At 61.8% G+C, this 42304-nt stretch carries 42 protein-coding genes and 1 pseudogene; 22 read left to right on the forward strand and 21 right to left on the reverse strand.

What is annotated here, in order from left to right; genetic code table 11:
* On the reverse strand, window positions 1-661 hold a 661-nt coding region (locus VIG32_04825), incomplete at its 3' end, for an LON peptidase substrate-binding domain-containing protein (GenBank protein HEY8297329.1).
* A 203-nt stretch (window positions 662-864) separates the two neighbouring features.
* Here VIG32_04825 and VIG32_04830 point away from each other — a divergent pair.
* From VIG32_04830 to VIG32_04845, 4 genes are read left to right on the forward strand one after another with little or no spacing between them, the layout of a single operon-like run.
* Window positions 865-1326 carry a hypothetical protein gene (locus tag VIG32_04830; GenBank protein ID HEY8297330.1) on the forward strand — a complete coding sequence of 154 codons (462 nt, stop codon included), beginning with the start codon at window positions 865-867 and terminating at the stop codon, window positions 1324-1326.
* Between the two features lie 17 nt (window positions 1327-1343).
* Window positions 1344-1976 (forward strand): O-methyltransferase, encoded by a 633-nt coding sequence (locus tag VIG32_04835; protein HEY8297331.1) that lies wholly within the window; start codon window positions 1344-1346, stop codon window positions 1974-1976.
* Window positions 1973-2470, forward strand: coding sequence for a flavin reductase family protein (locus VIG32_04840; protein ID HEY8297332.1), 498 nt, complete (start codon window positions 1973-1975; stop codon window positions 2468-2470). The genes VIG32_04835 and VIG32_04840 overlap by 4 nt, the downstream gene beginning before the upstream one ends.
* Window positions 2467-3105: an MBL fold metallo-hydrolase gene (locus VIG32_04845; GenBank protein HEY8297333.1), complete on the forward strand. Its 639-nt coding sequence runs from the start codon at window positions 2467-2469 to the stop codon at window positions 3103-3105. The genes VIG32_04840 and VIG32_04845 overlap by 4 nt, the downstream gene beginning before the upstream one ends.
* Before the next feature lie 319 nt (window positions 3106-3424).
* Here VIG32_04845 and VIG32_04850 read toward each other — a convergent pair whose 3' ends face one another.
* Window positions 3425-3922, reverse strand: a complete 498-nt coding sequence (locus tag VIG32_04850) for an iron-sulfur cluster assembly scaffold protein (GenBank protein HEY8297334.1) — start codon at window positions 3920-3922, stop codon at window positions 3425-3427.
* Window positions 3923-3951: 29 nt separating this feature from the next.
* Complete coding sequence (locus VIG32_04855; GenBank protein HEY8297335.1) at window positions 3952-4587, reverse strand: hypothetical protein; 636 nt, start codon at window positions 4585-4587, stop codon at window positions 3952-3954.
* Between the two features lie 124 nt (window positions 4588-4711).
* On the opposite strand from VIG32_04855, the gene sufC reads away from it, so the two are divergent.
* The 7 genes from sufC (at window position 4712) to VIG32_04890 (ending at window position 10734) form a co-directional block, all read left to right on the forward strand.
* The gene (gene sufC / locus VIG32_04860; GenBank protein HEY8297336.1) at window positions 4712-5482 is read left to right on the forward strand and encodes a Fe-S cluster assembly ATPase SufC; all 771 of its coding nucleotides are present in this window, start codon (window positions 4712-4714) and stop codon (window positions 5480-5482) included.
* The gene (gene sufD / locus VIG32_04865; protein HEY8297337.1) at window positions 5475-6644 is read left to right on the forward strand and encodes a Fe-S cluster assembly protein SufD; all 1170 of its coding nucleotides are present in this window, start codon (window positions 5475-5477) and stop codon (window positions 6642-6644) included. Before sufC ends, sufD begins: the two co-directional genes overlap by 8 nt.
* Before the next feature lie 103 nt (window positions 6645-6747).
* Window positions 6748-7962: a cysteine desulfurase gene (locus VIG32_04870; protein ID HEY8297338.1), complete on the forward strand. Its 1215-nt coding sequence runs from the start codon at window positions 6748-6750 to the stop codon at window positions 7960-7962.
* A 32-nt stretch (window positions 7963-7994) separates the two neighbouring features.
* Window positions 7995-8387: an iron-sulfur cluster assembly scaffold protein gene (locus VIG32_04875; protein ID HEY8297339.1), complete on the forward strand. Its 393-nt coding sequence runs from the start codon at window positions 7995-7997 to the stop codon at window positions 8385-8387.
* 10 nt (window positions 8388-8397) lie between these two features.
* Window positions 8398-8739 (forward strand): hypothetical protein, encoded by a 342-nt coding sequence (locus tag VIG32_04880; protein ID HEY8297340.1) that lies wholly within the window; start codon window positions 8398-8400, stop codon window positions 8737-8739.
* 1 nt (window position 8740) lies between these two features.
* Window positions 8741-9067 carry a DUF485 domain-containing protein gene (locus VIG32_04885; GenBank protein ID HEY8297341.1) on the forward strand — a complete coding sequence of 109 codons (327 nt, stop codon included), beginning with the start codon at window positions 8741-8743 and terminating at the stop codon, window positions 9065-9067.
* Complete coding sequence (locus VIG32_04890; GenBank protein HEY8297342.1) at window positions 9064-10734, forward strand: cation acetate symporter; 1671 nt, start codon at window positions 9064-9066, stop codon at window positions 10732-10734. Before VIG32_04885 ends, VIG32_04890 begins: the two co-directional genes overlap by 4 nt.
* Here VIG32_04890 and VIG32_04895 read toward each other — a convergent pair.
* Both VIG32_04895 and VIG32_04900 read right to left on the reverse strand, forming a co-directional pair.
* Complete coding sequence (locus VIG32_04895) at window positions 10731-11492, reverse strand: hypothetical protein (GenBank protein ID HEY8297343.1); 762 nt, start codon at window positions 11490-11492, stop codon at window positions 10731-10733. The two genes, VIG32_04890 and VIG32_04895, sit on opposite strands and share 4 nt — an antisense overlap.
* Window positions 11489-11884, reverse strand: coding sequence for a hypothetical protein (locus VIG32_04900; GenBank protein ID HEY8297344.1), 396 nt, complete (start codon window positions 11882-11884; stop codon window positions 11489-11491). The genes VIG32_04895 and VIG32_04900 overlap by 4 nt, the downstream gene beginning before the upstream one ends.
* A 62-nt stretch (window positions 11885-11946) precedes the next feature.
* Here VIG32_04900 and VIG32_04905 point away from each other — a divergent pair, with 62 nt between their 5' ends.
* Window positions 11947-12285, forward strand: a complete 339-nt coding sequence (locus VIG32_04905; protein HEY8297345.1) for a hypothetical protein — start codon at window positions 11947-11949, stop codon at window positions 12283-12285.
* A complete protein-coding gene (locus VIG32_04910) occupies window positions 12176-13018 on the forward strand; it encodes a hypothetical protein (GenBank protein ID HEY8297346.1) in 843 nt (280 codons plus the stop codon). Before VIG32_04905 ends, VIG32_04910 begins: the two co-directional genes overlap by 110 nt.
* Here the strand turns inward: VIG32_04910 and VIG32_04915 are convergent.
* On the reverse strand, window positions 12975-14261 hold the full coding sequence (locus VIG32_04915) for a glycoside hydrolase family 125 protein (protein HEY8297347.1): 1287 nt from the start codon (window positions 14259-14261) through the stop codon (window positions 12975-12977). The two genes, VIG32_04910 and VIG32_04915, sit on opposite strands and share 44 nt — an antisense overlap.
* A gap of 263 nt (window positions 14262-14524) precedes the next feature.
* Here VIG32_04915 and VIG32_04920 point away from each other — a divergent pair, with 263 nt between their 5' ends.
* Window positions 14525-15169 carry a hypothetical protein gene (locus tag VIG32_04920; protein HEY8297348.1) on the forward strand — a complete coding sequence of 215 codons (645 nt, stop codon included), beginning with the start codon at window positions 14525-14527 and terminating at the stop codon, window positions 15167-15169.
* Between the two features lie 35 nt (window positions 15170-15204).
* Here VIG32_04920 and VIG32_04925 read toward each other — a convergent pair whose 3' ends face one another.
* Window positions 15205-15600 carry a hypothetical protein gene (locus VIG32_04925; protein HEY8297349.1) on the reverse strand — a complete coding sequence of 132 codons (396 nt, stop codon included), beginning with the start codon at window positions 15598-15600 and terminating at the stop codon, window positions 15205-15207.
* Between the two features lie 217 nt (window positions 15601-15817).
* Between VIG32_04925 and VIG32_04930 the strand changes: the two genes are divergently transcribed.
* Both VIG32_04930 and VIG32_04935 read left to right on the forward strand, forming a co-directional pair.
* The gene (locus VIG32_04930; GenBank protein ID HEY8297350.1) at window positions 15818-16483 is read left to right on the forward strand and encodes a sigma-70 family RNA polymerase sigma factor; all 666 of its coding nucleotides are present in this window, start codon (window positions 15818-15820) and stop codon (window positions 16481-16483) included.
* Window positions 16470-17204, forward strand: a complete 735-nt coding sequence (locus tag VIG32_04935) for an MGMT family protein (GenBank protein ID HEY8297351.1) — start codon at window positions 16470-16472, stop codon at window positions 17202-17204. The genes VIG32_04930 and VIG32_04935 overlap by 14 nt, the downstream gene beginning before the upstream one ends.
* Before the next feature lie 14 nt (window positions 17205-17218).
* Here the strand turns inward: VIG32_04935 and VIG32_04940 are convergent, their stop codons facing one another.
* Window positions 17219-18478, reverse strand: coding sequence for a S8 family serine peptidase (locus VIG32_04940; protein ID HEY8297352.1), 1260 nt, complete (start codon window positions 18476-18478; stop codon window positions 17219-17221).
* A gap of 49 nt (window positions 18479-18527) precedes the next feature.
* Window positions 18528-21107 carry a LuxR C-terminal-related transcriptional regulator gene (locus tag VIG32_04945; protein ID HEY8297353.1) on the reverse strand — a complete coding sequence of 860 codons (2580 nt, stop codon included), beginning with the start codon at window positions 21105-21107 and terminating at the stop codon, window positions 18528-18530.
* A gap of 302 nt (window positions 21108-21409) precedes the next feature.
* On the opposite strand from VIG32_04945, the gene pcp reads away from it, so the two are divergent.
* From pcp to VIG32_04970, 5 genes are all read left to right on the forward strand, one after another.
* Window positions 21410-22120, forward strand: coding sequence for a pyroglutamyl-peptidase I (gene pcp / locus VIG32_04950; protein ID HEY8297354.1), 711 nt, complete (start codon window positions 21410-21412; stop codon window positions 22118-22120).
* Window positions 22084-23838: a hypothetical protein gene (locus VIG32_04955; protein ID HEY8297355.1), complete on the forward strand. Its 1755-nt coding sequence runs from the start codon at window positions 22084-22086 to the stop codon at window positions 23836-23838. The genes pcp and VIG32_04955 overlap by 37 nt, the downstream gene beginning before the upstream one ends.
* A gap of 26 nt (window positions 23839-23864) precedes the next feature.
* Complete coding sequence (locus tag VIG32_04960) at window positions 23865-25907, forward strand: elongation factor G (protein ID HEY8297356.1); 2043 nt, start codon at window positions 23865-23867, stop codon at window positions 25905-25907.
* A gap of 67 nt (window positions 25908-25974) precedes the next feature.
* A complete protein-coding gene (locus VIG32_04965; protein ID HEY8297357.1) occupies window positions 25975-27606 on the forward strand; it encodes a peptide ABC transporter substrate-binding protein in 1632 nt (543 codons plus the stop codon).
* Window positions 27594-28145: a hypothetical protein gene (locus VIG32_04970; GenBank protein HEY8297358.1), complete on the forward strand. Its 552-nt coding sequence runs from the start codon at window positions 27594-27596 to the stop codon at window positions 28143-28145. The genes VIG32_04965 and VIG32_04970 overlap by 13 nt, the downstream gene beginning before the upstream one ends.
* Here VIG32_04970 and VIG32_04975 read toward each other — a convergent pair.
* The 4 genes and pseudogenes from VIG32_04975 to VIG32_04990 form a co-directional block, all read right to left on the reverse strand.
* Window positions 28142-28546, reverse strand: coding sequence for a hypothetical protein (locus tag VIG32_04975; protein HEY8297359.1), 405 nt, complete (start codon window positions 28544-28546; stop codon window positions 28142-28144). The two genes, VIG32_04970 and VIG32_04975, sit on opposite strands and share 4 nt — an antisense overlap.
* Window positions 28546-29379 carry an MBL fold metallo-hydrolase gene (locus VIG32_04980; GenBank protein ID HEY8297360.1) on the reverse strand — a complete coding sequence of 278 codons (834 nt, stop codon included), beginning with the start codon at window positions 29377-29379 and terminating at the stop codon, window positions 28546-28548. Before VIG32_04980 ends, VIG32_04975 begins: the two co-directional genes overlap by 1 nt.
* Window positions 29322-29597: pseudogene (locus VIG32_04985) on the reverse strand (peroxiredoxin). The gene VIG32_04980 and the pseudogene VIG32_04985 overlap by 58 nt, the downstream one beginning before the upstream one ends.
* Before the next feature lie 12 nt (window positions 29598-29609).
* The gene (locus tag VIG32_04990; protein ID HEY8297361.1) at window positions 29610-29741 is read right to left on the reverse strand and encodes a redoxin domain-containing protein; all 132 of its coding nucleotides are present in this window, start codon (window positions 29739-29741) and stop codon (window positions 29610-29612) included.
* Between the two features lie 56 nt (window positions 29742-29797).
* Here VIG32_04990 and VIG32_04995 point away from each other — a divergent pair, with 56 nt between their 5' ends.
* A complete protein-coding gene (locus VIG32_04995) occupies window positions 29798-30364 on the forward strand; it encodes a hypothetical protein (protein ID HEY8297362.1) in 567 nt (188 codons plus the stop codon).
* 13 nt (window positions 30365-30377) lie between these two features.
* Here the strand turns inward: VIG32_04995 and VIG32_05000 are convergent, their stop codons facing one another.
* The 8 genes from VIG32_05000 to VIG32_05035 form a co-directional block, all read right to left on the reverse strand.
* Window positions 30378-30698, reverse strand: a complete 321-nt coding sequence (locus VIG32_05000) for a rhodanese-like domain-containing protein (GenBank protein ID HEY8297363.1) — start codon at window positions 30696-30698, stop codon at window positions 30378-30380.
* Window positions 30698-31483 carry a thiazole synthase gene (locus tag VIG32_05005; GenBank protein HEY8297364.1) on the reverse strand — a complete coding sequence of 262 codons (786 nt, stop codon included), beginning with the start codon at window positions 31481-31483 and terminating at the stop codon, window positions 30698-30700. The genes VIG32_05000 and VIG32_05005 overlap by 1 nt, the downstream gene beginning before the upstream one ends.
* A 15-nt stretch (window positions 31484-31498) precedes the next feature.
* Window positions 31499-31714, reverse strand: a complete 216-nt coding sequence (thiS, locus tag VIG32_05010; protein HEY8297365.1) for a sulfur carrier protein ThiS — start codon at window positions 31712-31714, stop codon at window positions 31499-31501.
* Complete coding sequence (gene thiO / locus VIG32_05015; GenBank protein HEY8297366.1) at window positions 31711-32868, reverse strand: glycine oxidase ThiO; 1158 nt, start codon at window positions 32866-32868, stop codon at window positions 31711-31713. Before thiO ends, thiS begins: the two co-directional genes overlap by 4 nt.
* Window position 32869: 1 nt before the next feature.
* On the reverse strand, window positions 32870-34525 hold the full coding sequence (locus tag VIG32_05020) for an electron transfer flavoprotein-ubiquinone oxidoreductase (GenBank protein HEY8297367.1): 1656 nt from the start codon (window positions 34523-34525) through the stop codon (window positions 32870-32872).
* 113 nt (window positions 34526-34638) lie between these two features.
* Entirely contained in the window at window positions 34639-35100 is a 462-nt protein-coding gene (locus VIG32_05025) for a hypothetical protein (protein HEY8297368.1), read from the reverse strand.
* A 596-nt stretch (window positions 35101-35696) separates the two neighbouring features.
* Window positions 35697-36080: a hypothetical protein gene (locus tag VIG32_05030; GenBank protein HEY8297369.1), complete on the reverse strand. Its 384-nt coding sequence runs from the start codon at window positions 36078-36080 to the stop codon at window positions 35697-35699.
* A gap of 717 nt (window positions 36081-36797) precedes the next feature.
* The gene (locus VIG32_05035) at window positions 36798-41879 is read right to left on the reverse strand and encodes a DUF6531 domain-containing protein (GenBank protein HEY8297370.1); all 5082 of its coding nucleotides are present in this window, start codon (window positions 41877-41879) and stop codon (window positions 36798-36800) included.
* Window positions 41880-42304: the final 425 nt, after the last annotated feature.

Genomic DNA, 42304 nt, shown 5'->3' on the forward strand with positions numbered 1-42304 from the left:
CGCCCTCGTCGCCGCGTTCGCGACGGGCTTCGAGTTCGATGTCGCGGCGTTCTAAAAGTTTGCGCAGTTGCGGCAAAAGGCGGCGCAGGAACGCCAATTCGACCGTGAGACGCTGTTTTGTATCGTCGAGTTCGAGCAAGCGCTGCTTCATCGTATCGGCCACCTGGAGTGCGTCGCCGACGATGAACGACGTGCTTTGCGGGTCGTCGGGAAGATCGACGTTGGCTTCTTGACCGCTGAACTCGATGATCAGTTCGATGTATTCTAAGAACGCGGCGCGCACTTGCGTGGTGAGCGGTTCCAAGCCTTCGGCGCCGGCGGCCTCCTCGACGATCGCCTCGACTTCGACGGTGAGATACGGCTCGCGGCTCACGATCTCGGTAATGCGAAAGCGTTCGCGGCCAATCGTGGAGATGTAGAAACGATCGAACGGCAATTGCGTGATTTCGAGAATCTCCGCAACCGAGCCGACCTGATGCGGCTCGACGCTCGGATCGCCCGCCTCGCGGCCCTCGCGAATCAGCACCACGCCGAAACCGACGCCTTCACCCATGCACTCGTGAATCATCTGTTTGTAACGCGGCTCGAAGACGTGTAAATTGAGCACCGCGCCCGGAAAGAGGACGGCGTTGAGCGGGAACAACCGCAGGCGCATCGGCATAGTCGAGGTCGAGGGTTCGCCCCACGTGGGAAGCGGCGCCTGCCGGGTTTAAGTCTAGAGGCGAGCCTTTACCAAGGAGGGACGCCGGTTGCGTAATCCACTCGACTCGCCCTGGGGAACGTTTGTCTGCGGAGTGCTTTTGACCGTCGCACTTTACGCCCTCGCCTGGCGCCTGGTTCCGTATTCCGTCGTGAGCGGGTAGCGTGGACTGGGTAGCGGCGCTTCTGCGCTGGTTCCACGACCTCGCCGGAATCGTATGGATCGGCTTGCACTACTACCTGGATTTCGTGCATCCGCGCGCGCGGGCGGCCGCCATGGGGATCGGCCGATCGGCGCTGATCGACGAGTTGGTTTTGCCTCGCGTCGGTTTTTATCTACGCTGCAGCGCGATTATCGCGTGGCTGCTGGGATGCGCGATGCTCGTAACCCTCACGGTGCCCGGGCGTAACGGCTTTACCGACGCGTTCTTGCTGCGCGGTCTCTACGCGCCGATCGGCATCGGTGCGTGGCTCGGCACGATCATGCTGCTGGTCGCGCTCGTGCCGATGCGTTCGCAGGACGAACGTACGGCGTTCCTGTGGACGCGGGTCAATACGATGCTCTCGATTCCGATGATCTTCTTCATGGCGTTCGGATTCTCGCATCAAGGAATCGTCGGTTTGTAGCCCCAAGAGGCACGAGCATGTACGCCGACGTTTACACCTATCTCGAGGCGACGCACGCCGAGCCGGATCCGCTGCTGCTCGAACTCGAACAGTATGGCCGCAAGGAAGAGATACCCGCCGTCTCGCGATCCCTCGGGCGGCTGCTCTCGGTCCTCGTTCACAGCATGCAGGCCAACCGCATACTCGAGATCGGCACCGCGTACGGATATGCGACGCTGTGGATGGCGTTCGCGCTCCCGCCGGCCGGAAAGATCTGGACCTTCGATCCCAACATCGAGCGTACCGACGTGGCGCGTTCGTATTTCGAGCGAGCCGGCGTTACCGAGCAAGTCGAACTGATCAACCAGCCTGCCCAAGAAATTCTGCCGACCTTTCCGCAACGCAACCTCGACATCGTCTTCATCAACGCGCAGAAGACCGAGTACGAAGAATATCTCGAGCACGTGGTGCCGATGCTCAAACTCTCGGGACTGGTCGTGGTGCACAACCTGATGCTCGGCGGGCGCGTTCTCGAAAAACCGGCTCGGGAGGATGACGACGATCTCGCGGCGATCCGGCGATTCAATAAGACCTTTCTCAATCACCCCGAGCTCGACGCCACGATCATTCCGCTCGCCGACGGCACCGGTATCGGCGCGCGCACGCGGTGAATCAGCGATCCGGCGCCGATGCCGACGCATTCAAATCCGTCATGCGCCGCTATCCGACGGGCGTCTGCGTGGTGACGAGTCTACGCGACGGCGAGCCGCGCGGACTCACCGTAAACTCCTTCGCGAGCGTCTCGACTCAGCCGCCTCTCGTGCTCATCTGCATCAATCGGGAAGCACGCAGCTACCTCTACATCTCGACCTCGAAGATTTTCTGCGTCAACATCCTGGACGGCGCGCAGCGAGAGCTCGCGGAGCGATTCTCCGGCAAGCTGCGCGAGCGGCAATTCGAGGACGTGCCGTACGACGTCGACGCGACGGGCGCCGCCGTGCTTAGCGGCACGATCGCGCATCTGGATTGCGCCGTCGAAGAGGAGCATCACGCCGGCTCCCACAGCATTTTTATCGGACGCGTGCTCTCGAGCGCGTCGCGACCCGGTACGCCGCTGGGGTACTTCAACGGCACCTTCCACGACTTCGGCATGCGCGTCGAATGACGCACGTAGAGACCTTTGCCGCCGGTATGCTCGGCTGCAACTGCACGATCGTCGCCGACGACGTAACGAAAGAAGCGATCGTCGTCGACGGCGGCGACGGAGTCGACGAAGTGGTGCGTCGGCTAGCGGCGGGCGGATTCCGAGCGCGCTATCTCGCGCACACCCACGCGCACTTCGACCACATCGGCGACCTCGGCCGGCTGCGCGAACTCACGCACGGCTTGGGATTGCTGCATCCGGCGGATCTAGCGCTCTATCGCTCACCGGCGATGCAGGCGCGCTGGGCGGGGCTGCGCGAGATGCCGCGCGTGGTCGCGCTCGACGCCGACCTGCGCGACGGCGACGTTCTGAGCGTAGGCGAGGTTCGAATGAGCGTCCTGCACACCCCGGGACACACGCCGGGAAGCGTTTGCTTCGCCTTCGAGGGAAGCGCCGAAACAACGATCCTTTCCGGCGACACGCTCTTCGCCGGTTCGATTGGGCGCTGGGATTTGGGCGGCACGTCGATGGAAGATATCGTCGCATCGATTCATCGCAAGCTGCTGGATTTTCCCGACGCAACCTCCGTCATCCCCGGACACGGCCCCTTCACCACAATCGGCACCGAGCGCAATTCCAACCCATACCTGCAATAAATCATCCACCCTTCGATAAGCGTCGTCCTTCGAAGCATGAGCTTGTTCGAAGCAGCATGATTCGGTGCGGCGCGGTCGTCCTTCGACAGGGTCAGGATGACAAGGGGGTGACTTTTTTTGTCATGCTGAGCTTGTCGAAGCATGAGCCCGTCGAAGCATGAGCTTGTTCGAAGCAGCATGAGTCGGCGCGGCGCGTCGTCCTTCGACAGGCTCCGTCCTTCGACAGGCTCAGGATGACATGGCTTGTTGTCATGCTGAGTTTGTCGAAGCATGTGCTTGTTCGATGCGGGGTTCGGCGGAGGGTGACGCGTGTTGCGGGCTAGTGGAGTTTGATGAGGACTTTGCCGTCGTCGGTCTGGGCGGCCGGCTGTTCGGCGGGGGCGGGAATGGGGGTTTCCGGTGCGCGCGCGGGCGCGGGCATCGCGCCGAAATCGGGTACGGCGCCCGATGCGACTTTGCTCTTGTAGTCGTCGATCGCGATTTTTAGCGCTTCGAGCGCGCGCTGCGGATAGTCTTTCTTCTTTTCCGGATAGCCATCGAGCTGCGTATCGATATCCGCCTCGGTGATCGCGAGCGCTTGATCGATCGTCTTACCTTTGGCGAGATCGACGACCAGGCTGCACGTTGCCGTACCGAAGCCGCATCCCGTCGTAAAATACGAGATGTCCTCGATCACCGCTCCCGGGCCGACCTTCAGAAAGAAATTGTAGAGGTCGCCGCACGAATCGCTGAAGTATTCGCCGCTCGCGGTCGCGTTCTCCATCGTCCGGAAACCGGCACGCTCTTCGACGAGTCGCTGAAATTTTGGAAAATTCATTCTACAAGGCGCTCCGCTTCAAGCAGTCGTTACGGTGTGGGGACCTTCAACTCAAACCGGCATTCGCTGCCGCCGGTTGCGAGTGATTCTTTTTGAACGTGCTCGCCGCCGATCGTCGCGTCTAGGACGTGGTGAATGACGGAGCAGACCTCCGGATGATCTTTGACGACCTCGGAGTACGGGCAGTTGTGTTCGTGCAGTTCGAAGCCGCCGTCGATCAAACTGTACTCGGCGACGACGCCGGCGTCGCGAAGCATCCCGGTGAGCTGGGCGACTTTGCCCTCGGCGTCGACGGCGGTAACCCGCTCCTTCGCACGATCGACCGTTCGCTTGGCGATGCCGTCGAAAACCGCGGCAACCGCCGATGCGCCGAATTGCTCTTTGACCTGATGCAAGACCGCGCCGAGCATCTTGTCGTACTGCTGCGGAAAAAGTTTGCCGGCCTCGGATGTGAGCGAGAACTCGTAGGTCGGCTTGGTCGGCCCCCGACGCACCGACCGCTCGAGAACCAGCCCGTCGCGCTCGAGCACGATGAGCTGTTGGCGGATCGCGTTGGGCGAGAGCCCGAACACGTGCGCCAAATCGACCGCCGATGCGGAGCGGCGCTGACGCAGCTCGGCGACGATCTTGCCTCGCGTAGTTTGGAAGAAGCGATCGGGTTGCATATTCTAGGGGGATCCTAACACGAAATCCTTAGATAGTCCAGGTTTTCCTTGACTTTCTCTGCTGCCTTCCGCTACCATAACGGGTGCACCCCCGGAGCAATCTTCTCGAAGGAGAGTCATCAGCGTGTCGGAGTCCGGCCTCGTCATCCACGATCTGCGCGCCAGCGTGGCAGATAACAGCATTCTTAAGGGCATCGACCTGACGGTCGAGCCGGGTAAAGTGCACGCGCTGATGGGGCCCAACGGGTCTGGAAAATCGACGCTCGCCTTCTCGCTGACCGGCCACCCAAACTATCGGGTCACCTCGGGCAGCGTGACGCTCGACGGCCAGAACGTGCTCGAGATGGCTTCGGACAAGCGAGCCAAGGCCGGACTCTTCCTCTCGTTTCAATATCCGGCCGCGATTCCGGGCGTGAAGGTCGCGAACTTTCTTTACGCGGCGCGCCAAGCCGTGAAACCGGGCGACCTTACGCCGGCAAAATTCCGCGCGATGCTCATGGAGAAGCTCGATATCCTCGATATGGATCCCGGTTTTTTGGGCCGCTATCTCAACGACGGCTTCTCGGGCGGCGAAAAGAAGCGTCTCGAAATGCTCCAGATGGCCGTGCTCGGGCCAAAATACGCCGTGCTGGATGAGACCGATTCGGGTCTGGACGTCGACGCACTGCGCGCGGTCGGCAAATCGGTCAACGCGATGCGCGAGAGCGCCGAGGGCAAGGATACCGGCTTCCTGATCATCACCCACTATCCGCGCATTCTGCAATACATCGTCGCCGACGTCGTGCACGTGATGATGGACGGCCGCATCGTCAAGACCGGCGGCGCGGATTTAGCCAATCGCATCGAGCGCGAAGGGTACGATAAGATCCGCGAGGAGATCGAGACACTTGCCTAGCACGCTCGTCGCTCCCGCCGGCGACGCGGTGCTCTCGCAAGAGCTCCGCACCGAGGCGCTCGAGCGCTTCTCGCACCTTCCCGCCGGTCGCGAAAAGCCCGGACGGTATTGGAAGATCGATCTGGAGACGATCGATCTCGACGCGCTTGCGTTGGGCAGCGCGCCCGCAGCCGATCCCGCAATCGACGCGTTGCCGGGGCGCGGCGTGATCGTCTGCAGTCTGCGCGAAGCCGCGCAGCGCCACCGCGAGCTCTTCGATCGCGCCTTCGGTCAAACGGCCGACGCCCGCAATCGTAAGTTTGCAGCGCTCGCAACGGCGCTCACCAACACCGGTGCGTTCGTCTACGTTCCCGCCGACGTCGCGGTCGACGAGCCGATCGTGATTCGCTACACGGCCGCCCAAAGTGCGCTTTTCCCTTACACCCTCGTGCTGGCCGACCGCGGCGCCCGCGTAACGATCGTCGAGCGCGTCGAGGCGACGATTGCCGGTGCGTTCGTCTGCGGCATCGCCGAAGTGGTCACGGCGGAGAGCGCGCAGGTCGTCTATGCCTCGGCTCAAACGCTCCCCGAAGACGCTCGCGTCTATTTCACGCGGGCGGCGCGTCCGGGCAAGGACGCGCAAGTACAGTGGGCCGCGGCCGAACTCGGCGCGGCGCTTTCGGTCAGTTCCATCGACGTCGCGATCGATTCACCGGGCGTCGACGCGCAGATCACCGGTCTGTTTTTTCCGCGCGGAAATCAACACGTCGATATGATCTCAACCGTCGAGCACAACGTCGGTAACGCCCGCTCGGAGACGCTCGTGAAATCGGCCGCGATCGGTCAGGGGCAGGCGCGCTACCTCGGAAACATTCGAATTCTCGCGCACGCTCAAGGCAGCGCGGCGTTCCTGCGCGACGATGCGCTGCTGCTCTCAAAGTCGTCGCATATCGACTCGATTCCGGCGCTCGAAATCGCCGCCAACGATGTCAAGGCGTACCACGGAGCGACCGTCGGCGCGCTCGACGAGGAGCAGTTGTTTTACATGACCAGCCGCGGCATCGAACGTCAGGCCGCGGAGAAAATGATCGCGCTTGGATTCTTCCAACCCGCGATCGATCGTTTTCCAACCGAAGCGCTGCGCGAGGAATTGCGCGGCTTGCTCGAGGCGAAGATCGGATAAGGCTGGTTCGATGAGTAGCGTCCTTCGACAAGCTCAGGATGACAAGGGTCAAGCTGGCGGTGACAAAGGTCAAACTCGCGGTGACGCGGCGAAGCTTGCGCGGATCGTGGAAGATTTTCCAATTTTGCGCGAGCGGACTTCGCGCGGGAAGCGGCTGGTTTTTCTCGACTCGGCGGCTACCTCACAGAAACCGCAGAGCGTGATCGACTCGCTCGTTGAGTACTACTCGAAATATAACGCCAACATCCATCGCGGCGTCTACGAAATTGCGGCGCGGGCGACCGATGCGTTCGAGGGCGCGCGCGCCAAAGTCGCCGCGTTCGTGAACGCGCAGAGCGAAGAGCTGATCTGGACGCGCAATACGACCGAGGCCATCAACCTCGTGGCGTACGCGTGGGGATTGACGAATCTCAAGGCCGGCGATGCGATCGTGACGACGCAGCTCGAGCATCACTCGAACCTCGTGCCGTGGCAACTGCTCGCCGAGAAGACGGGCGCCCAGCTGCGTTTCATCCCGGTCGACGATCGCGGACTGCACGTTCTGGACGATCTCGACGACCTGCTCGCGGGCGCGAAGCTCGTCGCGCTCTCGCACGTGAGCAATACCCTGGGCACCATCGCGCCGCTCGATAGCATCGTTCCCCGCGCCCACGCCGCGGGTGCGGTGGTTTTGGTCGACGGAGCGCAAGCCGCGCCGAATATGCCCGTGGACGTTAAAGCGCTCGATGTGGACTTCTACGCGTTTAGCGCGCACAAGATGTGCGGGCCGACCGGCATCGGCGCCCTCTACGGCAAGCGCGCGCTACTCGAGTCGATGCCGCCGTTTTTGACCGGCGGCGACATGATTCGCAAAGTCGGCTACGAGCATTCGACCTTCAACGACTTGCCATGGAAATTCGAAGCCGGAACGAGCAACATCGCCGACGCGATCGCGTTCGGCGTCGCCGTCGATTATCTGGCGTCGATCGGTATGGAGTGGGTGCGCGAACACGAGCGCTCGTTGATGCACTATGCGTTCGAACGCCTGCGCGAACTCGAACCTCGCGGCCTGGTCATCTACGGACCGCAGGATCCCGAGCTCGTCGCCGACGTGATCTCGTTCAACTTCGCCGATATTCACCCGCACGATCTCGCATCGATCCTGGATATCGAGGGCGTCTGCATTCGCGCCGGCCACCATTGCACGATGCCGCTAATGGAAAAGATGGGCTGGCCCGCCACCGCCCGCGCGTCGTTCTACATCTACAACACCAAAGCCGACGTAGACGCCCTCATCGAAGCCCTACAAAAAGCCGCCCAAGTCTTCAAACTCGCATGAACGCCCTACGCCCGGGACGGAGCGCCTTCTAATTGGACGACTTTTACCGCGACTATATTTTGGATCACTATCGGGCGCCGCATAATTTTGGACATCTTGAAAAACCCGATGCGGTTGCGGAGGATACCAATCCGCTCTGCGGCGATCAGATCCGCATGGAGCTTCTGGTCGGGACCGACGGAACGGTAGCCGACGTTCGTTTCTCGGGCAAAGGCTGCGCGATCAGTCAGGCGTCGGCGTCGATGCTGACCGATTCGGTGAAGGGGATGAAACTCGAAGCCGTCGCGACGCTCTCCAAAGAAACCGTGCTCGAAAACGTCGGCATCGGCATCAGTCCGACGCGCATGAAATGCGCGATGCTCGGGCTAAAAGTGCTCAAGAGCGCCGCAGTCGGCGAACTCGCAACCTGGCCGGACGAAGACTAGTCCTCCAACGATGAGCGAAGCGCTCCTCGAGCTCTTCGTGCGGCTGATCGCCGTCATGCTGTGCTGGGTCGCGGCCCTCGCGGTCTGGGATATCGGGCGCAATTCGCCGTTGCGTTTCGCGCGCGAACTGGCTCGTTCGCAGCAAGCGGCCGCGCATCTGCGTACCGGCATCCTTCGCTTCGCGGTGGGACTCATCGCGGCGTTCGTCGCATTGGTCGTTTTGGTCGAAACGCTGCCCTTCGGCACGAGCGACCTCTTCTCGGTCTACGCAATCGGCACGTTCTGCGCGGGGTTTGCAGTCGACTTGCTGGTCGGCGACGCCCTACGCGCGATCGTGCGCGGCAAGAGGTAAGATGGAGCACCACCACCTGACACCCGAAGACTGGCAGAGCATCGAGGCCGATGCCGATTTTCGCACTCTCGTGGCGATGAAACGCCGCTTCGTCGTTCCCGCAACGCTGTTTTTCCTGCTCTATTATCTCGCGCTGCCCGTCCTCGTCGGCCTCGCGCCGGCCCTGATGTCGCGCCCGGTCTTCTGGCACCTCAACGTCGCGTATCTTTTCGCGCTCTCGCAGTTCGCGATGGCGTGGATTCTGCTCGCGATCTATTTGCAGCGCGCCCGGCGTTTCGATTTTCTCGAAGCGCAAATCGTTCGCCGCGTGCGTAGCGAGTTTCGATGACGCCCACCGTCGTAATGTTCGTCGTCTTCGTGGCGATCACGCTCGTGATCACCTACGTTGCATCGGGGCGCAGTAAGACCAGCCGGGGCTTTTACAGCGCTCACCGTCGCGTGAGCGGCCTGCAGAATGGTTTTGCGATCGCCGGCGACTACATGTCGGCGGCCTCGTTTCTGGGCATCACCGGTCTGATCGCATTCTTCGGCTTCGACGGATTCATGTATTCGGTCGGCTGGCTCGTCGCTTATCTGACCGTGCTGCTGCTGGTTGCCGAGCCGCTGCGCAATACCGGGAAATACACGATCGCCGACGTCATCTCGTTTCGCAATCGCGGCCGCGGCGTGCGCGCGTTGGCGGCGATTTCGACGCTGATCATCACGCTTTTCTACATGATCGCACAGATGGTCGGCGCCGGGTCGCTCGTCAACGTTTTGATTCCGGATTTCAGCTTCAACACGGCGATCGTGGTGGTCGGCGCGCTGATGCTGCTGTATGTTACGGTCGGCGGGATGCTCGCCACGACGTGGGTACAAGTGATCAAGGCAAGTTTGTTGTTGGGTGCGAGCGCGCTGCTCTCGTGTCTCGTGCTCGCGCGCTACCATTTTTCGCTGGCCGCATTTTTCGCCGCGGCCGCGAACGCGCACGGCGCGGTCGGCGTCGGCCTGCACGCGAGCCTCCTGCAACCCGGCCTCTTCTTCTCGGGGCGCTGGGGATCGCTCGATCTGATCTCGCTCGGGATCGCGCTCGTCCTAGGAACCGCCGGGCTTCCGCACATTCTGATGCGCTTTTACACCGTGCCATCGGCAAAGGCCGCACGAACGTCGGTCGCCTGGGCGATGGTGCTGATCGGCGTCTTTTATTTGCTGACCACGTTTATGGGCTTTGGCGCGGCAACGTTGATCGGTCAATCCCGGATCGGTCCGCACGTCACGAGCGGGGAGGCGATACGCTATATCGCGCATCACCCCGCGCAGGCGCCGGCGCTCAACGCCGCCTTCGCACGCGACGGATACATCGTGCCGGTCAAGAACGACAATCTGGCGGCGATCCTGCTCGCACAGGGTCTGGGCGGCGATCTCTTTCTGGCCTTCATCGCCGCGGTCGCATTCGCGACGATTCTCGCGGTAGTCGCCGGCTTGACTATCGCGGCCTCCTCTGCGTTCGCGCACGATATTTGGTGGAATCTCGTGCGAAACGGAGAAGGCAACGAGAGCGAACAGCTCCGCGTCGCGCGCATCACCGCGGCTGTCGTTGCGATTCTTTCGATCGTCTTTGCGATCTGGCTGAAAAACTTGAACGTTGCGTTTCTGGTTGGGCTCGCGTTTGCGGTCGCCGCGAGTGCGAACGTTCCGGCGATCATTCTAACGCTTGCATGGAAGCGATTCAACCGGACGGGCACTATTTGCGGCATGGTCGCCGGTTTGGTTTCCTCGCTCGTTCTCATCGCGATCGGCCCCGCCGTGATGGGCGTCGATCCCGCCGGCGCGACGGTCCGGCATTTGATCGCCGGCACTCCGATCTTTCCGCTCTCCAATCCGGGGCTCGTCTCGGTGCCGCTCGGGTTCGCCGCCGCCATTCTCGGCACGCTCTGCTCGCGCGATCCCGAAGCCGAAGCGCTCTACGCGCAACTCGAAGTTCGAGCCAACACGGGTCTCGGCGCCGAACTCTAGGGTTTGATCGCCGTGTGATCGGTGATGCGGTTGTCGCTTAACGTAAACGAGATGAAATATTTGCCGCTGGCGGTCGCGAGATCGACGTCGACCTTGGCGGTGCCGTCGGCGTTGGACGAACTGCGCAGACCCGTTATCTGCGCGCTCGCATCGATAAACGAATCCTGATCGACCGTCCCGTTCGCAAGATATTGCTGCGCGCCGACGCGGTTGCCGTTCGCGAGCGCGTTGATGTACGCGCGCACGACGCCGGCCGGCGAGTCGGCGGGAACGGGCGGCGGCGGCTCGCTCACCGGTTTGCGCGCCACGGGCTGCGTGTGACGTTTGGGCGCCGTCGTAGCGGCCGGAGCGGGTGTTCGCAGCGGTTTGGGAACTGGCGTCGCCGTGGGTGCGGCGGTCGGCGCAGCGGTCGCAACGGGCGTACGTGATGCAACGGGCCGCGGCGTTGGAGACCCGGTCGGGACCGCCGTCGGCAGCGGCGTAGGCACCCGTATTGCCGGATGGCCCGCGATGGTGGTGCGTTCGGGGTGCGGTATCGGCGCGGGCGGCGTCGCAACGGCGACGGGCACGGGAGTCGGGCGCACGGTCTTTTGCGGCGCCGCGAGATCGCCGCGACGCAGGAAGTGCGCCAAGACGCCGCCGATGAACACGCCTAAAACAACGATCACGATAAAGAGCGGCCATACCGGAAAGCTGCCGCCGCTGCGGCCGTCGGGCGTGTATCCGGAGGATCGCCGGCGGCGCGGCGGCTCGTTCACCGGGCGTGCAGTTTCATGGAGATCCCGTCGACGATCGCCGGCGCGAGTTGCCCCACGTAATCGGCGTGATGCTCCACAAATCGAGCGGTGGCTTCTTTGAGTAACCCCGGACTCGCTTGCGCGTAGCGCAGCAGCGCAGCGATCGACTCGCTCTCGCCGGCTTCGATACTCGAAAGCGGCACGCCGGCACCTTCGGCGGCGTCTTCCGACGATTCGCCTCGCTCGCGAAACGCATCGAAGATCGACTCGACGAGCGCCGTGCGGCCGGCGGGGGTCATCGCGCGCTCGCTGCGCACGACGGCATCGGTTAGTTCGCGATCGTCCATTTTAGCGATGAATCTCTCCGCCGCATCAACGACCTCGCCCGCGGGGAAGTTCCCGAAAACGCTCATTGCAGAAATCGTTACTCCCCGACGGCAGGCGGCTCCTCGAAGTTCGCCAAAAACTTCCGGCAGTGATCCGCATCAGAGTGCCGCTCGATCTCCATTCCGTCGCGTGCAGCGGCTCCGCCGCCTTCGCACTCGCTACACCTTTGCGAATCCGCGAGCTGGTCGCGCTCGCCGTTCGTGAGGCGATCGGCGCCCGCGCGCCCTACGATAAGTTCCAACGCAACGTTCGGGCCACGCTCGCCGGTTTGGCCGACGGGCGTTTTACCGTCGACGTCGACGGCCGCACCTTTGCCGATGCAGACGAGGTCGTACTTTGCGGCGGCATCGCCAGCGTACGCTTTTACTTGCCGGCACGCGCCGCCGCCTCGGGACGCCGCTCTGAGCTGGCCACCCCCGAACGCTAAGAATCCGCCGCCCGCCACACTTCCAACGCTTGCACGACTCGCGCTGCATGCGTGCGCCCGACGGTGGTGGCAATTTCTGCTCGCAGCACTGGCCGTCGCGGGGCTGGAACTCGGGATCTCGGCGGCGGCCCATTTCGCCGCTCCCGTCGTTCTAGCGGCAAATCTCCTGGTCTCACCGGTACTGGCGACGATCGTAACGATCGCCGTTTTTGCCGATCGCACCGGCGATCTGCCGACGGCACGCGAACGAGCGGGCCGCATCGTCGAGCGGCTCTGGGCGGTGATCGTCATCGAATTCGTGCAATGGTATCTCTACGCGTTCGCGATGAGCGCGATCGCGACGTCGAGCGGGTCCGCACTGCTCCTCACGCTGGCCTTCGGAGCGTTTCTTTTCGTTCTCTCCGCGACCATCGTCTATGCCGATATCGTTGCGTGCCTCGCGCCCGTTTCATCGACCCTCACGCTCGTACCGTCGAGCTTCTATCAGAGCACGACGCTTGCGTGGCACAACTTCTCCCGAGCCCTCGCGCTTCTCTTCGTCCAGGTCGCCGTTGGAACGCTGCTCCAACTCGGCGCGCTCGGATTACACGCGCTGCACGTCCGCGGAGCCGACCTCTGGATCAACGACGTCGCCGCGACGCTGATCGCGGTACCCATCACGGCCTTCGCGACGCTCGTGTATTTGGATGTTATTTCGCAACGGCCATCGGAAGACGGCCGCCGTCGCGTTTGAGCATCAGTTGCGCGAACAGCGCGTTGGGCCAAGCGAAATCGGAGCGCGTGTATGCCTCGGGCCAATCCGCATTGAACGATTCGTGCAGTCGATGGTCGCCGACGTCCGAGACCGCAACGTAGCCCAGCACGCGTTCGATCTCGCTGGGGTCGGTGGCCGTGATCGCCTGCATCACGAGCGCGAGCGGCCAGATGTAGCCGTGGGGCGTGTGCGGACTGCCGACGCCCGCCGCGTACTTCCCAACGTAGTAGTATGGGTTTCGCGGCGAAAGCACGAAGGCGCGCGTCGCTTGATACGCAACGTCGTGCACGCCGACGTAACCAAAATACGGCATCGAGAGCAACGAGGGGACGTTCGCATCGTCCATCAGATTCGCGTGTCCGCGGCCGTCGACTTCGTACGCGTAGATGCGCCCGAACCCGGGCAGATTCACGAGCCCGTTGCGCTCGATCGCGCGTTGGATCTGAACGGACATGCCGTACGCGTTATCGGCCATCCACCGGTCGTGATAGACCCGATGCTCGACGACCGTTAGATCCCGCAGCACCGCGACCCCGAACATGTTATCGGGAATGTTGTACTGGTAGCGCGCGGCGTCGTCCGACGGGCGAAAGCCGGTCCATACGAGCCCGGTGAACGCGATGGGGCTTCCCTTCCCGCGATCGGCGAGCTCGGGATGCGTGTAATGCGAGCGCGTGGCGTGATGCTGCTCGGTGCGCAGCGTCTGAATGACCCGGTGCATCGCGCGCTGGAAATCGGGCGTGAAGATCGAGCCGTCTCCCGTCGATCTCCAATAGAGATAGGCAAACCAAATCGGATAAAGCAGCGAGTCCATTTCGAACTTCCGCTCGGCTACCCGATAGTTCAAGGTAAAGGCGTTGGCGTAGGGATCGACCTCGATGTAGCGCACCTGGCGGGCGATCGCGCCGCGCAGCATCGAGCGCACGTACGGGTCGGTGTGGGAGACGCCGATGTACGGAATCATCACCGCGCTCGAATCGCGCAACCATTCCTGGCCGATATCGCCGGTCGAGACGAACGTCGTCCCATCTTCCTGGATGATGGCGTGCCGGCTGTACGCCTCGTCGTAGGCCGTCTGATAGATGCGCTGCAGCTTGCGGGTCACCACGTCGCTGCGCTGCGTCGCCGTATCGGCGGTCGGAGCCGCACGGGCGCGCTCCGGCATTGCGGTCGCAACGACCGCGAGACCGATCGCTAGCGCAATAAGACGGGTAACGCTCATAGGCCCGACATACCCGTCTGAGGTGAGGAAGTACTCATTGTTGGGGATATCGGCAAAAATTTGTCGCGTTCGATGTTTCGCCAACCCACTATACCTGGGATAATGCTACTGTCGAACCTTCGGAACCGGCCTAGAAAGCGAGCACCACCATCACGCGCTACCGCGCTTCCACCCTCGGTCTCTGCATCGCAGCGGCGCTGTCCCTCTATGCCCCCGCCCTCGCCGACCAGCATTACGTCGTTTCGGGGAACGATAGCTATCGGATGGGCCAATCCGATTTGCAGACGCAAATAAGCTACAGCGGCACGCAGCAGCTTACGGTCACGCGCCAAGGCAAGCAGACGCGCTTTGCCGCCAACGTGCAGTACGTTCGAGTCGATCAGGGTACTCGCGCGCAAGCCAAGGCGTCGTTCGTGCAGGTGATGCTGCCCGGCGGCGAGCTTACCGACCACGCGGATGCCGATCCCGACTACTTGACCGTTCTCAACCAGCCGTTCGCGATCGAACTCGATCCGCAAACGCTGCGCGACCTGGTGCACCTGCACGGCAGCGTACCGTTCGACTTTCCGTCGCCGATCACGGGCGGATCGCTGCGGGGGTTGCTCCTGCGCGCTTCGATCGCTCGGGTTGCCGGGCGCAGCGCCGTCGGCGTCGGGTTCGATGCGACCGGACCGATGGTGGGGCCGCTGCCCGATCACCCCACCATCTCGATAGCCGGCAAAATGCGGATGCAAGGGACCGCCTACTACGCGCTGCACGGCGCTTTGCTGCTCGCGCTCGAGGAGACGCTGACCATCCGCGGTACGCTCAAGGATCGCGGTAAAGCATCCACGCCCGTCACCATCGTCTACCGACGATTGATCAAAGCCGACGGCGCGGAGCCGGCCACCACACAGGCGCAGTTTTAGGGGCCCGGTTTCCGGGCCCCTCGATCGGCGCTTCTTCAGACTCCTACCAGTTCCACGGCTAAGGGATGCGTGAACGGCATCTCGTGCATCTGCACGAGCGGTGTAAATGCGAGATGGCTCTGGTGATAGTCGATCAGCATTTCGATGCCGCGCTTGACGCAGCCGGTTTCCTCGACGTATTTTCGAAGCTTTTTCTGAAAGTACGTACGCGGATCGCGTAGGACTTTTGCATAGTACGGATCGTCTGTCAGGCTCTGCGAGCCGACGCCGTGCTCGGGGACGAGCCAGACGAACCACGGGTCTTCGTTCTTGCGGTATCCGATGAGTACGAGCGGGACGGCTCGCGATGAATCGAGATTGGGGAGAAAACTACACATCGTGTACGCGTCGAAGGCGATCTGGTGCGGTTCGATGACGTTGTCTGTTGCCATGTTCCCCCTTTTATCAGTCTGGCGAAGGATTGCGAAAAAAACAAAAAACCGCTCGGCGCGTAGCGTCCGAACGGCGGTAGGGTTTTCGCATGATCGCTGCGTGTGGCGTCATAGACCGCGCTTCTCGAAGTCGCGGCCCCGAACCTGCCCCCCGAAGCGGGGGGCACGCGTGGCGATGTGAAACCTTTGCGCCATGAGACGGTGTTTGGACGCGTGTATGAGCGCGCTTGCACCACTCCACAGGGAGTTGACCGTGCCACCACCGGCTTCGGCGAAGAAGGCGGCGACAAAAGCGCTTACCGGCATTCCCAGCGTCGAACGCTTTGACGCCATCGTCGACGACTATCAGCGTCGGCTCTACGGATTCGCGCTGCGCATGACCGGCAACCGAGAGGACGCTGAAGAGATCGTCCAAGACGCTTTCGTGCGCGCCTACCGCGCGCTCGGGAAGATGTCGCTCGAACAGCGTTCCGAACTGCGTCTTCAGCCGTGGCTCTACACGATCACGTTGAACGTTACGCGAAATCGCCTGCGAAGCAAGCGGCCTACCAACGTTGCGCTCGACGCGTTGGCCGATCCCGACGCGCTGCTGCGCGGCGCATCGCACGACGGTCCGCTCCAGCCCGAAACCATCGTCGAGCAGAATGCCGACATGGTGCTGGTGGAGCGCGCCCTGCTGCAACTCCCGATGCATTTGCGCGCGGCGGCGACGTTGCGATTCATCGAAGGGCGCAGCCACCCGGAGATCGCCGAGATTCTCGATCAGCCGATCGGAACGGTCAAGTCGCACGTCCACCGCGCCGTGCGCATCCTGCGCCGCATCCTCGGCCCGCAGATCGGAAAAATCGTGCCTCAAGGAGCATCACTCCATGCGCTGTCGTGACGTCGAAGCGCTGTGGGACGACATTCGCGAGGGAATGCCCCCGCTTCGCGAAGCCGTCCTCAGCCATCTGAAGGCGTGCCCGCCGTGCCAGGAGTTGTACGAGCAGTACGAAGGCGTCGCCTATTGCTTGTCGTGCCTTCCGCAGCCGGAGCCGTCGTGCGATCTGGCCGCCAAGGTCGTCGAACACATCGCGCAGATCAAACACAAGTACCGTTCCACACCCGTGACGCTCGCCGTCGTCGCAACGCCGATCGGGCGCCTCTACGTCGGATTTAAAGATGCGCGCATCACGTTCGTCGGAATCGATCGCGGCGAGCCGGCCGAGGCTATCCGCGAGCAAGTCGAGCGCCGCTTGCGCCGGAACGTTCAGACTGGTGAAGCGCCGTCGTGGCTAATCGGAATGCTCGACGAGTTCTTTACCACCTGGCACGTTGACGAAGGGCGCGTCGATATCAGCGACCTCACGCCCTTCGAGCAGGCCGCCCTCAAGGCGGCGGCCGCGATTCCGCCGGGTGAGGTACGGTCGTACTCGTGGGTCGCTCGCGAGATCGGCCGTCCGCGCGCCGCACGGGCCGTCGGTCAAGCGATGGCGCGTAATCCGTTGCCGTTGCTCTTCCCGTGCCACCGCGTCGTCGATTCGAACGGCGAACTTCACAACTACGGCTACGGCATCGAGATGAAGGCCCGTATCCTCAAGATGGAAGGCTACAAACCGAACTAACCGCGGCTAGCGCTTTAGAGACCGCCGAGCCCATGTGGGGTGCCTAGACCCGTATACGCGTCGAAGCCGGCGGGAGCGACGTCGTTGAACGCGCTGCGATGCGCATAGAGATACCAGGCGCTGTTGATGGCGCGCCCGTTACCCGCCAGTGCGTATGCGGCCGCGACCAACGGCGCGCCGACACTCGTACCACCGACGACGATCCACCCGCCGGCTTGCCCGGAGTTCGTGAAATCATCGTAAACCGCAACGCCGGTCTGCGGGTCGGCAACCGCCGCGACATCGACCGTCGAACGCGCGTTATGACACGGACCCGGCGGCTGCCAATAGGGTCGCCATAAATAGTAGCTGCATCCGTGCCCGCCGCTCTGCCAGGCCGTTTCGGTCCACGAACCGCCCGCGCGCGTAAGGGTCGTGCCGCCAACCGACGTTACGTAACGCGATGCGGCCGGATACATCGGGACGCCGCGATCGCCCGAACTGACCGTGATTGGTACGCCCGCGTGCCGGTAGTGCGACTCTTCCGCCGCTTCGCCCGACCATTCGAACGCGTCGTAGCTGTTGCTCACGACGTTCGCACCCATCGCGACGGCGCGATCGACGCTCGCGCCGAGATCGTCGAGCGATGCCGAGTTCGCTTCCACGAGCAAAATGTGACAGTTCGGGCAGGTCGCCGAGAGCACGTCGAGATCCAGTGCGATCTCCGTGGCCCACTGCCGGTTCGGCGCCGGATATGGACCGAGAGAACCGGCTTGGTCGACGCGCCGGAAACAGCCGTTAGCCGTGCTACATTCCGGTAAGCCGAAGGCGGCGCGATAGATCGCTAAATCGGCTTCGGCCGCGGGATCGTCGTAGGCATCCACGATCGCCACGGTCTGGCCGGTGCCGGCCGCGGACGTGGCGCCCGGCAGCTCATACGCGCCGGTCAGGTCGGCCGGTTGCAGTCCGTGAATCTCGAGCGGTGTGGCGTGCGGATCTGAGACGGGGGCGATGCCTGTATTTTGCAGCGCCAAACAGCGCGCGCTGCCGGCGGGGGCCTCGGGACAGAGCGAGACGATATTTCCCGGGAGTGTGGCCGGGGCATCGCCCGGCAGCGTGGCCGGGGCGTCGCCCGGCAAGGTCGCGGGCGCGTCGCCGGGCAGGCCTTGTGCGTCGCCCGGCAACGTTGCCGGCGCATCGGCGGGTGCCGCCGCGCTGGACGCGGCGCGCGAACCGGGCGGAACGGCGCGCATCCCCGCGCCCCCGCAACCGGCCAGAATCGTAATGAGGAACACCGCTAGAACTTTGCTACCGCATCGAACGCTCATTGCCGCCGCTTATACCCTAACTCGGGTCGGTCCACCCGGCGGCGACCGCTATAGCGACCGCTTCGCGCCGCCCGCTGCACTCGAGCTTGCGCGCAATCGAACGAATGTGAACGTCGACCGTCTTCGAGCTTCGGCCGAGATCGGCCGCAATCGCCTTGCTGCTCGCGCCGCGCGTCAGCATCCCGAGGACGGTCCGCTCCGCCGGCGTCAGACGCGCGAGACCGGCGTCGTTTGAGGCCGGAAGCTCGATCCGCTCGAGCAGCATCGCAATACCACCGAGCTGTTCGGAGCGCAGCCGTTCGAGCGCGGCCGTAACCGCGGCGTCGCTGCCTTGGCCGATTTGCCGGGCGTACATCGAACGCAGGGCGCGCGCGAAAACGTGCAGACGCGCGAAGTGCGAGGAACCCCTCTCGACCTCGACGATCCGGCGATGGGCGAGACTCGCACGACCGCGCGCGAGTTCGGCGAGCGCCAAGAAAAGCCGCGCGCGCGTGCTGCGGCGATTCGATTTGACTCCCTCGGCGGCTAGGAGTTCGAGCGCCCGCGCGATCGCCGCATCGCCGGCATCGTACCGCCGCGCGGCCACCGCGTATACCGCAATTTCCGCGTAGCGCAGTGCCCTCCGTTCAGCTGAATCGGGTGCTTGGCCGGTCCCATCGAGAAGTGCGAACGCGCCGGCAAACTCGCCCTTCCAAGCCAGGCGCAGCGCCTGAGCCGGCAGCAGCGCTTGCAGTCGCGCGAGCGGATAGGCATGCGGATCTTCGTCGACTTGCGCGTCAAGCGCGTCGAGCGCCGCGGCGTTCCCCCGATCGGCTTCGAGATCGTACGTTCCGAGCAGCGCGAAGAGCCGCACTTGCCGGCTGGCCGTCTTTCTTCCGAGTTCGGCGATGGATTCGAGCACGCGCAGGCGTTCGATCGGATCGCGGTCGACGTCGAGCAGCGACGTGTAGAGTACCGAAGACGCGCGCGCGGCCACCTCGAAGAGCGAGTGCGCGCGTGCCAACTCGATCGCCAGGTTTGCGTAACGATGCGCGAGTTCGTATTCGCCCGCTCCCACGTAGACGTACGCCACCTGCTGGTAGATACGCGCGCGTACGTCGCCGGCGAGGCCGGGCTCGAGAATCGCCAGAGCTTGCGCCGCCGCCGTTCGCGCGGGATCGAACCGCCCGACCCGCGCGTGCGCGGTTGCGAGAGTGGCCAGGATCGCCGCTCGCAAGGCGGCGCCGAGCGACTGCTGATGCGCGAGCGGTTCGAGCAACGCCGTCGCGTCACGATCGTTTCGCACCAGCTGTATCGCGTATCGATAGGTTAGCGAAGCGCAAAGCGCCGGGTCGTCCGCCGCTCGATCGATCGCCGTTGGGAAGAGCCGTTCGGCCACGTCGAAACGCCCGCGATTGCATTCGATCGCAGCGCGAACGCCGAGGATCGTCGCGTTATCGCGTTCGTCTTCATCGGAAAGCAGTCCGATCGCGCTCTCCACGATCTCGACGCTGCCTCGATCGAGCAGAACGAAGCCCGTCCGTTCGATCAGTCCGGCGATTGGCCCGGCCGCGCGCGCGCGGCACAACAGCGCGAGGGCGTCCGCGTCGCGCCCCAAGCGCTCCAGAACTGCGGCGGCTTCGCACAGTACGGCCGCAAGGGCCTGCGGCGCGAGTTGCGATTCGAGAAATTCGCGAAAGAGATCGTGATAACGGTATTCGGTTTCGGAGACCGGACTCACGAAGGCAACCCTGCGGCGCACGTCGTTGAACGTTACGGGCGATTCGGCATGGGCCTCGACGATCGCGGTATCGACCGCCGTATAAACGCACGTAGCGAGCAAAAAGCGACGTTCCGCATCGCTTAGCCGCGCGAATACCTGCTCGGCGAGATAGGCGAAAATCATCTCGCGCGTGCTGGCGCGAGCCGCGCGCAGGTCGGAGACGCGGGTTGCGGTGCGCAAGGCGATCGAAAACGCGACGGGCCAGCCGCCGGTCAACCCGAGCAGCTCCTCGATCTCGCCCGCATCGTCGCTCGAATCGACGCCGTCGGCCGCCGCGAGTGCCTCGCCGAGGGTGAAGCACAGAACGGCCTCGGTGACGGGCATGTCCATTCGCTCGTAGCCGACCCAGGATGCGACGGGCAGCCCGGCATCGGAACGCGACGCGATGATCCAGCGAATCGGCCCGGCGGTTTGTTCTATCACCTGCCTCAAGAACGCCGTTACGTTCGGATCGATGGTCGCGTTGTGCGCGTCGTCGATGACGATCGTATGATTCAAAAACCGTACGTGTTCGTAAAACCAAGCCGCGAGTTCGCGCGCGGGGTCGGCAACGGCGACCGCTAGTTGCTGCGCGTTTGCAAACGACGCCGCGGCCGAGGGCGCGACCGGTGCGATCGTTTCGCTCAATCCGCGAACGAACGCCAGCAGGGAGTTTTCGTCGGGGCGCACGTTGTGGCGCACGAATCGAACGCGGCCGTTTTCCAGAAAATCGGTCAGAGCGACACTCTTCCCAAAGCCCGCCGGCCCGAGAATCATCGCCACCGGATAGTTGCAAGCACGTTCGATCGCAGCGTTGACGCGCGCTCGAAAGAGCGGTCTTCGAATGAATTTCATCGCGAATAGCCGCACCATGCGAACGGAGCGCAGGATTCTCCTTCACCCGCAAGAACGTCGATTTTTATGTGAAGTCCGCGGACCCCTCAGAGAGAGACGAACGAGGGCAAACGGCCGGACGAAGGAGGTGGTTATCGTAAGTAGTGAGAGTTTACATTCTAAACAGAACGTTACGATGATCGGAGGTGCCGACTCCTAACGGAGTGGCATCTCTCAACGAGACACCGTCGCCGGTCCCACGCGGACCGGCGATTTTTTTCGCTCTACAGGGGAACGTCGAAACGGCGCTAACCTTAATGAAGGTGGCCAAGCACGTCCTCATCACCGGCTTCGAGCCCTTCGGAGGCGGAAACGTCAACCCGAGCGAGCTCGTCGCGCGCAGTCTCGAAGGACGCCCCATTGCGGGGCGCCTTATTGTTACGTGCATTCTTCCGGTTGCGACCCGTAACGTGCGCGAGCGCTTGGAACGCGCGATGCTCGAGGAGCAGCCCGATATCGTCATCGCACTAGGCCAGGCCGGCGGCCGCAGCGCCGTGGCCCTGGAGCGCGTCGCCGTGAACGTTCTCGATTTCGATCGCCCCGACAACGCCGGCGAGACCCGCGAAAACGAGCCGATTCAGCGGGGCGGCCCCGACGCGCGTCTCTCGGGCCTGCCGTTCGATGCCATCGTCGGCGCCTGGAAAGAGCACGACGTGCCGGGCTACGTCTCCAATTCGGCGGGCACGTATATCTGCAATCAGGTTCTCTACGAAGTCCTCGGCCTCGCAGAAGCGGCATCGCCGCCGATCGCAGCCGGCTTCGTGCACCTCCCGTACCTGCCGGCCCAGGCGATCGCCGCGGGTCCGGACTCCAGCCCATCAATGTCTTTCGATCTGATGAAGCGCGCGATGGAGATATTGATCGAAACTGTCGTACCCTGGGTCGAGCATCGTACCTCCGAACGCAGCGGCGGCAGCCGCCCCGCCGGATCGAAGATGTGGATCCCACGCGGTGTAAAGGAAGTAGAACGCTGAGCGACCCACGTATCGCCGCCATCCCCGATATTCACGGTCACGCCAAGGGCGAACACAAGCCGTATGCCGAGGAGCGCCCGATCGCTTACTCGCCCCGCATGCTCTTTTTGTGGTTCTTCCACGCATGCCGCCGCGGCTCGCCGCGCTTCCTAATGGTGACCGACCACATCAACTATTTGACGTTCGAAGACCCCGGTGCCGTGAACACGGTCCGGCGCGCGCTCAAACTCGCCGAAGCCGGCGATTTGTACGGCGCTGCCGAGACCGCCGGCGTGGACGTCGCCCATGCGGCGACCGTCTCCGAGGGCTTGCGCAAAGGCATGCGCTTCTCGATCGGCGCGGAACTCGATAACGATCCGCGTGCCAGACCCGACGCGCAGAACATCGTCGATGCGATGCGCCCCGACGGCATGATTCGCTCGGTGCATTTTTTGACGATCGACCATCCGGAAAAGGGCGCCGACTTCGCGTGGCCGTTCGACAACGCGGAGTTTCGCGAACTCTACGACGTCGTCGGCACGGAGAAGACGTGGGACCTCTACATGGCAAAGTTGATCGACGATATCGAGAAGCTGCCCGGCCACATCGTCGGGCATTTCTACGTACCCGCGAACTTCGGCCATTGGTCGAAGAACATCGAAGCGCACGAAGACCGGCTGCTCGATGCGTGCGCGGCGCGCGGCATGGCCGTTGAGGTCAACACTCGCTATCTCTATCGCGATAATCCCGACGATCTCAAAGGCCAGATGCGCGCCGCGTATCTTCGCCTGATGAGAAAAGCCAAAGAAAAAAATGTCGGCGTGGCGATCGGCTCGGACGCGCACAGCCCCAAAGATCAAGGTAATGGGTTCGACGAGGTCCTGCGCATGCTCGACCAGGCCGGAATCAACGAAATCGTTTTTCCGGTCGGCGGCCGGCTCGCGCGCGTTGCCCTGCGCGCCACCAAAGAACTGATCGAAAAAGCCAAACCCGTTGCGGAGACGCCGTTACCGGGCAGCAGCATCAGCGGATTCGGCCGCGCGGAACTCGGCTTGCCCGAGCGCAACGAAGCCGAAGAGCGCGAAGCCGCCAAGACGGCATCGGCGACCGCGCGCAAACGCGCGAGCGCGGCAACGCGCGAAGCGAAAAAACCGGCTCGCGACGCGGCTGCAAAGTTACTGAAACCGGCCAAGAAATCCAAAGTCAAGGAACCCGCCGCACTCGCAGCGAGCGCGCCGGCCGCAAAAGCGGTGAAATCCGCCAAGGAACCCGCCAAGGCCAAGCCGACCGTGAAGCCCGCGGCACCGATCAAAAAGCCGGCCGCCGTCAAAGCCGCGGCCGTCAAGAAGGCCGCGCCGGCGAAAAAAGCGCCGCCGAAAGCCGTGAAAAAAGCCGTGCCCGTCAAAAAGGCCGCGGTAGCCAAAAAAGCTGCGCCCGCCAAAAAGACGCCCGCGAAGAAAGCCGCACCGGTAAAAAAAGCGGCTCCGCTCAAAAAAGCCAGCCCCGCGAAAAAGGCGCCGCCCAAGAAATCCGCTCCCGCGAAAAAGGCGGTTGCGGTAAAGAAAGCGCCGCCCAAGAAGCCGGCCGCCAAACACGTTGCGGCCAAAAAATCCGCGCCGGCAAAAAAAGCCGCCCCCGCAAAAAAATCGCCCGCGAAGGCCGCCAAGTCCAAACCGGTTTCGAAACACGTGTCCACCAAAAAAGCGCCGGCCAAGAAAGCAGCGACGAAACGACGCTAGCATAAGCCCGCGCGAAGGAGCGTAGAATGTCGGAAATCTCACGCGTCCGCAACGTTGCCGTCGTCGGCTCGCATCACGCGGGCAAGACGACACTCGTCGAGGCGATCCTCGCCCACTGCGGCGCCATCGGGCGCCGCGGGAGCGTGATCGAAGGCACGACCACCACCGATCACGAGCCCGAAGACATCGCACACGCGCAGTCCACCACCGTTGGATTCGCGCACACCGCGTGCGACGATATCGACATCACGCTCGTCGACTGCCCGGGGTTCATCGACTTCTTCGAAGAGACCAAACACGCGCTCGCGGGCGTCGATGCGGTGATCGTGGTCGTGGAGGCCGATCCCAACCGCGTCCCACTCACCCAAATGCTCGTCGGGTATATCGAGACTCGCCGGATTCCGCATCTCTTCGTCATCAACAAACTCGATCGTCCCGGTTCAGATTTTGCCGGAACGCTGGCCGCGTTGCGATCCGCTTACGGTCCGCACGTCGTCGCCGAGCAGTGGCCGATCGGCGCCGCCGAAACGTTCAGGGGATACGTCGACCTCGCCGGACGCGCGAGCTTTCTCTACGAGGCCGATCGCGAAAACGCGTCTGCGACGCCGGCGGAGATGCAAGCCGAGATCGAAAGCGCGCGCGGCCTGTTGCTCGAGGCCATGGCCGACTTCGACGATCATTTGATGGAAGAGCTGCTCGAGGGCGTCGAGCCCCCGATCGAAGAGGTCGAAAAAGATCTCTGCGTGGAGTGTTCGCACGATCAGATCGTTCCGGTGGTGATCGCCGCCGGACTGCCCGGCTACGGCGTCGCGGCGCTCGTGCGCGCGATTGCGAAGTGGCTGCCCTCGCCGGCCGACGCACCGATGATCGACGCGGAAGGTCGCCCGATCGAACCGCGCGCAGACGGACCCGCAATCGCGACCGTCATCAAGACGATCATCCATCCGCAATCCGGTAAACTCTCCGTCGTACGCGTGCTATCCGGCACGATCAAAGCCGACGCAACGCTCACCGATATGACCAAAAGCGGCGAAAAAGTCCGTTCGGGCGGTCTCTATCGGCTGCAGGGCAAGAAGCAAGAACCGATTCCGGCCGCCGGTCCCGGCAGCATCGCCGCGATCGCGCGGCTCGAAACGGTCGCAACCGGCGATACCCTCACGAGCGACGGGTTCAAGGTGCTGTTGCCGCGCGTGAGCGTTGCCGAACCGGTCTTTGCCGTTGCGATCAAACCGAAGGATCGCATGGACGAAGCCAAGATTTCGCAGATGCTGGCCCGCATCGTCGACGAGGATCCGTCGCTGCGCCTCGAGCGCGCCGCCATCACGAGCGAACTCGAACTGCTCGGCTGCGGCGAGCAGCACGTGTCGATCGCCGTCGAGCGCCTGGGACGCAAATATAAAGTCGAGGTGCTCACCGCGCCGCCCACGATTCCGTATCAGGAAACGATTACGGCGGGGACCGAGATTCATTCGCGTTACAAACATCAAACGGGCGGTCACGGGCAGTTCGGCGACGTATGGCTGCGCTTCGAACCGCGCGACCGCGGCAACGGCGTAACCTTCGAAGACAAGATCGTGGGCGGCGTCGTGCCGCGGCAGTTTATTCCGGCCGTCGAGAAAGGCGTGCGCGAAGCGCTCGCCCACGGCAGCGTTGGAAGCTACCCGGTGACCGACGTGCACGTCGTGCTCTACGACGGCGCCTACCACGACGTCGACTCGAGCGAACAGTCGTTCAAGACCGCCGCAAGCATGGGCGTGCGCGACGCGTTGCCGAAGTGCGGTCCGGTCGTACTCGAACCGATCGTACGGGTTCGCGTCACCGTGCCGACCTCGCACGCTGCGGCCGTCATCACGCAACTCACCGGCAAGCGCGGGCAGATCCTTGGCATGAGCCCGGAAGGCGACAAGCCGGGACACGACGTGGTCGAAGCCGACGTGCCGCAAGTCGAACTCTCGCGCTATATCACGGAGCTGCGGACGGCAACGCAGGGGCTCGGTACCTACTCGTGGACGCACGAACGCTTCGATCCCGTTCCCGGCAAATGGACCGGACCAAAGGCCGCCGTCTAAGACGGGCCGAAGTCTGCGCGGTCTTCTTCTGCACCTTGCGCCCCGATGGGCCGGAGGAATCAGCTACTTGAAACGACTCGTCGCACTCGTCGCGCTCGGCGCCGTCATGGCCGGCTGCACGCAAACACAGACCAACGGGACCGGTGGCGGCCCGAACGCCGGAACCGTGCCTGGAGTGTTACGCGTCGCCATCCAATCCGACGTCAAGAACCTCAACCCGCTGCTTGCGTCCAACACGACCGACGGCATGATCGCGCGCCTGATGTTCGTGCCGCTGATCACTTCCAACGACAAGGGCGAGCCGGTGCCGATGCTGGCTTCCGACGTACCGTCGATGGCGAACGGCGGCATTAGCAAAGACGGGCTCACGATCACCTATCACCTGCGCAAAAATGCGAAGTGGTCCGACGGCGTTGCCGTATCGAGCGCCGACGTCAAGTGGTCGTGGCAAGCGGTGATGAATTCGAGCAACAACGTCATCTCGCGCAACGGATACGACGACATCAGCTCGATCGACGTTCCCGATCCCTACACGGTCGTGGTGCATCTCAAGCGCAAATTCTCTCCGTTCGTCAACACGTTCTTCGCCGATAGCGACTCGCCGCTCTCGGTCGCACCGGCTCACGTGCTCTCGAAATATCCCGACATCAACCAGATTCCGTTCAACAGCACGCCCAACGTGACCGACGGGCCGTTCAAATTCGTGCGATGGGTGCACGGCGATCACATCTCGCTTGCGGCGAATCCGAACTTCTTCATGGGAGTCCCCGGGCTCAAGGAGATCAACGTTCGCATCATTCCCGATGAAAACACCATCGTTAACCTCGTGAAAACGCACGAGATCGATTGGATGTTCGAAGCGTCGATCAACAACTATCCGGCCGTGAAAGACATTCCGGGCACGGTCATCAAATTCGTCGACGTCAACGGTTACGAAGACGTGCAGCTCAACGTGCAGCGGCCCTACCTTCAAGACGTGCGGGTGCGGCAAGCCATCGCGTATGCGATGGACAAGCAGCAGCTCATCGACAATCTCACCTACGGCCAAGAGCACATCGCAACCGAAGACCAGCCGCCGTTCATGTGGGCCTACGATCCGAACATCAAGCCGTATCCGCACGACGTGCAAAAGGCGCGCCAGCTCCTCCAAGCGGCGGGCTGGACTCCCGGCAGCGACGGGATCATGACGAAAAACGGCCAGCGTCTCACGCTTGTGCTAGTGAGCAATTCAAGCAACGTGACGCGCCGCAAGGCCGCGCTCGAAATCCAGAACATGATGAAACAAGCCGGTATCGAGATCGAGGTCAAGCCCTATCAAGCCGACGTGCTCTTCGCGCCGGTCGGCGAGGGCGGCATCCTGCAGGGCGGAAAATTCGATCTCAGTCTCGCGGGCTGGTACTCCGGCGTCGATCCCGACGATTCGTCGCAGCTCGTCTGCGCGCAGGTCGCGCCGAAGGGCTACAACTACTCACGCTACTGTACGCCCGCCATGGAAGCGGCGCAAAAGATGGCGCTCGAGAATTACGATCGTCCGACGCGCACCAAGGCCTACTTCAAGATTCAGGAATTGCTCGCGAAAGACGTTCCCGAAATCTACGACTATTACGAGCGGCAGATGCACCCGATCAACTCGGATTTCAAGGGTTTCGATCCCAATCCGGTCGTCGAATCCTGGAATGCGTGGCAATGGAGTATCTAGGGTCGCCCGAACCGCTCGGCCGGATTCCCGAACTGAACTGGCTTCGCAAGATCGTCGTCGAACGCACGCTGACCCAAGGGGATTACGTCCTCTCGGGCGGCGCCCGTAGCGACTACTACATCGACAAATTCCGGCTCTTCTCCGACCCGCACGTGCTGCGGCGCATCGCGCGCATGTTCGTTCCGGTGATCGCCGAGACGAACCCCGAGATCATCGGCGGCACCGAACTCGGCGGCGTGATCATCGCGACGGCGGTCTCGCAAATGACCGGATTGCCGATGCTGGCCGTGCGTAAGATGCCCAAAGGCTACGGCGCGTTTCCCGGCGAGTACGTCGAGGGTGCGTACGAACCCGGCCAGCGCGTACTCTTACTCGAAGACGTGGTCAGCAATGGCCGCGAACTGCTCGCCGCCAAGGCTCGGCTCGAGGAACTGCAGCTGCGCGTCACGGCCTGCGCCGTGGTGAGCCGCGGCCTCGCGCCCGTCCGCTCGCTCATTCAATTCTCTCTCCCGCGCGGCAGCCGCTCGCACGACAACTAATCGCTCTTCGTATCCCCGGCGCTCTCGGTAAGCTTGCCGTAAAGATCGATGGCGGCGGGCATGATCGACGTCTTCGCATCGGCTTGATGGACCTCGATCACGAATTCTTCGGTCATCAATTGCTCGACGAATCGTAGGGCCCGTTCGTACGACACGAGAGCGAAATTCGCGTCGAGCATGAAGCTGCCATCGGCGTCATAGAGCGCGATCGAAATCTGCCGCGCGTCTTCGCCCGAGCGACGCCCGGGGGTTCCGTAGAGCGTCACGATGAGCAGCAGCCCGTTGATCGGACTCAGGCCTTTCATCTGCGAGATGAATCCGGCACGATCCGCGATCTCGCAAAACCACGCGACCGGTTCGCCGTAAAGAGCGCGCTCGAACGCGACGAGCCGGTCGCTCATCAGACCGAAAACTCCAGCCCGTCGTCCGCGATCGTTACGCGGCCTCGAAAGACCGCCCGCGCCGCGGCGCGCATCCCGGCGGGATCGCATTCGCTCCCGTAGTGGGTCAACACCAGATGCTCCACGCCCGCGTCGCGTGCCATCGATCCGGCTTCTTCGGCGGTTGCATGCAATTGCCGTTCGCCGTCATCCGGTTGCGAACCAAGCGTGGCTTCGCAGAGAAAGAGGTCGGCGCCGCGCGCGAGTTCGACGATCGCGCTGCACGGCGCCGTGTCGGCCGAATACGCGAGCGTCCGCCCCGCGCCTTCCACGCGCATGGCGTAGGTTTCGAGCGTGTGGCGCGCGCGCGCGAAACGGATCGTTAGGCCGCCAAACGAAAGCGTTCCGTTTGGATCGTATGGATGCAGTTCCACGACCGGCTCGTAGAACGCCACCGGTTCGCTCGTCGCGATCGTCGCGGCCAGACCGCGCAGTACGCCCTCGCCGCCCGGCGGCAGATAGACTCGCAGGCCGGTCGCTCGACGGGTCGGCCCGTAGGCCAGCGCGTAGCGCAGCGGAACGAGGTCGAGAAAATGGTCGGCATGCATGTGCGAAACGATCACGGCATCGAGGGCCGCATAGTCGAGCACCTTGCGCAACGACGAAAACGCTCCCGAACCGAAGTCGAGCGCGATCGTCACCGCTCCGTCGGAGACGAGGTAACAGCTGCTCGCGCGCCCCGGTCGCGGGGTCGAGGAACTCGACCCCACGATCCGCAGCGAGAGTCCGCCGGAGGTTATGCGAGCGCGGCCAGCACCTCGTCGGCATGGCCCTCCACTTGAACTTTCGGCCACACCCGAACGATCGTTCCTCGCGCGTCGATGAGGAACGTCGAGCGTGCGACGCCCTCACCCATCGCGTCGTAGAGCACCGAATCGACATCGGCGAGCAGCGCGAACGGGATATCGTATTTCGCCTTAAACGTTTGATGCGACGCGACCGAATCGCGGCTCACGCCCACGATACGCGCGCCCTTACGTTCGAACGCGGACAGTGCGTCGCGAAACTGCGACGCTTCGTTCGTTCAACCGGGTGTGTCGTCTTTGGGATAAAACCACAGCACGAGCGGTTTGCCGAGCAGGCCGGCGGTATCGACGGACGCGCCGGTATCGTCGAGTACGGTTACGTTTGGCAGTTGGTCGCCTTGCGATAGCATGAGTACGAAAATCGCGGGACGGGGTGGCGTTCCCTGCCGCGGGGAAGCATTTGCGAATGGCTCAAGGTCCGCACCCACTCGCCCTCGCCCTCATCGATCGGCTGCCTGCGCGGCCGCACGCGCCGGTTCTCGAGATCGGCGCCGGCAGCGGCCGCAACACCGCCGCCCTCCGGGCGGCCGGCTTCGTGGTAACGGCGATCGGCGCGGAAGAGATCGCGCGGGCCGCGCGAGGCTATGTGGGAGCGCTCAGTACGCACGCGCTCCTGCACGGATCGCCCGACAGCATCGCATCGCTGCTCGACCAGATCGCGCAACGGCTCGAGAAGGCGGCGCCGCTGTATGCGACCTTCGCATCGATTCACGACGCACGCTACGGCGCCGGCGTGCGGCTAGGCGACCATACCTTCGCGCCCGAAGCGGGTGAGGAGCGCGGCGTCCCCCACACGTACTTCAACGAAAAGCGGCTGCGCACGCTGCTCGCAAAGCACTTCGAGCTCGAAGCGATCGAAGAAATCGACGCAAGCGCCATCGTTGGCCGCTGGGCCCACGCCCAACTACCCGCAGGCACCGTCCACTGGTTCGTCCACGCCACTTTTTGTCATGCTGAGCCTCTCGAAGCATGAGCTTGTCGATGTTCTAGCGGTATGTTGGGATGGATGGGTCGATTCGGGTTGCGTATTCGTTGATTCCGCCGTCGACGTTGTAGACGTTAGCGAAGCCGTGCTGAGTTAAAAATCGCGCGACCTGCGCGCTGCGGCCGCCGTGATGGCAGAGCACGGCAATCTCCGCGTCCTTATCGAGTTCGTTCAAGCGCGCGGGTAGGTCGCGCATCGGGACGTGCGTCGCACCGTCGAGACTCGCGAGCGTCAGTTCGTGCGGTTCGCGCACGTCGAGCAGCACGAATGCTTTCTGTTCGGAGCGCCAGCGCGCCAACTCATCAACCGATATCTCTTGCATCACACTTTGGGACCGGCGATGAGGTTTTGCATCGGGCTCGATGCGTTTGCATAGAGCCGCCGTTCCATGCGTCCGGAGAGAAACGCCAGTCGGCCGGCAATCACACCGTGGCGCATCGCGTCGGCCATCTGCACGGGATCGTTCGACGCGGCGATGCCGGTATTCATCAAGAGCGCGTCGACGCCCAGCTCCATTGCGATGGCCGCATCGCTCGCCGTACCGACACCGGCATCCACGATCACGGGTACGCCCGCGCGTTCTTTGATGATGCGAATCGAATACGGATTGCAGACGCCCAGTCCGCTGCCGATCGGCGCCGCGAGCGGCATCACGGCCGCACAGCCAACCTCTTCGAGATGTTTGCACGCGGTCGGATCGTCGGCGATGTAGGGCAGCACGGTAAACCCGTCCTTGACGAGTTCTTCGGCGGCGATCAACGTTTCGCGCGTATCGGGGTAGAGCGTCTGCGCGTCGCCGATAACCTCGAGTTTGATCAAGTCGGTCTCAAGTAATTCGCGCGCCAGCTGTGCGGTTAAAACCGCTTCCTTCGCCGTATAGCATCCGGCCGTGTTCGGCAAGATCGTAAAGCGGGAGCGATCGATGAAATCGAGCATCGTCTTTCCGCTGCGATCGTCCAGATTGATGCGTCGAATCGCGACGGTGATCATTTGCGCCCCGCTTGCGGTATGGGCAGCTTGCATGATCTCCATCGAAGGATATTTTCCCGTACCGACGATAAGCCGCGACGTGAATTCGTAGGTTCCGATTTTGAGCGTGTCTTGCATGTGATTCCCCGCCGGTTAACCGCCGGCGACGGCTTTGATGATCTCGACGCGATCGCCGTCTTCGAGCGGCTCGACCGCAAAGGTGGATCGGCGCACGACGCGATCGTTCTTGGCAACGGCGACGCCGGACGACGGCGTTTGCAAGTCGGCAAGCAATTGACCGAGCGTCGTGCCCTTCGCGAATTCGCGCGATTCGCCGTTGACGATCGCGATGATGGTCTGCGCACTCATGCTTTAAGAATATCTCTTTCGACGCGGTCGGGCCTCTCCATACGAGCTAACCCGAAGGCGGCATCCGTTTCGTCCGAACGCCCTTCCACGATATCCGCCAGCCGGGCGGCGGTCGCGGGAGCGAGGAGGATCCCGTTGCGATAGTGCCCGACGGCGAGAAAATATCCCGCAAGCGCGGTGGGGCCGATAAATGGGCGGCCGTCGGGCGAGCCCGGACGCAGCCCCGCCCACATTTCGCTCACGGCGAAGTCGCCAAGCGCTGGAGCGGCGGCCACCGCCGCATGCAGCAAGTCGTGGATCGCCTGCGCGGTCACGCGGGTATCGAAGCCGCGTTCCTCAACGGTCGCCCCGACCAGCAGACGGCCGTCTTCGCGCGGCACCAGATACCCGCCCGGTACCCAAATCGCGCGGCCAACGAGACCGCGCGGAATCGCGAGCGCGAGCATCTGCCCCTTCACGGGGCGAACCGGCGGCGTGCAAGCTGCCGGCACTCCCGTAATCTGCGAAGCCCAGGCACCGGCAGCATTGATGACGGCGCCGGCGGGCGCAAATCCCTCGTCGCTGCGCACGCCCAAGACCCGCCGCCCGTCGGCCTCAACGGCGACGCTCTGCAGGCCGGTTCGCACGATCGCGCCGCCCGCCGTGCAGGCGGCCGCCAAGGCGCGCCCCAGACGCCGGTTGTCGATCTCGCCCTCGCCCCGGACCAGCAGCGAGCCGCGAACGTGTTTGCCGAGAATCGGCTCCAGCGCGAGCGTCCCCTCGCGATCGTAGATTTCGCAGTCGCGCCCGGCGGCGCGCAACTCGAGCGCGCGCTCCTCGAGACCGCGCAGATCCGCGCTCGAAAAAGCGGCGCTCGCGATGCCCTCCAAGCGCAAATGCGGATCCACACCGCTCGCGGCGCGCACGCGCTCCACGAACTCCGGATAGCGCCCGAGGGATTCCTCGCAGAGCGCCTGCAGCGGCGCATCGGCGATCGCCTCGGTCCACGGCGCGAGCATGCCCGCCCCAGCCCAGGAGGCCGCCTTGGCCGGCTCGCGCGTATCGTAGACGCGAACGGCGGCGCCGCGTTGCGTCAATTCGAAAGCGATCGACAATCCGATCAAGCCCGCGCCGATAATGGCGACATCGCCCGCAAGCTTCGAAGCGGCGTTCACGCTACATCCCGGTGTAGACCGGGCCCTCCCCGCCCTGCGGCGGTACCCACGTGATGATCTGATACGGATCGACGATATCGCACGTCTTGCAATGCACGCAATTCGTGAAGTTGATCTGCAGGCGTCCTTCGACCGCGCCGCCGGCGGTCTGCGTAAACTCGGGCTCGTAGACTTTCGCCGGGCAGAAATACTGACACGGATTTCCGTACTCCACCGTGCAGCGATCGCGGCAGATGTTGGTATCGGCGACGTGCAGATGCGAGGGCTGGTTTTCCTCGTGCATCGCGCCGCTGTTAAAGACGTCGGTGAGCTTGTCGAACGTCAGCACGCCATCGATCGGCGCGCGCGGCGTTTCGAGCGGTTTGTATCCGCGCTTCTCCATCACCGCGTAGCCCGGCTCGCCTTTCATGCGATCGATGAAACCGAATCCCGCGCCGCCCGTCACCATGCTGAGGCCCGCGTTGAGCATGCCCGAGACCAACCCGCCCTTGAACCCTTGATGAAAGTTCCGCGCCGTGCGCAACTCCGCGTACGCCCACGAATCTTTGAATCGCGTGTCGTATGACGCGAGTTGGGCGGCGTCGTATTTCTCCGCCGCCAGCGCCTCGAACGCCGCTTCGGCCGCGAGCATGCCGGATTTCATCGCTAGGTGAATCCCCTTGAGGCGCATGCCGTTTAAAAATCCAGCGGAATCGCCGACGAGCATGAGCCCGTCCGCGTACAACTGCGGCATGGCGAAGAGACCGCCCTCGGGAATCGCTTTGGCGCCGTACCGCAGCAATTTCGCGCTGTCGAGCCACTTCCGGATGACCGGATGCATCTTAAGGCGCTGCAGTTCGTTTTGCGGATCGGTCGTCGGATTCTTATAGTCGAGTCCGGTCACCATTCCGATATCGAGAATGTCGTTTGCCATGCCGTAGATGAAGCCGCCGCCGAAGGTTTCGAAGGGTAGCGGATAGCCGAGCGTGTGGATGACGTGCCCGGCCGGATACGTGCCGGGCTTGAGCTGCCACAACTCCTTAACGCCGGCGGCGTAGACTTGCGGCTCGCGCCCGGCATCGAGGTTCAGGCGCGGGATCGCCTGCTTTGTGAGCGTTCCGCGCGGGCCTTCGCCCAGGACCACGATCTTCGCGAGCAGGTCGGCACCGGGCTCGTAGTTGGGCTTCGGCTGACCGTTGCGATCGACGCCTTTATCGCCGGTGCGTACGCCGATCACGCGATCGCCGTCCCACAGCACTTCCTGACCTGGAAATGCGGGAAAGACTTGCGCGCCGAGCGCTTCGGCCTGCTCGCCGAGCCACTTCGCGATCTTCTGCAGCGAGGCGACGTACTTGCCGTGGTTGTTCATCGGCGGCGGCGTGATCGGCGCTTTGATCTTACCGTTCTCGGTGAGATACCACAGCTCGTCGCCGGTAATCTCCGATTCGACCGGCGCGCTCGTCCGCCAGTCGGGCAGCAATTCGTCGAGCGCCCGCGGATCCAGGACCGCACCGGAGATGCCGTGAGCCCCGATGTCGCTGCCCTTCTCGATGACCAGAACCTCGAGTTCGCGTCCGGCCGCTTTGGCAAGCTGCATCAAGCGGATCGCGCCGGCCAGACTCGCCGGCCCCGCTCCGACAAAGAGCACATCTACTTCAAGGGTATCGCGTTGCGCCATGCCTCTTGTCTTCTCCGAGGGCCGGTTCTGTCATGCCGAAAAGCGCAGGTGCGCATAGTTGCAGAGCGCGGTGGGCCAACGGAGAGGGCCAAAATCAATAGGGAGATTCAGGCTCAGCCTCGCGATGATAACGCACTGTCAACGGCAGCCAGAATTTCTTTTGTCTCGCAAGCAATGTTTAGGCCGCAGCCATCGGAAAGATATCTAACAGCCCCGCTCCACTCGAGAAGCGAACGCAGATATTCGGGTACGGAGACGCCAAAATTCGCGCGATCCGACGTAAATTGTTCAGACCAGCGAAATGGATCTGCCAGTCGCCATTTGTCATCGGTAAAAAAGTATACCTCGTCGAAGCCCGAAAACAGTGCAGGCGCGCAGCCGAGCAAATCCCTCCCTGCGAGTACGATGAATCGCCCGAAGTCGTCGTGCGCCAGCCCCTGAATCTGGTCGCGCACATCGTCCCTTACATCCATCGAGCTGTCGACACAGGTTACACGACAATCCATCCCTTCCGCAAATTCCGGAAACCTGGCTAGTAGTCCGGCGATATCCGTATCAAAAAATTCGAACAGCAAACTGCTGCCTCCAATTACGCTCAGTAAAGTGCCCGGCTATGATCCGCTGGAATCTTTCTCGTGTTCACCTTTCTCCTTCGGTGTTAGAGGGCGCCCTTTTTGCCTCACCGGATTGCCATCTAAATCTGGCTTCCAGTCGTGGGCACGCGGGTCCCCTGCACCGTGATCGTGACCGTAGTCGATGTCCTTAACCGCGCCGCCGGAGGGGCCGTACTCTCGCACCTGCTTACCATCAGGTCGAGTGACCGTCGTCCCCGGCATTCCAAAGCGCGGAAGACTGTTGCCAATAGCGCGCCGGATTGCGCTTACGCCGTCGCGAAGCGTACGAGTAATTCGATCACGCTTCGCATATGCCCAACCGGGCAGTCCGCTCAAGCCCACAGCGCCCGCACCCCATCCAAGAGCCGAGAGGCCGCCTACCGCGGCGGCACCTCCTTCTACGATGCAGGCGTCCTCAACGCAGTACCCGCTCGGGTCAGAATAGGCGATTGGATTGTTCCGATTCCACATATAAGGTCGTTGGCTCTCGGGGTCGTGTATGTCGCCCGAATAGGCGTCTGGGCTCGTCCACTGCTGCAGCTGCGAGTCAAACGCTCTTACGCCTTGGAACGATAAGTCGGCAAACTTGTATCCTCCCGAAACAAAGACACGGCCGTGGCGGGAGTTTTAAAGCTTGAATTCGCATTGTATCCAGGATACACGCCATCGACCAGAGTGGATTTCTCAGGATTCCCAGAACGAAAGGCGCCCGAGGCGGCGGTCCATACGTCGGTGGCTCCCACCTGATGGGCAGAGATTTCGACGCCGGAAAAATCGCGGTCGAGCACCGTAAGCCCGCTTTGCGCTGCGTAAACGGCCAATTTTTCAATGTTAAGCTGCTGCAGATTTCCTGCTTGATCGGAAACGTAGAGCAAATCGTCACCATCCCAGTGCAGTGTGGCACTTGGGGAATTAGGGTTGTTCGAAACAATGCCGGCCAAGTGACCATCTGCTTCCTATTTGTACGTGGCCTGAACGAAGTTACAAATACCGTTAAAACCCGTGCAGTTATCCGATATCGTGCGATTGTCGGCATCGTATCCTCGAGTTTGAACCAGCACCTGGCCGCTACATCCGGATGTCGCACTCCACGCAATGGTTTGCGAAATCCCTCGTCCGGCGCGATCGTATGCCATCGAATCATATCCGGTTGTGCATGGGCTCGATTTTTGGGGGCTTCCCAAAAATGCTCCCGTCGCCGGGTCAACGCCCGACTGGCAGTACGGATAATTTGTCGAAAGGCTAAGTGCACACGCGTAGCCGTAAACGTCGGCAATGCGCGACAGCGTCTGCGGCGTGGTGGTCGCAGGACTCAAACCGGTCTCGCCCGTGAGTTCATCTCGGATATTGTATGCTTTAAAATCGTGACTAATCTGATTTCCTGCGCCGTTGTTTGGTGGGCGTATGAGGTTTGGCATGCCTAGATCGTAACCGGTAACGTTGCCTTCTGCGTCGTGCTGAACGTTGCTGACCCTTCTCGCTAAGCCGAAAGTGTCCACCAAACCGGGCCAGCTTCAAAAGGATGGAGGGTAGCTATCAGCAGTGGGCCACTTTGGTTCTCCGGCGGACTCTGAAGAACGAATGCGTTAGCGTCGTGGAGCCGATTAGGAATTCGCATATGACTCGCTGAGGGATCGGTGAGTGCCCGACGCCATAATTTAAAAACAATACTGACCGTAAGCTAACGATCCGCGCGTCCCGACGAGCGAATAAATCAGGCGGTGTCGGCGTCCATTTTTGAATTCGTACATAAAGACGTTTGGCGCGTTGGATATCCCAAACCTATAGATAAATATCCCCGGCTGATCGTCCAGCTGAAGATAGAGGCGCCCCGTGTGAACTGGATTGACGTGAGGCGTGCCCGCTGGGAAAAAACCGTCAATGTGTAATACAATGAGCAGCGAGCCATTATGTCGTTCCGCTTTCGCGAGATATATCAACGGGGCATCGGTGAGAAAATCATTGAATCGCTTGCAAGGAGAAAGCATTGCCCTCTCGATGTCGTTGTCGAAGCGATGTATTATGGCGGTCTGCGCGTTGGCAATCATGTTTCTTTTACTCTGAAGGACCCAAGGCGTCGTATTGGGATGATATTGTGCATTGAATGACGCCCAGTCCATAACGTGATTCTGTCCAAGCGGACCCCAATCTGGCCCAACCCAATTTCTTGCATTTCCAAGCTCCAAGTCAACCCTATGCTCAATAGAATACGCGTTTACTTCCTCTTGTGTCGCGGGCTCGTCACGAAATGCATTAGCGGGTACACCTGTTCTGACATCAACGTTGAACCTGGCCCGGTCGATCGAATCAAACGCATGCCCAAACTCGTGAGCAGCCGTATCCATTGTCCCGCCGTGGGATTGCCGCGTACCAATCCCGATGGACCCTCCCTTTCCCTCGTTTGCGCGAAAGACACCGTCCTGGGTATTAGTTAGCGGTGTCACAACAAAGGTGCCTGCTTTTTTCCCCTGAAGCTCTTTCAACATTTTGGCGAAAACCTTGCTGCGTGACGCCATATCCTGAATGACGTGCTTTAGGTGTTTGTCACCGATGACTACGGTATACCCGGATGGATCCTCGTAGGAGATGGGGTTCCCTCTGTTCCACACATACTGCCTTTGCGACGCGGGGTCGTTAACCTCGCCAGCATATGCATCAGGCGTTGCCCAGGAATTGGAATCGCTGTTAAACATGCGAACACCTTGAATGGTATTTACGCCATCCCAGATACCATCCGGGCCTGCATAAACGGGCACCTGTCCGCCTGCGCTTCCACAACACGTCGTGAACAGATAAGTGCAAGTTGGCACGTTGGTTCCAATACAATTGTTCGTTGAGCGATAACTGCTCTGCCCTAGAGTGCCGACAACTGCAGCCGCGTTGTAGCAGACACCGATGCTTCCACTTGGCATGCGCTCATAAAAGGTCGCACCGGTGTAGCCGGTGTCCGCGAACGTGACGTCCCCTAACGTCCCGATCTTTAGGTCAACGATTCGGCCGGTCGGATCGGTAACAAACAGCAATCTACCGCCGTCCCAGTGAAGAGTTTCATAGTATGGTCCTCCGCTCCCTACGGTAAACCCCGAAAATCCAATTTGATCAGGGTGGCCGTTAGGCCCCCAAACATACGAATCTTCTCGATTTCTAGATAACCCTCCGCTAAGATCGCTGGTGTTTATTTTCGTGTCGGTCATGTGATTTTCTGCATCGTACACATTTGTGGTAGTCGTATCAGTTTCGTCAATTTGCTTTGTATCATCTAGCTTGTACGTAGCCGCCAACGTCGAGGTCAGACGGCCTGTCCCGTCATAGGTGTAGTTCTCCGATGCGCAAGAAGTTCCAGAGTAGTCTTTCGCGCATGGCGACCTGCCGTTGAATGTTGCGGGGGGAACGTTATATTGGCTCGTGAGTGCACCCATGCGCGCGTCAAGAGTCGCGTTTGTATATCCGCTGTTCGGGTTCGTTGCTAACGCTATTGGAATACCATTGGCGACGACTGCCTGCGATTGGATTGCGGCGCCGATCTTCGTCGACACCAATTCGCCTCGCCGGCTGTAATTCAGCGCAACAGACGTCGCTGCCCCCGTGCTGGTGTACCCGGTTAGCCCTCCTTCGGCATCACGACTATAATTCGACATGCCGACGGTCGGTCCGAGCGAGACCGAACTCTCCATGCCATACGCATCATATGTGAAGGAGGGGGCCGCTATGGGCCGCCCCGCGCCGGAATAGGTCAGGTTCGCGGTACGTCCGGCGGCGGTGTACCCAAAGCCAACGGTCGTGCTTCCCTGCGGAAGTGAGTCCGTCTCAACAGCTTGCTGTTCAACTTTTCCATCGGGTCGATACGAATAGCGAAACACCTGATTTTGGTTGAACGCAGTGGACTGCACATCCAAGCTGGCTGGACTGTCATCGGCATAATAATGATACGCGAGCGTCGCATGCGCTGGCAGGCCAGCGGGTTCGACTGATGATGCCATGTTACCGTCGGCATTGTACGTATAGGTCTGAGCACCAAACTGGCCGGATTGCGCACTCGCAACGCGCCCATCGGAATCATAGGTATAGGCGAGGTTGGGAGTGTTCGGGTCATTGTACACGATCGACGAAGTGCTACCATCTGGGTCGTACTCGTAGCTCTTGCATGGAACTGAGCCGGTACAGTCGCGACTCAACTTTCCTATTGAAGTTCCGGTTGCGTCGTATGTGAGCGTCTCGGTATAGAGGCTCTGCCCCGAATAAGAATACTTGCTGCTTAGGCGATCTAGTGCGTCGAATGCCTGTGCTTTTGTGTCGGTAAACGAGCAGCTTGAAAAACTCCCAGGGATGGTCACGCTTGGTGTCGCCAGGCACTCCTGTGTTTTCACGAGGTTCCCGTATCCGGTCAGACTTTGGCCCGCCACGCTTGGGCGCGGCCCGGCGCTCCCGTTCTCCGAGAGGTCGTAAATATAGCGCGTTTTCCACGAGAATTGGTAGGCGTCGTTGGGATCCTGAGGCTCTTCAATCTCGATAAGCCGATCGCCACCGTCATACCACTTATTCGTCGTGGCCGCGATATTTCCAAAATGGTGCGTTTCGGAGATTTCGTTGCCGTTCGCATCGTAGCCGTAGGAAACACTGTGAGCGCCGCATGGGGCATTCCCGTCCAATGCGTATTGGGTGGCCGTTTGCGTTGCTTGAATTTGGCCGTTCGGGTAGTAGCACGTTCGGGTCGTGACGTTATCCGGGTCAGTCGCTGAGGTCAGTCGGTTAAGCGTGTCGTAGGTCAGCGACCAAGCACCGTTGCCCTTGTTATAGGCTTGCAAGTTTCCGTGCCCGTCGTAAGAGAATGTCTGCGTTGGTTGCCGATTTGATCCATCCAGCTGCGTGAAAGAGTCACCCGTCGTGGAGGTCGGCAAGCCGAAATCCGTGCCGCCTTGCGCCCCCGGGTTGTAGGCGATCGTGCGGTGATAGCCGAGGGCTGTTGTCGTTTGCGTAAGTTCGCCAAATGGCTCGTAGGCGGGAGCGGTCCAGACGTATTGCGTCGTGCCCGATTGAGATGGGCATAGCGAGTCTGAAGACGGCGGTGGTCCCGTGACATTCCAGTCGTACCCGGCATTGTGATCAAATTGGGGGTCGCAATACGCGATGACGTTATTGTGCGAGTCGTACGAGTAGCGCGAGGTCGGCCGGAACGTGCCCGCCGAAGTAGTTACACTTGGAAGGGCGACCTCGACCGTGTTCCCATTCGCGTCCGAGACGTAATCGGTCTCGTTTCCGCGCGCATCGAAACTTGACGCAAGGTCATCGAGACTGTCGTACCATTGGGTCGTGGTGAGGAACGTTCCGTCGGCCTTGTAGTAATGAAAACCAGTTACATGATCGTGATCGTTTTGCCAGTCGTATCCGCGCTCATGCCCGTCCGAGTCGGTTACGGTCGTGTTCCCGCCCGTTGTGTAGCTTATCCACGTGCTACGATACCCTTGGACGCCGGTCGGCATGCCCGGCTGCAGGAGCGTGTTTGTCCCGTCCGCGAGCGTAGGATTGACGACTCCGTGGAAATAGTACGAGCTAAGCTGATTGTTTGGTTGGTATGTGTATTCCACAAAGCCGCCGGCGTTCGGATTTGGGGTGTTGAGTGGTGTCATGACCCACGATAACAGGTGGGTAGCGCCGGACCAGCCGTAGGCCTGCTTTAATGCGGCACCCGCATTATTTCCCGGTTTCGTTACCGATGCGAGATTCGCGAAACTATCGTAGTCGTAAGTAACGGCGTTTCCATCGGGCCACCGCAAACTCGAGAGTAGACGGTAGGTTCCAAAATTGGCGAACTGCAACGTCGCTGTTTCGCCATCTTCAGCACTTACAACGAGCTGATTAAGGTTTGCCGATGTAGAGGCATCACCGTTATCGAAAGTGTAGGTGAACGTCAGAGTGTTATTATTGTTCCTTGCGTAAATTCGAAGGAGTCGACCAGCGTAGGCTGCGGTGTTTGCCGGCTGCGTTGGTCCATAAAAGTAGTAGATGGCGCCGTTCTTTTTGGTCCAAAAGAATCCATTACCACCATCTGATGTCAAGGTGGCGTGGAGTCCATCGCGCCACTGGGGATCATAGCCCCCGCTACTATTTTGAAAGTAGTCGTACCGCGCTCCATCGATATCAAAGACGCTGATTCCGGGTCCGTTGTTATTGGCAATATGCGCATCGAACGTATTGGTCCACCCATTGCCATAGTTTGATGGCGTGCTCCCGTCGCTACCGGCGTAGTCATGTTGGCTAAAGCTATTATACGTGCGGCGAAACGCGAGTTCGATCCCGCGATGCGGAACCGCCATATCGTCGCCTTGCAAAACCAAGTTTCCGGTCTTGACGTTCCACATCATCGTCCCAACGCCGTGTATGGCTTCCTCTTCGAAGGTCCACCAGCGATTGATGCCCGCATTCTCTGGAGCGTTGGTGTCAACCGGCAGGCTTCCGAAGCCACCCGATGATGCCGCTCTACGTGCTGGACCGAACGAGGCGCTTCGCGATTGAGCGTGTTGCGGTATGGGCGTGCTCACTGGGGTCAGGATGCCTGGCCTTTGCACCGTCAAAAACGGCGTTTCGCTACTGGCTGGCAATCTCTGGGGCATTGCCATCGGAAACTTCTGACGAGAATCCAGAAGCGCTTTTCGCAGATAGAGCGCCGCAGCGCGGGGATTTGTAAGCATACGAGGTGTTGAGAGCGGCAGCATCCCACGTGGTGGGAGCACGCGAGCCACGACTGGTACGGGCGTAGGGCGATTCTTGCTAGGCGGTGTATGAGGCGCTGCGGTGAACTTCGACCGCGTCATCAGGAATGGTGAGATCGTGGCAACGATCAGCGACTGAAGCCACCCAAAATCGCTCCGAACCGCGCCCAGCTCGACGGGCAAGAGGCCGCCACGTATTCGGCTCGCGGCAGTTGCCGGCTGCACCCCCCCGCCACGAGCCTCGGCCGTCAGCGGTGGCGCCGACGCCCGGCTCGAGCCGGCAATCACCAGCGACGGTTGCCCAACGAATACCAAACATAACGCTAGTGCAATAATGCGGCGCATTTCAACGTACTCCTCACACCCCAAGCGGAGGCGGCGCATATTCTTCCGCACCACCGAACCACCCGGTATCGATGTGACAAAAGTAACACAGCAAGCGTTCGCTTGCAAGT

The organism is Candidatus Baltobacteraceae bacterium (assembly GCA_036559195.1).
Classification (GTDB): domain Bacteria; phylum Vulcanimicrobiota; class Vulcanimicrobiia; order Vulcanimicrobiales; family Vulcanimicrobiaceae; genus JALYTZ01.

Excerpts from the sequence above, each read along its gene's own strand:
- VIG32_04835 (HEY8297331.1), top strand. The coding sequence starts at position 1,344 with ATGTACGCCGACGTTTACACCTATCTCGAGGCGACGCACGCCGAGCCG.
- VIG32_04845 (HEY8297333.1), top strand. The coding sequence starts at position 2,467 with ATGACGCACGTAGAGACCTTTGCCGCCGGTATGCTCGGCTGCAACTGC.
- VIG32_04850 (HEY8297334.1), bottom strand. The coding sequence starts at position 3,922 with ATGAATTTTCCAAAATTTCAGCGACTCGTCGAAGAGCGTGCCGGTTTC.
- VIG32_04855 (HEY8297335.1), bottom strand. The coding sequence starts at position 4,587 with ATGCAACCCGATCGCTTCTTCCAAACTACGCGAGGCAAGATCGTCGCC.
- VIG32_04880 (HEY8297340.1), top strand. The coding sequence starts at position 8,398 with ATGAGCGAAGCGCTCCTCGAGCTCTTCGTGCGGCTGATCGCCGTCATG.
- VIG32_04885 (HEY8297341.1), top strand. The coding sequence starts at position 8,741 with ATGGAGCACCACCACCTGACACCCGAAGACTGGCAGAGCATCGAGGCC.
- VIG32_04890 (HEY8297342.1), top strand. The coding sequence starts at position 9,064 with ATGACGCCCACCGTCGTAATGTTCGTCGTCTTCGTGGCGATCACGCTC.
- VIG32_04900 (HEY8297344.1), bottom strand. The coding sequence starts at position 11,884 with ATGAGCGTTTTCGGGAACTTCCCCGCGGGCGAGGTCGTTGATGCGGCG.
- VIG32_04910 (HEY8297346.1), top strand. The coding sequence starts at position 12,176 with ATGCAGACGAGGTCGTACTTTGCGGCGGCATCGCCAGCGTACGCTTTT.
- VIG32_04915 (HEY8297347.1), bottom strand. The coding sequence starts at position 14,261 with ATGAGCGTTACCCGTCTTATTGCGCTAGCGATCGGTCTCGCGGTCGTT.
- VIG32_04920 (HEY8297348.1), top strand. The coding sequence starts at position 14,525 with ATGGGCCAATCCGATTTGCAGACGCAAATAAGCTACAGCGGCACGCAG.
- VIG32_04925 (HEY8297349.1), bottom strand. The coding sequence starts at position 15,600 with ATGGCAACAGACAACGTCATCGAACCGCACCAGATCGCCTTCGACGCG.
- VIG32_04930 (HEY8297350.1), top strand. The coding sequence starts at position 15,818 with ATGAGCGCGCTTGCACCACTCCACAGGGAGTTGACCGTGCCACCACCG.
- VIG32_04935 (HEY8297351.1), top strand. The coding sequence starts at position 16,470 with ATGCGCTGTCGTGACGTCGAAGCGCTGTGGGACGACATTCGCGAGGGA.
- VIG32_04945 (HEY8297353.1), bottom strand. The coding sequence starts at position 21,107 with ATGAAATTCATTCGAAGACCGCTCTTTCGAGCGCGCGTCAACGCTGCG.
- VIG32_04960 (HEY8297356.1), top strand. The coding sequence starts at position 23,865 with ATGTCGGAAATCTCACGCGTCCGCAACGTTGCCGTCGTCGGCTCGCAT.
- VIG32_04970 (HEY8297358.1), top strand. The coding sequence starts at position 27,594 with ATGGAGTATCTAGGGTCGCCCGAACCGCTCGGCCGGATTCCCGAACTG.
- VIG32_04975 (HEY8297359.1), bottom strand. The coding sequence starts at position 28,546 with ATGAGCGACCGGCTCGTCGCGTTCGAGCGCGCTCTTTACGGCGAACCG.
- VIG32_04990 (HEY8297361.1), bottom strand. The coding sequence starts at position 29,741 with ATGCTATCGCAAGGCGACCAACTGCCAAACGTAACCGTACTCGACGAT.
- VIG32_04995 (HEY8297362.1), top strand. The coding sequence starts at position 29,798 with ATGGCTCAAGGTCCGCACCCACTCGCCCTCGCCCTCATCGATCGGCTG.
- VIG32_05000 (HEY8297363.1), bottom strand. The coding sequence starts at position 30,698 with ATGCAAGAGATATCGGTTGATGAGTTGGCGCGCTGGCGCTCCGAACAG.
- VIG32_05005 (HEY8297364.1), bottom strand. The coding sequence starts at position 31,483 with ATGCAAGACACGCTCAAAATCGGAACCTACGAATTCACGTCGCGGCTT.
- thiS (HEY8297365.1), bottom strand. The coding sequence starts at position 31,714 with ATGAGTGCGCAGACCATCATCGCGATCGTCAACGGCGAATCGCGCGAA.
- VIG32_05020 (HEY8297367.1), bottom strand. The coding sequence starts at position 34,525 with ATGGCGCAACGCGATACCCTTGAAGTAGATGTGCTCTTTGTCGGAGCG.